Below are 57,671 nucleotides of genomic sequence, written 5' to 3'. Positions count from 1 at the left end.
CAAACCAGATCATTTACCCATCGCGATCATAGACCAAGATCAAAGCAGTTTAAGCCGTAACATTACTCATTTTGCGCAGCTGAACCATACCTTAAAAGTAGCCACCATTACACCCAGTATGGATGATGCTGAAAAGCTTTTAAATCAGACTCAAATTTGGGGCTATATTCATATTCCTGCTGGTGCAGAGCAACGACTGGTTCAAGCAAAAGATGCAGAAATCAGCATTGCCTATAACCAAAGCTATTTTAGTGTCGGCAATAGTATTTCATCAGCCATGCTGCTAAGTACATTGCAAGCCATGGCCGATTTTAGTGGTCATCAGTATTTAGAAAATACAATTCCCTACCTCGATGCACCGACACCCAATGTCAAAATTTCACCTTTATATAATCCAGGTTTAAATTATGAGTTCTATTTAGAGCCGTACATGATTCCTGCGATTCTGCATTTATTACTGTGTTGCTGTGTCGCATTTTCAGTCGGTCAAGAAATCAAATATGGCACTGTAAATCAATGGGTGAAACCGACTTCTGTCTTTCAAGCTTTAATCGCTAAAAATCTCAGTTATGTTTTCATTTTTACCGCTTGGACATGGGCATGGATGTTCTGGCTAATCGTGTTTCGAGGGTGGTTTGTTCAGGGTTCATTACTGCTAATTTTGCTCGGGCAATTGTTTTTTTATACAGCCTATGCCTTTATCAGTTCTACTGTAGTTTTGGCGACACGTGATCTCACCAAATCTTTTGGTTTTATTGCGGTATATGGTGGCTCATCACTGAGTTTTGCAGGGGTGACATTGCCGCTGAATAACGCGCCGATGTTTACAAAATTCTGGGCCAATATTATTCCCTATACGCCTTATGCCAAATTACAAACAGAACAATGGGTCATTGGTAGCCCAATCTCCATTTCAATCACACCGCTTGTCACCCTGATCATTTACTGTCTGTTCTATTTGGTTCTTGCCAGCTTCTTTTTACGGAAAGTACTGAAGGAGCAAAGCATATGAATAAAATCGTGTCATTTCTATCAACTTTGCTCAGACACTATATTCAAACCTTTAAAGATATTGTTAAGCACAGTTCGATTTTTACCACCTTAGTGCTTTCTGTTTTTCTTTACAGTTTTTTTTATCCCATTGCTTATCAAGCGGAACACGCAGAATCGCTCCCCATTATTGTGGTGGATGAGGAACAAAGCATACTCACCAATACGATTATTGGTGCTGTAGCCAATAGTCCCAATGTAGAAATTCGAGCTGTGACTGGTAATTTTGCGGAAGCTGAAAATATGCTCCGAAGTCAGCAAGCTGACGGGATTTTACTGTTGCCGAGTAATCTTTCAAATAGCATTCGCCGTGGTGAAACCGGTGGAATTGGTTTATATCTCAGTGCTGCAAACTTTCTAAAGACACAAAAAATTGGCTTAGGTTTAGCCAGTTCGATGGAAAATGCCCTCGTCGAATATGCAGAAAAATTCCAGAACATATCCGATTTTAGCCCAGCTTTATCTATCCATAAGATTCCATTATTTAATCCACTTTCAGGCTATGGCAGCTATATTTTCCCAGCAGTTGCACCCTTAATTATTCATCAGACGATTTTATTGGGTCTGTGCATGCTGATTGCGACCTATCGACAAAACACCACTTGGCGTCCGAGCTATACACAATTAGCTGGCATCTTCTTGTGTATTTTGACTATCGGGACTTTAGGGTGCTTCTATTTATTTGGTTTTACTTTTTGGCTGAATGATTATCCACGAGGTGGAAATTTTTGGGGTATGTTCATTGCTGTACCCATCTTCCTCAGTTGTATTATTGCAATGACCCTCTATCTCGCCACTTTTCTTGACCTGCCAGAACGTGCAGGACATGTCATCGTTTTTAGTTCTATTCCGCTATTTCTACTTTCGGGAACGGCATGGCCGCATGCAGCTATGCCTGAATGGATGCAAATACTTGCTCAGGTGTTGCCATCAACCCAAGGCATACAACTGTTCCTTCAACTCAATCAGATGGGTGTGCCTACAGTAATCGTCATCCCAAAACTGCTTTACCTCACAAGTATTGGACTGATTTTTTTATGTCTTGCTGTCTGGCGTATAAAGTTTGCCAAAAGATAAAACTGTTTGTGCTGTAAGACATGTCTGGTCTCAAGCGAAATGCGTTCAAACCTATTCATCATAGACTCGAACGCTTTGTATCTAATCATGTCTCAAATTTAAATTCTTGCTGTCATCTATTAGCTGTATGCATTTGGCGTGACAGTCGATGCTTCATCCACTTGAATATCAAAATCATCTGCATCTGAGGTGATCTCAGTAACCAAATCATCTGATTCTTTTTCTGCAGCGTTTTCGAGCCAGAATCCTTTCACTTTATCGTTCCCATCATGACCTGCAAAGACCACACTCATATACAGTTCTTTTTGCGGATAATCATATTTATACACAATTGTTGTGGTCTTACCTTCTCCCAGCCGAGTATTTGCCATTCGCTGAATTACTTCCGCCTCAGCACTAGGTTGACCTGCAGGAATCAGCTTTTTCATACGTGAAAACAGCTCTGGATCTGCTAGCATCGCATCACGAACATTTTCTTCAACCAATACCAAAAAGCTGTCTTGATGGGGTTGGTGTAGTGCTGCGAATAATTTTTCTGACTTGATACGCTGTGAGCTTGTCTCACTTGGTAGGCTTGATTCGAATTTTGCAATCAAGAAATCGCCGATTTTTTCACAAGCCGTTATAGGTAAGATTAAAGCAATGATGACGACTAATTTTTTCAACACCGTACAAGCCCTCTGGTTATTATTAAAATATATAAAGTTAAAATTTAGTTCGGATAATCTGTGTGATTTATAGAATTTTCACTGATTTATCTGCCTCACAAGTATAAAGCAAACTTCTATATAAAAATGAAAAATACAGGCTCACAATTAGTTTTTCGATCTTTCTAGGCAAATCAGAGATTTTGTGAAGTGTTCATTAATAACTCAATTTTATTCGTTCTATAAATTAAACTTAATAATCAAATCGCTTATACAACTAAAAATGATAATTTATCGATCAAACAGTTTGGTTTTGATCAAAATCGTTGGCTGTATTCTCATATAAACTGCAAAATATTATCGTATTTATCTCCCAAATTATTCAGAACTTTTTGTCATGGCGGATTCAGTCTATCTGCAACATTTGTTCGTGGATGACTGTGGGCTTTTTTCTCCCAAATCTGACATAAGAGCTGATGTATGAAAAAGATTAAGGTGAGCCTTGCCTGGCAAATCGTGATTGCTCTCATTCTAGGTATACTTGTTGGTGCTTTCCTACACTATTCTCCTGAATATCGTGATGCTTTAGTTAATAACTTTTTGACTCCTTTGGGCTCAATTTTTATTAACCTCATTAAGATGATCGTTATTCCGCTTGTTGTGTCGATGCTTATTTTAGGTATTGCCAATACAAGTCACGGTAGTAACTTAGGTAAACTTGGTTTCAAAACAATTATTTATTTTGAAATCATTACCACCGTTGCTATTTTAGTCGGTTTAGTTGCAGCCAACGTATTCCAACCTGGTGCCGGCATTGATATGTCTGCATTGACGCAAGTCGATATTTCAAAGTATCAAGAAACAACACATGAAGTCAGTGAACATTCTCATGGTTTGATTCAAACAATACTTTCACTTATTCCATCTAACTTTTTTGCAGCTTTAACTAGTGGTCAAATGCTCCCAATCATCTTTTTCTCTGTGATGTTTGGTGTAGGTTTAGGTGCGCTTGATCAAGAAGTAAAACAACCTTTAATTAAAGTGTTGACCGCTGTTTCTGAAACGATGTTTAAAGTTACGCACATGATCATGATGTTTGCACCTATTGGTGTATTCGGCTTGATTGCTGCAACTGTTGCGAATTTCGGCTTCAGCTCACTTGTGCCACTGCTTAAACTTGCAGTTTTAGTTTATGGTGCAATCTTCTTCTTTATTTTCATTGTATTAGGTGCAGTTGCTAAATTCTGTGGCTTCAGTGTTTGGGCCATTATCAAGATCTTAAAAGATGAATTGATTCTCGCATATTCAACTGCAAGTTCTGAAACCGTCCTCCCCCGTATTATGGAAAAAATGGAAGCTTACGGTGCTCCGAAACCGATTACCAGTTTCGTGATTCCAATTGGCTATTCATTTAACCTCGATGGTTCGACCCTATATCAAAGTATTGCGGCTATCTTTATTGCTCAGCTTTACGGGATTGATCTGACAATCACCCAACAAGTGATTCTAGTACTGACCTTGATGATTACCTCTAAAGGGATTGCAGGTGTACCTGGCGTTTCTTTCGTGGTCTTACTGGCGACTCTCGGCAGTGTCGGTATTCCTCTCGAAGGTCTGGCATTCATTGCAGGTATTGACCGTATTTTAGATATGGCACGTACTGTACTGAATGTGATTGGTAACGCGCTTGCGGTACTGGTGATCAGTAAATGGGAAGGCCAATTTGATACTGAAAAACAAAAAAATTATGCCTCTAATCTAAAAGATGCCGCTTAATTTTATGCCATAAAAAAGGACGCTTCGGCGTCCTTTTTTACAGCTTTGTTTTATTTTTTACCAAACTTTATTTATTTTTTTCACCAAACACTGAAATATTAAAATCTCGAATTTTGTTACTTCCTGCCGGCTTATCAAAACTTACATCATACTGTACAAGGTTTTTATTGGTATAACCGTACTCATAAGTGACCGTATATAAAGACGGTTTTTCAGTCGATTTTTCAATGTGCTTAGCCACAATATTTTTGCGTGAGTAATCTTGTTTCGGAATACCTCGTGCAAATTTACGCAGCTCTTTTTCATTCTGTTCAAACTTCGCTTTGAGTTCTGGTTCAAAGTAAGTGTACAGCTTTTCAAAATTGCCTTCACGTAATTGATCATAGGCAGCTTGGGCTACTTCAGTCTGTTCAACACTTGGGTCTGGTATTGCATTTAATGCTTTTTGGCCAATTTGGTCACAGCCGCCAAGCCCAATAAGTGAAGCCATTGCAAAATATTTTAATTTCATATTGTACTCATCAATCTAAAATTATCTGTCTATAAAAAAGGACGCCGTAGCGCCCTCTTTTCTCAATCTTCAATTAGTCTTCTTCAGGCTCATTGAGATCTGATTCATTGTCATTTTGATCAATAATCGTTGAGTCATCTACAAGTTGCTCAGTTTCGATTGCTTCCACTTCTTCAAAAGTTTCGTCTTCTTCAACTGCTTCGATCGCCACAACACCGACTAAAATTTCGCTTTCACCTAAACGGATCAAACGAACACCTTGAGCATTACGACCCGTTTGTGCCACTTCAGACGCACGTGTACGAACCAACGTACCGCCATCTGAAATTAACATCAGCTCTTTAGACGCATCAATCGCTACCGCACCAACAAGTTCACCGTTACGTTCAGATGTTTTGATTGCAATAACACCTTTACCGCCACGTTTCTTGGTTGGGAAGTCATCTACTGGTGTACGTTTACCATAACCATTAGCTGAAGCACAAAGTACTTCACCCGTTTCAGGAACAACCACCAATGACACAATACGGCTAATTAAAGCTGAATCAGAGGTATCTTCATCATCCGACTCTACATCCGCATCCTCAGCGTCTTCAGCTTGAGCTGCTGCACCAATGGTCACGCGCATACCACGAACACCTTTGGCAGAACGGCCCATTGAACGCACGTCAGTTTCTGCAAAACGAATGGCTTTACCTTCGTTTGAGAACAACATGATTTGTTGTTCGCCATCAGTAATAGCAACACCAATTAAGGTGTCATCACCATTGAGCTCAATCGCGCGTAGACCGTTTGAACGAACATTCGAGAATTGCTCTAACTCAACACGTTTAATCGTACCGTATTCTGTTGCCATAAATACGTAGAAGTTTTTACGAACGGCTTCCGCTTGCTGTGCAAAGTCATTGATGATTTCGTCATCAAGATCAGTCGTAGACAACTCTAGGCCCAATTGTTTCAACTGAATACGAAGTGCATCAGATAAATCATCTGCACCATCTTCAGTCTCGGCAAGTGCGGCTTCTAAGCCTACAAAATGACTGTTAATCACTTCATTGGTTTGTAGCTGTGCACTATTGGCTTTTACAAATGCTTTAAAGTCAGCCAAACGTTCTTTAAATTTCTTCGGCGCATCGACTACAGGTAAAATAGCGGTGATGGTTTCGTTTTCATCTAATGGTAATAAGTTCACCATTGGACGACCTTTCGCACCACGAGATGCTTGAGGCACTTCATACACTTTCAGACGATAAACTTTACCTACATTGGTAAAGCAAAGCACTGTTGCGTGGTTTGAAGTCACGATCAAATGCTGGATGTAATCGTCTTCTTTCATTGAAGTTGCAGACTTACCACGTCCACCACGACGCTGTGCAGCGTAGTCTGACAATGGTTGAGTTTTTGCATAGCCTGATTTAGAAACAGTCAGTACCATTTGCTCTTCAGGGATTAAATCTTCACGAGAGAAGTCGATACGTGATTCCACGATATCGGTACGACGTGCATCGCCATATTGTTGAAGGATTAAAGCCAATTCTTCTTTAATTACGTTCATCAATAAGTTGAAATCGTTCAAAATTGCCGTGTATTCAGCAATTTGACCAAGAATTTCTGTATATTCAGCTTGTAACTTGTCTTGTTCTAGACCGGTTAAGCGATGTAAACGAAGTTCTAAGATCGCACCCACTTGGGTTGGAGACAGACGATAAATAGCACCTGTTAAACCAAATGGGCGTGCTGGATCTTCGCCTTCAATTTCATCTGGACGGACAGATACCGCGCCTGCTTTTTCAAGCAATGCAACAACACCACCGCCTGCCCACTCGCCCGCTTGTAAACGTTCACGTGCTTCGCTAGGGTTTGCAGATGTTTTGATGGTTTCAATGATCGCATCGATATTTGCGAGTGCAACCGTCAAACCTTCTAAGATATGTCCACGTTCACGTGCTTTACGCAGTTCGAACATGGTACGACGTGTAACCACTTCCTGACGGTGACGGATAAACGCTGCAATAATATCTTTCAAGTTCATTAACTTAGGCTGACCATTATCGAGGCAGACCATGTTAATGCTGAATGAATTTTCTAATTGGGTATTTTGGAATAGGTTATTTACAATCACCTCAGCGTTTTCACCACGCTTCAAGTCAATTGCAATACGCATCCCTTCTTTATCTGATTCATCACGAAGTTCAGAAATACCTTCAAGTTTTTTCTCTTTGACCAACTCAGCAATACGCTCAATGGTTTTTGCTTTGTTAACTTGATAAGGAATTTCAGTGAAGACAATCGTGCTGCGGCCCGATTTTTGGTCTTCTTCAATGTGATATTTACCACGGATATGCAAACGGCCTTTACCAGTACGGTACGCATCGACAATGCCAGATTTACCATAAATGATGCCGCCTGTAGGGAAGTCTGGACCAGAAATGTGTTCCATTAACCCTTCAATGCTAATGTGCGGATCGTTAGCATAAGCAAGACATGCATTAATGACTTCTGTCATGTTATGCGGAGCCATGTTGGTTGCCATACCTACAGCAATACCAGCTACACCGTTAATCAACAAGTTAGGCACACGTGTTGGCATGACTTGTGGAATACGTTCAGAACCGTCGTAGTTGTCTTCCCACTCTACGGTATCTTTCTCAAGATCCGCTAAAAGTTCGTGAGTCAATTTACGCATACGAACTTCGGTATAACGCATTGCTGCTGCACTGTCACCATCGACAGAACCGAAGTTACCCTGACCATCAACCAATTGATAGCGTAAGCTGAAATCTTGAGCCATACGAACAATGGTTTCGTATACAGCTAAGTCACCATGTGGGTGATATTTACCGATGACGTCACCGACTACACGGGCAGACTTTTTGTAAGCTTTGTTGTAGTCATTGCCCAATTCGTGCATTGCAAAAAGCACACGACGGTGAACAGGTTTGAGACCATCTCGGACATCTGGCAACGCACGTGACACAATCACGCTCATTGCATAATCGAGATATGAGCTCTTCAGTTCATCCTCAATGGCAATCGGTCTAATTTCCGATACGCTCATGCATACTCCTTGTTATACAAGCAGAATTCTGCCCGCATTTATATATCGTAAATCTGTAAAAATTAGTTCAAAAAATACTGAACCAATATCAAAAATCAAGTCGGACAGTATAGCATAAAAACCCTGATTTTTGTGCCAATCATCTTGCACTAGAACCATGATTTTTTGTATTTATTTTAAGCATTTTGATTTTATTTGCTGTGAAAAAAACCTCTACGAATAGAGGTTATTTAATGTTCAAAATATTTCTTCTCGAAGCTTCAAATTTAGACCCATAAATGTGATAAAAATCACTCTTTATGATATTGCATGACCTCTAATTCTTGAGGCACATGATCCTGCTGCAACCATGGGTATGCTGTTAGAAACAAACCAAAAATAAGCGGAAATTCATAAACTTCTTCGATGAAATCTTTATAAGCCAAATCGTACAAAAATAAAAAACTAAGACTTCGACTATGCTCAACTGCATCAGAAATAAATAAGCCCAATATCACCAAGCCGAATGGCCAAATTGGCAAAGCCAAGGTTTTTAGTTTATGTACAATTTCTTGACGCAAATAAGGCGAAAACAGCATAAAGACGACTGGTGCAATCATGAATACCGAAATTAAACGAAAATACGGTTTAGGCACATCAGGAAAATAGTCACGCCCCCAACTAATACTGCGACCAAATAGCAACAACCACCATGCGACAGCCCACAACCAAAATTGTTTCTTTCCATCTTGCATTTCAAGTGGTCGAATATAGAAAAAAGTATAAATCGCAAAAAACAGCAATAACAATGCTTGGACCGATTCAACTGCTGTAACAGTCATTCCATCAAATAAAGGAAAAGAGATACTTTGTAAAACAGGAAAAAGTAAACAGCAGATCATCAGCACCAATACACTGATTGGTAACTGAAAATCAAATTTCAAAGGGAGACTCCGCCTAAAGGGCAAGTTCAATAAAAAAGCAATGTGAACACAAAATATACAATCCTTTAAGCTTGCTTTAAGTTTAAGATTCAAACTTGAAAGATAAATTTTTATTATTTTATTTTAAATCTTTGTATTTTTTATAATTTATTAATTTCCATCCCATTACCAAGCGATTGCGCCTGCTTACTTACCATTTAAGTTTTAACATACAAATAGCTTACACTACAGTAGTGTCTAATACCAATAATAAGAAACATCACATGAATGTTAAACTACTAAACTAAGAATCCCTACCCTCATAAGCATGAAACATCTAACTGCAATTTATATATGTACATTTACGTATAATTAATCGATTAAGCATGATCAAGAAGATCTACCAGACTATTCATTCCGCATAAAAAAACGCTCCTAAGCCATAAGCTTAGGAGCGCCTTGAACTGTGTTCAGAAATTAGATTTTAGATACTAATTCTGGAACTACAGTGTTCAAGTCACCTACTAACCAGTAATCAGCTACTGAGTTAATTGGCGCTTCTTCGTCTTTGTTGATCGCAACGATCACTTTAGATTCTTTCATACCTGCCAAGTGCTGAATCGCACCAGAGATACCTACAGCGATGTACAAGTCAGGAGCAACGATTTTACCTGTTTGACCCACTTGCATATCGTTTGGTACGAAACCAGCATCAACTGCTGCACGAGATGCGCCTTGCGCAGCACCAAGCTTGTCCGCTAATGGATCAAGTACAGTGTGATAGTTTTCACCTGAACCAACACCACGACCGCCTGAAACAACTATACGCGCAGCAGTTAATTCTGGACGTTCAGATTTCACGATTTCTTCAGAAACGAACTTAGAAATACCAGCATCACCAGTAGATGCAACAGCTTCAACTGCAGCAGAGCCGCCTTCGCTTGCAACAGCATCAAATGCAGTACCACGAACAGTCGCAACTACAACAGACTCGCCAGACTCTACAGTTGCAATCGCGTTGCCTGCATAGATTGGACGTTTGAAAGTTTTAGGACCTTCAACAGCAATGATGTCAGTGATCATGCTTACGTCAAGTAGCGCAGCAGCACGTGGAAGTACGTTTTTACCTGTTGTTGTTGAAGCAGCAAGGATGTGAGTGTAACCCGCACCGATAGAAGCAACTAATTTAGCAACGTTTTCAGCCAATTGGTTTGCATAAGCAGCGTCGTCAGCAAGCAATACTTTGCTTACACCAGCTACTTTAGCCGCTTGGTCAGCAACTGCTTGAGCGCCTGAACCAGCTACTAATACAGTGATATCACCACCGATTTTTTGCGCTGCAGCAACAACGTTAAGAGTTGCACCATTTAGTGCTTTGTTGTCGTGCTCAGCGATAACTAAAATACTCATGATTTTTATCCTTCTGTATTAGATCACTTTCGCTTCGTTTTTCAATTTATCTACAAGCTCGTCTACAGACTTCACTTGTACGCCCGCTTTACGTTCTGCAGGAGCTTCAACTTTAACAGTTTTAAGCTTAGTTGCAGGTGAAACGCCATAATCAGCAGGTGACTTAGTATCAAGCGGCTTTTTACGCGCTTTCATAATGTTTGGAAGAGCAGCATAACGTGGCTCATTCAAACGTAAGTCAGTTGTAATAATTGCTGGAAGTGCAAGTTCAACAGTTTGTAAACCACCATCGATTTCACGAGTCACTTGTACTTTATCGCCTTCAACTTTCACTTCAGAAGCGAAAGTACCTTGGCCAGCACCTAAAAGCGCGCCAAGCATCTGACCAACTTGGTTAGAGTCATCATCAATTGCTTGTTTACCAAGAAGGATCAATTGAGGTTGTTCAGCGTCTACAACACCTTTTAGGATTTTTGCAACTTCAAGTGCACCTAACTGGCTGTCGTCAGCTTCAACAAGGATACCGCGGTCTGCACCAAGCGCCATAGAAGAACGGATTTGTTCTTGAGCTTCTTTAGGACCAATAGAAACAACAACGATTTCTGAAACAGTTCCTTTTTCTTTTAAACGAACCGCTTCTTCCACTGCGATTTCACAGAACGGGTTAATTGACATTTTAACGTTCGTTAAGTCAACACCACTGTTGTCCGGCTTAACGCGAACTTTAACGTTGGCATCAACCACACGTTTTACAGCAACAAGAGCCTTCATGTAATCCTCGGCTGTTTTAGCAAATGTAAATGTTGAGAAAAGTTATATTAACTCTTCACTTTAAATTTTTTAGGTGCCCTATCTTGCAATGTGTACGGCATTTCGGTCAAGTCACAATTATCGAAAGACCTGTAAAAAAGCGTAATTTCCTTGAACTTATCGTTCACATTTTTTAAAGAATGGTTCAGTTATCCAAAAAAACGCATTATTCAGTTATTTTTTAAGCATTGATTTTTATTATTTTTTTACTTGATTTAGCTCATCAAAAGATCTGATTTAATATCAATTTTCGATCAATCTTTCTGAAATAGAGCTTTCCCTCTACACATTCGGCAACATATCTAAACTTGTCATTTAAGATAGAAGCATAATGAATTTAGCGCTAATTTCACTTTTCCGAAGCTAATTGGTGGGTTTTTCTCTCTTTCTTGTTCTTAATATGTGTCGATATTCAGCACATATAAAAAAACCTCCGCTTTCACGAAGGTTTTAGTTAAGGCATTTATTTCTATTTACATTTGCTGTTTTTAATTGGCAATTAACCATGTCGCAGCAAGAGCCAACAAACCACCTGATGTACCATCAACACACTGTTGTTTGCGTTCATCAATTTCAGTTTTTTGTGTAATACGTGCAAAGACCACACTTAAACTACAATACACCACAAAAATCAGCCCAATAAAAATGAAGGACAAAATCAAACCTTGACTCACGGTATTCGCTGATTTATCGATAAATTGCGGCAAAATTGCAAAATATATCAACATTCCTTTCGGGTTCAGTAAAGCCGTAAAAAAGCCTTTTTTAATCGGGTTGGACGCTGACTTTTTCTCAATACTTAATTTTTTACTGCTAAATACTGAACGCAGCAAATGCGTCGCCAAATATAAAAGATAAGCAATCCCCAACCAGCGGATTGTTTCAAACAGTAGTGGAAATGACACGATAATCGCAGCAATACCCAATGCCACTAAAATCGAGTGAACCAAATAACCTGAGCACACCCCCACTGTTGCCATCATGCCTGCTTTTGCATCCTTACCCATCACTTGTGACAGGATAAAAAGCATATCGGGTCCTGGTGTGAAAATAAGGGGAATTACCGTTAAGGCAAACAAAGCAAATACAGACATTTCAATTTTCCCTTTCTATGTCCTGAAAGTGAAATTAGTATGTTTGAATCGCTTTAAAATAGGATATCAAATATTCTATAATAGATATTATTTTTAGAATTATATTCTATTTTATGAAGACATCTTCTAAGTCAATTCTAGTTAAACTAGATCGTATTGATAAAAATATCATTCGCTCACTTCAAAATAATGGCCGCATGCAAAATAATGACTTAGCCAAGGAAATTGGACTCTCGCCTTCTTCTTGTTTACGTCGGGTCAAATTACTCGAAGAAGCAGGTGTGATTCAGAATTACACCACCGTGGTCGATCCACAAAAGATTGGCTTTCAATTGATTTTATTCTCTCGTATTTGGTTGACTGGGCAAGATGCTGAAACCATCGATACTTTTATCGAAGCGATGAAAGAACTTCCTCAAGTCATGGAGTGCTACATTATTTTGGGTGAGTGCGATGCAATGCTCAAAGTTGTAGTTCCTGACCTAGAAAGTTACCGTAAATTTCAGTCTACGCACTTAACCAAGAAAAATGGCATCACTAGTGTAAAGACTGATTTACCTAGCCAAATCATCAAACAAAGCTTCCAGTTACCGTTAGAAGATTTGTAACCAAACAATTGATCTGCCAACGAGCAACTCAAGCATTAGAAACGACGAGGCTGATACTACAAGAATGACCACGTAGTAACGCAGTTATTCACAGCCTCGAATGCAAAAACCTAGCTATGCGGTATTTCATTATATTTTAAGCAAAGAAAAATAATGATTTGCGGCAAATGAACGAACACAATCTAAGGAGCCTTTGAGCTTAATTTCTTAAACAAGAATACGACTGATTGGATTTACAGGCTCTCGCTATCAAAACTGAGCGAATTGATTACTAAGCAGCGAAACGGATTGGCATTTAGAAATTTTTGTTTAGGCAACTAAGCTATGCAAAGAAGATCAATACTCTAACGCGCTGCACAAAAGCAAATCAAGATGTCATGCTGTAAGTAATATAAGGGCTAAACATCCAAAACCAATGAAGATAGCCCATGAGTTGTTTATTTGACCAATGGTTTAGGCTGGCTGATTTTCCAAAAAGTCACGATGGATGTGGCTTAGGTCAATAAGTTCATACTTTGCCAAATCAAAAATACGCCAAATGGTGAGGGCATCTTCTTTACTGTCAAATTTAGCAGTTGCTTTATTGGTAAGCTGCCATTGTTTATCCGAAATCCAAATAAAGTATTGGCCCGTCGCCGCATTAAACGCCTGAACTTTTCCATCGGCATTAATCCCTTGTAGCTGCGCACCTTCAGGTAATACAGCTTCTATTTCAGGCAAACCAATTTCAACGAAGTGCTTGATTTGGCGTAAGCCGTATCCTGCAAAAATTTCTTTTTGCTGACCATTTAACTGGTCATATTTTTCTTGAATATCTGAAATCATGGTATGGCCTATATATTTTTTTAACGGTACAGCAATTTAGTAAATAGCGAATTTCACTTCGGCACTTACGTCAATTCAATAATGGACAATTTTTATACCCGATAATTTGAATTTTTATAATGCGACAATAGTTCAAAATGTCGGTCAATTTTACCAATATTTTTTCACATCCTTATTTAATTTTCATGAAGTAGACCACTTTAGGATGCAAAATGTGAAATCTAGCCTGTGAATTTAAGCAAAATTTAGACCACTGAGTACCAAAGTCGTTTTTGCAATTGTTACGAATCTTTATGCTGTGCCCTTGGATGGGCCTGATCATAAACTTGTGCCAATCGATCAAAATCCACATGGGTATAAATTTGTGTAGTGGTTAAATTACTATGCCCCAACATTTCTTGTACAGCACGCAAGTCACCACTATTGGACAACATATGGCTAGCGAAGCAATGACGCAATAAGTGTGGATGTAAATCGACATTTACACCTGCACGTTGAGCTTGAAATTTAACTCGATTTTCTATTTGTCTTACCCCGAGTGGATTACCTTTTTGAGTGATAAAAACTTGGGCTTCTGGGACAAAATCACCATGCCATGCAGGATATAATTGCAACCAATGCATCACAGCCTCTTTTGCTTTAGAACCAAAAGGTACAATGCGTGTTTTATTGCCTTTACCCGTAATACGTAACAGTTGGCGATTAAAATCAATATCTCGAATGGTTAAGCCCTGCACTTCTGCCAAACGTAAACCACTTGAATATAGCAGCTCCAAAATCGCTTTATCACGTATCCAAAGCTGCCGTTGAGTTTCACTTTCTGGCTCAGGCTGTTCCATGATTTGTTTAATGGTTTCAATATCGACCAATCCTGGTAAAGGACGTGATTGGCGTTTGAGCTGAAAATCATCTGCGGGGTTGAAACTAAGATAATCCCCTTGTTCTGCCCATTTCATAAATTGGCGAATCGAAGATAACATGCGCTGCAAACTACTTGGACTGAGCTGAAACTGTTCCACTTTATGAGCAACAAATTCACGCAGATCTGACTTTTCAACATCATGCAGTGGCAAGTTGCGTATTGTACAAAATTGGAGAAAATCACTGACATCACGCTCATACGCTTGCAATGTATGTTTAGACTGATTTTGAATTTCACGTTCCTTCAACCACATAGTCAGTAGTTGACTCTGATCCATCGTCATCTGTCTTCTCCCATTTCAACATGTGCTTTAGCGTTGCAGTACGTTCACTAAAGCGATTTTACATATCTATTTTATGAAAAGAGTCTAGCAAAGAACCCCTTAGGCTTACCATCAACACGTTGGTAAAAAGCTTGCGTTTCATTAAGCAAATACCCTTCTACACCATCCACACTGTGCGTATTGACATGGATTAAATCCACTGGGCATTGCTCTTTTAAACTATCCTGTGTGATACGACCAATTTTACTGTGCAATTCTTGAATTTGTTGTTCAGATAATCCTGCTTCTAAATCTAATCCGATCAACAAAGTCGGTGAATCATCTCGAGCTTGATTCAGCATTTGCGCTAAATAAGCAGCTTTTACCACACGCTCTGTGCCGAAAAAAATGCTTAATTGATCAATCATAAACTGCGGATATTCCGCCGGCTGACCAATTAAAACTTCCGTATCTTCCGTAACTTCATAGTTTTCTGAGGGCTGAATATACTGCCCGTTCAGCAAATGTTGAATTTCTTCTGGTACAAAGTCCTTCGTCGCATCAGGTGATTGTGGATTCAATACAAGCCTTGCTCCTAAAGTCATTTCAAATAATGCCTTGGTTGGTAGCCGGATATACGACTCCTCTTCAGATATTGCTAAACGCATTTTTTCCAAGGACGTAAAAAATGGAATGACGCAATCATATGTTTCATCTTCCCATGATTTCAATTGAATACGGTCGCCTTCATCCAAGATCAAATCTTCGGCAATACGTGAATCACGTCCCCCTGTTGTTCCCACACAATACACTTTGGCTGCCAATAACTGAGCTAAAAATTCTGGGCGATACGCGGGTTCATGTAAGGCTTTATGAAAAAGTTGCTCTAAGATTTCTTCTTTTATTTCTTCGTTTATTTGTTCCATGTTGACTCCAATCCCATTGAATTATAAATTTTTATTCACTTTTTATTTTGTGAAAAAAGCCCTGAATGAATCAGGGCTTGGAGTTTAACCTTGGAAGTAACTTAAGTCTAAGCGTCCTTCGTAAACTGTTGCGGTTGGTCCGGTCATCCAGACCACACCACCTTCTTGCCACTCAATTTGCAGCTTACCACCTGCCAACTCTATTTCGACCGAATTGGCTAATAAACCACGACGCATACCTGATACTGCCGCTGCACAAGCACCTGTACCACAGGCCATCGTTTCACCGACACCACGTTCAAATACACGTAAGCGTGCATGTTTCTCATCCACAATTTGCATAAAACCAGCATTTACACGCTGTGGAAAACGCTCATGCGATTCGACTTGTGGACCAATTTTAGCGACGTCTGCAGTAATGACATCAGGAACGATCGTCACTGCATGCGGATTACCCATACTCACTACATCAATGGTGAGCTGTTCATTATTCGCCAATGTAATGTCGTATAAGTTTTCAGGCTCTTCCGCAATAAATGGAATTTCATGCGGCAAAAAGCGTGGATAACCCATATTGACGCGCACCCAACCATTTACACCTAATTCAGGCTCTACGATACCTGACTTGGTTTGTACTTTGATTTTGGTTTTGCTGGTCAACTTACGTTCATGCACAAAGCGCGCAAAACAACGTACGCCATTTCCGCATTGTTCAACTTCCGAACCATCTGCATTAAAAATACGATATTTAAAATCGACATTGGGTAAATCAGGTGGTTCTACAATCAAAAGCTGATCAAAACCAATACCAAAATGACGGTCGGCCAAACGCTGAATCGTCACTGTATCTAAATAAGCCCGTTGGCTAATCAGATCGACCACCATAAAGTCATTGCCAAGGCCATGCATTTTGGTAAATTCTAATAACATCTCGAATTTCTCCTTAAGGCAATAAACGTTCACGTTCCCATAATGATTCGATGGTTTCACGCTCACGAATCAAATGAGACTGATCACCGTCAACCATTACTTCAGCAGCACGTCCGCGGCTGTTGTAGTTTGAACTCATGACAAAACCATAAGCACCTGCACCCAATACTGCAAGCACGTCATTTTCTTGAATCGCCAACTGACGTTGCTTTCCTAGGAAATCGCCAGTTTCGCAAATCGCGCCAACAACATCCCAGTCTTTCTTTTCTGTATCAGTACGAGGCGTTACTTCCTGAATATCCATCCATGCTTCATATAAAGCAGGTCGGATTAAGTCGTTCATAGCAGCATCAATAATGGCAAAATTACGATGATTGGTCGGTTTGAGTAAATCAACTTTAGTTAACAACACACCTGCATTTGCAGAAATACTACGCCCCGGTTCCATATACACCTTAAGCCCTAATTTTTCTAATGCCGGACGCATTGCCTGAGCATATTCTTCAACGGTTGGCGGAACTTCGTCTTTGTACGTTACGCCTAAACCACCACCAATATCGATGTGTTTTAGATGAATACCCATCTCTTTCAGTTGATTGATCATCACAATGACACGATCAAGTGCATCAACAAAAGGCTGAGTTTCAGTCAACTGTGAGCCGATATGACAATCAATCCCGATAATCTCAAGATTAGGCAACGACGCTGCATATGCATAGGTGTCAAAAACACTGTCTGAAGGAATGCCGAATTTATTTTCTTTTAAACCCGTAGAGATATAAGGATGGGTTTTAGCATCCACATCTGGATTTACACGCAATGAAATCGGTGCTTTCTTACCCATTGCCGCAGCAACTTTTTGGATTCGATCCAACTCTGCATGTGATTCAACGTTAAAACATGCAATACCCACGTCCAACGCTTTTTGAATATCAGCTTCAGTTTTACCCAAACCAGAGAATACAATTTTAGAAGCTTCACCACCGGCTTTTAATACACGTGCGAGTTCACCACCCGTCACGATATCAAAACCAGCACCCTGCTTGGCAAGTACGTTTAACACCGCAAGATTAGAGTTTGACTTTACCGCAAAACAAATTTGATGGTCGATAAAGCTAAATGCACGATCCATATCTGAATAATGCTTTTCAAAAATAGCTTTTGAATAAACATAAAGCGGTGTGCCATATTGCTGTGCAAGCTGTTGTAAAGAACATTGCTCTGCATGCAATACCCCATTCGTACGGGTGAAACTCATGAAAGTATCCTTTCTATAAAAGCATTAAGGTGTAGGGTTAGAATTTGAAGATTCCGACTCAGTTGTAACAGGAGCCGCTTGTTTTTCCTGCTTTTGCTGTGCAGGCGTATCTGGATAAATCAGATATTTTGCGCGTTTATCTGCATTTGCATCAGAAGGTAAATGCAATGCACCAGACTGACCACAAGCTGTCAACAGTACAGCACTTGCTAATACAATAATTTTATAATTCATAAAACGATACATAAACGTACCTAATGAAAAGATTTTTCCGAGTATAACGTGATCAACCCGCGGATAAAAGAAAAGCCCTGTAATTCCAAGTGAGCTTTTTGCCATTCTGCACTAAATTTAAGCAAAATTTGATGGTGCTGTTTTCAACCCTTATTTGTCTTTATTTCTAGCTCGATCAGGCTATTGATTTCTCTGAAATAGCTTATCAATTTGAATGCTGTTTAATACAAATCGAAACGCTAATAAACAGTCTGTTTTAACTTAAAATAAGTCCATATCCAAATAAAAAAGCTGCCCCCTCAGGAGCAGCTTTTTATGTTTTTACATCAGATCAAAAATGTAAATTAATGGTGCTTTTTCTTATAAAAACCGAAATAGCCAATAATCAATATGATGAACCAAATCGGGCTCACCATGAGCGCTTTCATGGTATCTGCTTCTAATGACAAAACATAAATCATGCCGATGAAGAAGATAATCACGAGCCAGCAAGTATATAAGCCGCCCGGCAATTTAAAGGTTGATTTCGCATGCAGCTCAGGACGAGTTTTATAGTAAACGATATAGCTCCAGATAATCATGAGCCATACGCAGATAAATAAAATCGTCGAAAGTGTGGTTGCTAAAGTGAAGGCTTCAACCGTGTTCGGAACGAAATACTGTAATGCCGCACCCAACAGTAAACATACTGCAGAGAAATACAGTGCATTTGCAGGAACTGCACGTGAGTTTAGACGACCAAACGCTTTTGGACCTTGCTCTTCACGAGATAAACCAAACAACATACGTGAAGTCGAGAACACACCACTATTCATAGATGACATGACCGATGACAACACCACCAAGTTCATGATAATCGCAGCAGCAGCAATACCGGCTTGGCTAAACAAGTTCACGAATGGTGAAATGCTCGGATCAATGGTATTCCAAGGTGTTACTGACATTACAATCACAAGTGCCAGCACATAGAAAATAATGATACGAATCGGAATCGAGTTCACAGCTTTAGGCAAGTTGTGCTCTGGATCTTTGGTTTCTGCAGCCGTAGTACCAACGAGTTCTACGCCGACAAAGGCAAAAATAGCGATCTGGAAACCTGCCAAGAAGCCGGTTACACCTGTTGGGAATAGACCACCATGCGACCATAAATGTGTGAATGATGCGATTTCACCTGTCGATGAGGTAAAACCGGTAAAGATCATCCAAAGACCGACACCAATGAGCACCACGATTGCAATAATCTTAATCAATGCAAACCAAAACTCTAATTCACCAAAAAGTTTAACCGTAACAAGGTTCAAACCCATGATAAAGACAATGGCGGCAACACTGATCATCACCCCTTCTTCGGGCGAGAATGGGTTACCTCCATTAAAGAATTGCAGGTAATAAATAATGGCCGATAAATCTGCAATCCCTATAGTGATCCAGCACAGCCAATAGGTCCAACCCACAAAATAACCTGCCCACGGGCCGATTAAGTCGGTTGCAAAATCGATAAAAGATTTATATTCAAGATTTGATAGTAATAACTCGCCTAATGCACGCATGACGAGGAAAACCATAAAACCAATAATCATATAGATAATAAGGATGGACGGACCAGCTAAACTGATGGTCTTTCCTGACCCCATAAATAAACCTGTACCAATCGCACCACCAATCGCAATCAATTGCAGGTGTCGATTGGACAAGCTTCGTTTCAAATCGCCGCTATCAGCGTGCGATCCATGAATTTCATTTGACATTATTTAATTCAACTTCGCGTTCCAATTGCGACAAATTAACGTAAAAATTTCAGAAAATACAAAATTATTTTTCATCATCTATATTTTCGGATTAAGTGACAAAGTTAATTTATTTTTCTTATATATAAAAATCTTAGCGCCAGTTCACATTTTAAAGCGACCAATAAAACAACAATTTACTTGTAATAACTTAAATTTTATGCAAAAAATATTTTACCAACGATAAAAAATTATGCCAAAAATCATGGAAGTTTCTAACAATGGCATATCAATTGCTACAGATATCAAAAATGTAGCATTCACTCACTCTGGGCCGATAAGAAGAAGATACTATGCAAGAAATTCAAAATATCATGGAAACACTCAGTGGATGGGTCTGGGGCCCATACATGTTGGTCCTCATTGTCGGAACAGGTGTATTCCTCACCTTCCGATTACTTTTCTGGCAATTTCGCATGTTGCCTTTCGCATTCAAACAAGTCTTTGGCAAACATCCTAAAGTAGATCATCATGATGGGGACATTTCTCATTTCGCCGCACTCATGACTGCACTTTCTGCCACCATTGGTACAGGTAATATTGCTGGTGTAGCCACCGCTTGTGTACTCGGTGGACCAGGCGCAGTGTTTTGGATGTGGATGACCGCACTCTTTGGTATGGCAACCAAATATGGTGAAGGTGTACTCGCTGTAAAGTTTCGTCATAAAAATGAAAATGGTGAAATGAACGGTGGTCCGATGTATTACATCGAACGTGGACTTGGGCCTAAGTGGAAATGGTTGGCAGTGGTATTTGCCCTATTTGGTACTTTGGCATCCTTTGGTATTGGTAGTTCAGTACAGTCCAATACTGTCGCGCTTGCTGTGGAAAATAGCTTAGGGATCAGCACACTCACCACGGCTATTGTCATCACCATATTCTCTGCCCTCGTTATTTTAGGCGGCATCAAATCCATTTCTAAAGCCTCTTCATTTATTGTTCCAATTATGGCGGTAGGTTATGTATTGGGTGGCTTAATGATTATTTTCAACAACCTTGAATTAGTTGTGCCTGCACTAAAAATGATCTTTAGCTATGCATTTACGGGCGAAGCTGCTGCAGGTGGTGCGATTGGTGCTGCGATTCGTTATGGTGTAGCACGTGGTGTATTCTCTAACGAAGCAGGCATGGGCTCTGCACCTATTGCCGCTGCGGCCGCAAAAACTGACCATCCAGCACGTCAAGGTCTTGTCTCTATGACAGGTACGTTCTTAGACACCATCATTGTTTGCTCAATTACAGGTATCGTACTTGTGATGGGCTTCATCATGGCGGGACAAAGCTTTGGTGATCAAACTGGTGCTGTATTGACGATTAGTGTTTTTGACAAACTACTTCCGGGCTTCGGTGGTTGGGTCGTAACTTTCGGTATTATTTTCTTCGCTTATTCAACCATTCTGGGTTGGAGCTATTATGGTGAAAAATGCTGTACATACCTCTTAGGTGAAAAGTCAGTACTGATTTATCGCTTAATTTACATCGCATCAGTCTTTGTCGGCTGTGTCGTAACACTCGATCTCGTTTGGTTATTTGCCGATACCTTTAACGGTTTGATGGCTGCACCAAACTGTATTGCACTGTTATTGCTCTCAGGCATCATTGTAAAAGAATCGAAAGATTTTATTGAACGTCGTAAATCAGGTGAATTGTACTAATCCCCTGCTAAACAAAAAGCCACGTGAATTCACGTGGCTTTTTTATTCGGACTGAAAATCGATATTTACTTATTGAATCGTACCAATTTGACCATCATCAAATTTGTCGTTTTTCGTCTTGCTTTCATTGGCCGCTTCATCTTTTGGATCTGATTCAGCATCTTCAATAAAGCCTTCACCAAATTGGTCACCAAACTCATTTTCAGCATATTCAGAATCTACAGCACTGGCTTCCATCAGATCAGCTTCGATTTCTAGGGCAATTTCCAAGGATAAAGAAAAGAACAATACCCCCTGAATTTTCATGTTCCCTTGTTCATCTTCAAGGTATTCACTGAGAGTTTTATATGCAGGGCTGCTTTCATCAAAAGGTACGTCAAGGTATAAATCACCTGTATAGCTATCGATCAAAGACTCACCTTCTAGCCCCATACAAGGGAAATAGTCGAGATTTTGCAGGTCAAACCAGTGCATAACGTCATTACGTACCGTATTTTTCTCAGGATGTTGATGATCATATTCTTCAAAATGCACAAATAACACATCACGATTTTTTTCACGTGCAATGGCATCGATATGTCGTAATAGTTCAGTCATGTGGTGACCCATTTCAAAAAATATAATGCGCTATTATAAAGTGCTTACTATATAAAAGTGCAGCTATTGAAAATAAAACGACATCAATTGACCTTCAACAGTCATTTCATGCGATAAAAACTTGGTTTTTCGATGTATTCACCGCTATGCTGTGACTCAATTTGAGTTTGTGCACAGTAAATATTATGGCGAAAGCAAAAAGTGTCTATCGATGTGAACAATGTGGTGCTGATCATCCCAAATGGGCCGGTCAATGTACCGAATGTGGTGAATGGAATTCATTAGTCGAAGTCAATATTGCACCCGCCGTTACACACCGTGCACAGCCTAAAATGGGCGGTGGCTATGCAGGTCAAGCCGCTGCTGTGACCACCTTAAATCAAGTTTCTGTTTCGCATGAAACCCGAATGGCAACAGGTATTGGTGAATTTGACCGTGTACTCGGTGGTGGACTGGTCACAGGTTCAGTTGTGCTGATTGGTGGTGACCCCGGCATTGGTAAATCCACTATTTTGCTACAAACCGCAACCTATATGGCGGCGAGTAAAAGTTCTGCCTTATATGTCACAGGTGAGGAATCTTTGTCTCAGGTGGCGCTACGTGCCCAGCGCCTAGATTTGCCGACCGATCAACTTAAAGTCATGGCAGAAACCTGTGTCGAGCGTATTTGCGAAGTATTGGCACATGAACGCCCTGCCGTGGCCATTTTAGATTCGATCCAAACCCTATACACCGAAACACTCCAGTCTGCGCCGGGCGGTGTTTCCCAAATTCGTGAATCGGCTGCACTCCTGACCCGCTTTGCCAAAAATAGTGGCACTGCACTGTTTATTGTCGGTCACGTAACAAAAGAAGGTTCTTTGGCCGGCCCTCGCGTGCTTGAGCACATGGTCGATTGTGTTTTGTATTTTGAAGGTCAGTCTGACTCTCGCTTCCGTATGATTCGGGCGGTGAAAAACCGTTTTGGTGCAGTCAACGAGCTTGGTGTATTTGGCATGACTGATAAAGGACTGCGCGAGGTATCAAACCCATCCGCTATTTTCCTGAGTCGTTATGATGAAGCCATTCCGGGTTCCATTGTCATGATTAGCCGTGAAGGTACACGTCCACTTTTGGTTGAAGTTCAAGCTTTGGTAGATGATGCGCACGGACAACCTCGGCGCGTGGCCTTAGGTTTAGAACAAAACCGTTTAAACATGCTTTTAGCGGTTATGCACCGTCATGGTGGCGTACAAACTGCAGGACAAGATGTCTATGTCAATGTCGTCGGTGGTTTAAAAATCACAGAAACAGGTTCTGACCTTGCGGTACTTTTAGCCTGCGCCTCTAGCTTAAGAGCTAAAGCCCTGCCACAGCATTTGGCGGTATTTGGCGAAGTTGGACTTTCAGGCGAAATCCGCCCTGTACCCAATGGACAAGAACGACTCAAAGAAGCCATTAAGCATGGCTTCAAAACCATTATTTTACCGCGTGGGAATGCACCGCAAAAACCAATTTCAGGTGTAGAGATTATTTCTGTCGCACGTTTACATGAGGCATTGAGTCAGGCAATTACGCTGACCGATGAGTCTTAGTCACGTTGAATAGTTTATTTTGAATGAATTTTCAATTTTTTACCGATGTTCTATTGAAATTCAGTACAAATGGCGGCATAACTAGATGGCTATTTTAACTTTATATAGATATAGGAAAATTTGATGGAAGTTCGACAGCGTGGTTTGATGACTGCTCTTTTAACAGCAGCCCTTTTGGTAGCGCCGATTGCAGAAGCGAAACGTGCCGGTGGTGGTAAAAGCCATGGTATGAGCCGTCAAGCTGCTCCAACTCAGTCTTATCAGCAACCTCGTCAATCTGCTCCTGTTCAACAGCCTGCAACTGCTGGCGCTCCAGCTAAATCTGGCTCGAATGTGGGCGGAATGGTTGCAGCTGGTGTGGCTGGTGCTGCAATTGGTGCAGTCGCTGCAAATGCGATGGCCGATGACAATAACGGTCAAGCAGCTTCTGAAGCGCAAGCTCAACAACAGGAAGAGAAAGGTGGTATTCCAGGCTGGATCTGGATTTTACTTGCCGCTGCTGTTGCCTTCTTCATTTTCCGTAAGATGGGCGCAAAAAAAAAACTAGCCACTAACAATCCGTATGCGCCAAACAGCGGTGCAAACAATGCACCGTTTGGCCAACAAAATGCTGCACCTCGTGCAGGCAATGACAATACGAATATTTTTGGTAATTCTGTAGGCGGTAATTCAGCAGCTTCAAATGCTCCATTTGGTGCAGCTGCTGCAACGAACGCGCCTTTTGGTGCTGCCTATACCAACAGCGGCAATCAATTGCCTGATGGTACAGAACCAGCAACATTTTTACGTGTTGCACGTCAGCGTTTTAACCACATTCAATCGATGAATACTGCAAGCAACATTTCTGAAATTCAGCGTTACTTAACGCCTGACCTTTACCAGTCTATGTATAACGACATTATGGCGAATAAAGATGAAGACGTTGCTGAGTTTTCTAACTTAAATGCTATGGTGGTCGATTCTGCTAACGAAAATGGTCAATACGTTGTAAGTGTGCGTTTTACAGGTACGGTAAGTGAAGACTTAAATAGCCTGCCACAGCCATTTGCTGAAGTATGGCATTTTGTTAAACCTGTGGGTTCTGATCAAGACTGGTTAGTTGCAGGCATTCAACAAGAGCAATAATGTAGAGAATTAAGTATTCTTGCATTCTAAAATAGCGACTCCGGTCGCTATTTTTTCGCCTTTAATTCTCCTCATTTAAATCCATTTCTACTCAGCATGCTGAAAAATCAATAATTTTGTGAATACATTATTCTAATTATTAATAATAATTGTTATCATTTAGATTAACTTTAATACAATTTCCAAGCGCTTAAGTATTTTATGAATAGCTCACCACCTGAGGCACTCGTGACCCCCCTCACATCTGCGCTGCCTAAAACGCGTAAAGACACCCCTTCTCTATTGACCTATCGCTTGATGATTTTCTATCGCTTTGCCCTCGCTTTAGTGGGCGGATATGTTGTCGCGATGCTATCTGCCATCGTAATCGCAGATGTGTTTAGCGAAGACCGCGGAAGTGCAGCCATGAGTGCAACTTTAATTGCATTTATCCTGTGGAGCTGTGCATTTATTTGGGTCTTTATGGTGAATAAAACCCTCAAAGCAACTTTAGGCATTGTGATCCCTGCGGTGTGTTTGTATGCCGTTTATATGATGATGGGAAGCTAAAATGCGTGTTGATGCAAAAGTTGAGGGACCACGCCAGTCCATGTCTTGGCTGCATACATGGGCTAGCCTCATCTTAGGTTGGTTGCTGTATGCAATTTTCCTGACCGGAACCCTGAGCTTTTTTAAAAATGAAATCAATGTTTGGATGACACCTGAGCTGCATCAATCCGTTCCAGCCAGTTCACAAGTCCAACAAACTCAAGTCGCACTGAATTATTTACAGCAAAATCATCCAAATGCAGGTGCTTGGAATATTTTACTGCCGAATACGCGTCAAAATGCCACATTAATTACCGTTCGTGAACAAGGTGAAGACCCTCGCGCACGCCGTGGTGGTAAACAAATCTACATTGATAGTGCTACAGGTGAAGTGCTTGAGCCGCGCGATACGCGTGGTGGTAATTTTCTCTATCGTTTCCATTTCGAACTTTATGGTATGCCACGTATGTGGACGCGATGGTTTGTCGGGATAGCGACACTGTTGATGTTAGTTGCCATCATTAGTGGTGTGATTACTCATAAAAAAATCTTTAAAGATTTCTTTACCTTCCGTTCAGGTAAAGGACAACGTTCTTGGCTCGATGCACATAATGCAACCGCAGTATTTGCGCTTCCCTTCCACATCATGATCACCTTTAGTGGCCTGTTGCTGCTGTTATTTACAATCATGCCTTGGGGGATTGAGCGTATTTATGAAAACCGGGGACAATTTTTACAAGAACAAAATCGTGCCCTAGTTCAAGAAAATAAACCTGAAGGACGTGAATCTGCCCAAGGACGCGAAGAACGTGGCGAACGCCCACAGCAAGCCCGTGCCAATTCTGCGCAAAACCAAGGCGAAAATCGTGCTGAGGGCCGTGGTGAAGGTCGAGGAGATCGTCGCTCTAAACGTGAAGAGCAACCTGTCGTTGCTGCGCCGTTGACCAACTTAGCGCCAATCGTGACTGCGGTTCAGACTGAATGGAAAACCAATCCGATTAGTACCGTTAGCATCATTGCACCAAATACAGACCAAGCTAAAATTGAGCTACGTGCCTTACATGGTGAAAGTGTCGCGTATCGAAATGTCTATGCAAGCAAACAATTTGATGGCGTAACTGGCAAAGACCTAACTGATGAAAGTGCCAAGTTAAAGCACCCTTCTGTACCGATGGGTATTTACAATGTAATGACTACGCTGCATGAAGCACGCGGTGTAGATTTAGCACTACGTTGGCTGCTGTTTATTTCAGGGATTGTAGGCACACTGATGGTCGCTACAGGTCTCATTCTGTGGTGTGTAAAACGTGCGCCGCAACAGCAAAAACAAGGCTTTAAATCATTTGGCTACCGCACGGTTGAAGTGACCAATATTGCAGCGATTATTGGTTTGCCGATTGCCTGCGCAGCATTTTTCTATGCCAACCGTTTTATTCCCGCACAACTTGAAAACCGTTCGGAATTAGAAATTCGTAGTTTCTTTATTGTTTGGCTACTAACGCTTATTTATGCGATGTTCCGTACGCATCGTCAAGCGTGGCTAGAACTTTTAGCTTTTGCCACAGCAATTTTTGCCTTACTGCCGATTGTAAACTTCATGACTGGTGGTCAACCGCTTTGGAATACCATGGCAAATGGCCAATGGATGATTGCCTCCTTTGATCTTGCAATGTGGCTTTTGGCTATCTTGTTTGCCTATTCATTTTACAAAGTGAAAAAGCATAAAGGGCTGCCTGTTAAAAAAGCACGTGGCACAAAGGAGGTTGAAGCATGATGCTCTTTCTCCTGATTTGGGCACTGAGTAGCTTAGGTTTTTTTGCCTTGGCATACAGCATGTCTAAACATCAAAAGCAGTTCTACAGCAAAGAGTTAAGTGTGGGCCAAACACGGTTAGCCACGTTAGTCGGCTGGGCGCTATTGATCATCGCCTTGATAATTTGCCTCTCACTTGGCACGCCGAGCAACAACATCAGTTATTGGTTTGGCGCGCTGACCATTGCGGCTTTATTTGTCGGGCTATGTATTAGTTATATCGCTGAATATTTTTGGAAAATTATTGGTGCATTGGTTGTCGTATTTGTATTGTCAGCTGTGTTATTGAAATTTTAATTCATTAGACAAGCTTCTCTAAACATTGAAAGCCAATCTTCGGATTGGCTTTTTTCATGCCAACCGATTAGGCTATGCCTATTCTGCTCTTTTGGATTACACATGTCTGAACTTTCGATCTCTCCTGCTTTATATAACCGTGCCATGGCAGGCAATAAAGATGCTCAATTTGAACTGGCTGAAATTTATATGCAAAGTGAAAATGATGAGCATGTTGAACTTGCAGAAGAATGGGCACTCAAAGCAGCTCAGTTAGGTCATGTAGAAGCAATGTATTGGCTGGGTGAAGGCTATGCAGTCTATGCCAAAGATATGCTCGAAGAAGATCCGGAAGAATCTAAAACCTATTTTGAACATGCGCACCGCTGGTTAGAACAAGCGGCGAAGCATGACCATCCTGCTGCTATTTTAGAATTGGCCAATTTTTACCGTCGCGGCGATGTGGTGGAAAAAGATGTCGCTAAATCCATTGAACTGGTTGAACAATCTGCAAAATTAGGTGAAGTTCAGGCCATGCGTGATTTGGCTTTTATTTATGCCAATGGATTAGGCATCGACGCCGATGAAGAAAAAGCAGATTTTTGGAATGAAAAAGCCAATATGGCTGAGCAATAATCCAATTATTTTCTAAAAAATAAAGCCCATCTCATGATGGGCTTTTTTCATTCAACAATATGGCTCAGCTCGCCACATAATCATTTACATCCACAATAATGACTTGTCGGCAAATGCCTTCCGCACCACGCTGCTGTTCAAATACGTCTGCTGGCATGGCATCAAAGCTGTCAAAGAAACTGATCTCTGTCTCATCAATGTCATACACCAAGGAATGATTCCCCACTCCGTCTAGGGTGTCGTAATAGACAATCACAAACTGATTTTGTTCAAAAGCCTGCTGGATTTGTGCATAGCCAATTGCAGGTAATATAGGCAGTTCCAATTGATCCGCTTCTGCATAGCTGCGTTTTTCACTGTCTTGCAGCTCAGGATCATGCTCTGTGTAAAACTTTACTAGAAAGCCAAACTTTTTCAGTCCTACAGCCAAACCAATGGTTGTTGTGCCATGGCCAGCTTCATAAGCGCAAACTTCGATGAGCTGCTGAATGTCTGCATCTATACCTAAGTGCTGCAGCAACATCCACACTGCATAAATGCCGCCATTGGCTTCTAAATTTGCCAACTCATCAGGTATTTCCATCGACATATATCAAAACTCAAAATTGCTTATGGACGATGATAAACAAATCGCAGCAGTTTTGCCTGCAAGTTTTAATCCAGACCTGATTTCACATGCACAAAAATAATGTCCAAATCTTGTTTGGGCACAAAATTCTTTTCAACCATTTGAAACTGCGTAGCGCTGATTTTCTTCACTTTACCTGCCCAGCAAAAAGAAACCAACTCTCCTGCATCACGCTCGATAGTCAGTTTAAAATCTTGAATAGGCTTTGCCCAATTGGCACCAGTTTTTAAGATATAGCCCAGCGCTTGAAATGGTGCATGCTGTGATTTAGCCTTTCTGAGTCCGGCCTTAAAGTTTTGATCCATACAATAACTTTTATTATATTCATCAGGATATAAAGCCACAGACCCACCCACTAGCGGTGCATATTGATGCTGTACGCGAGTAAATGCTTTGGCTTTAAATGTTTGCTTCCAGCTGTAAATCACTTGAGATGACCATGAAATGGTTTCATTGGGATCTTTAGGCAAGGTTTTTTGCAGCGCTGCATTTTTACAGTTTCTGAGCTTTGCCTCAAAAGTTTCATATTCAACATCTTGCCTGCTCCACGGATTTAGCATGTCTTTTTCCGTAAATCCGCATTGCTTAAAACTCTCCGTCATATCAATCGGGGCTGTTTTTTCATCTTTTTGGATAAAAGTGCGCACGTGCATTTCAGGCTGAATCGCTTTTCCATTCACCTGAACTTTAAAACTTTTGAGCAATTTTTCAGTATTGGCAAAATCAGATTCAAAGAAGTTTTCAACTTTCGGCAACGGAAATAAAACCGTTTCAGTCACATCTTTATTGCTTAAATTTTTGAACTGGTAATCAACCTTAATAATTTTTTTACTAATAAACAGGTCTTCACCGAACATTTGAATATCTTTATTTTTCAGGTACTGCACCCCTCCCGTTGCCACATAGCCTGTTGAATCGTTGGCATATGTTAGTGCTGAAAAACACAAGCATATGAATGCAGTTAATTTTTTCATTATTAGCTTCCAATTTTTTATATTTAAAATTGCACTAGAATATCATCGACCATTTTTCAGGAATATACTCAGAAATTAGCCCTATCCCGATAATTATAAGGGCAATGATGCCAATCAAAATAATAAAACTCACTGCTTTTATGACTACTCTAAGGGTTAAATTTAAGCCTTTCGTATAATTTTCAATAAAGCCTGAAAATTTAAATAAGGATAAAACCCCAATCAAAATTAAAGGCAGAAAAAAAATATCTTGTGGTGAAAAGTCGCCTCGCCTTGCTGAGACAGCTTGTGAAGATACGAGTAAAACTAGGAAAATATTAAATTTTAATATATTCATGATATGTACGTTATTATCTTTTTATTATCAGATTATTCATCTACATATTAACCAATTTTTGATTGGAACTCACTCTATTTCCAAGTACAATACTCCGCTAGTCGAGGGATGCTGCGACTTTCTTATAGGCACTAAATATAAGATCGCTAGGCTCGACGATTCGGTTGGACACTCGTTCCAATCAACAACGGCATCCGCGAACTGAATGATCAATTGTTTTTATTAAGGAGATCGTGATGAACGCGGTTAATGCTTCATTTACAGATTATAAAGTTGCCGATATTTCACTAGCTGACTACGGCCGTAAAGAAATCAAACTTGCAGAAGCAGAAATGCCAGCCCTAATGGGTCTTCGCAAACGCTATGCAGCGGCTAAACCGCTTGCTGGTGCGAAAATCCTTGGCTGTATCCACATGACCATTCAAACTGCAGTTTTAATTGAAACTCTAGTTGAATTGGGCGCAGAAGTACGCTGGACTTCATGCAACATCTTCTCTACTCAAGACCACGCTGCTGCTGCAATCGCTGCTGCAGGTATTCCTGTATTTGCTTGGAAAGGCGAAACTGAAGAAGAATACATGTGGTGTCTTGAACAGCAAATCAATGTGAACGGTACACCTTGGGATGCCAACATGATTCTGGATGATGGCGGTGACTTAACTGCGCTTGTTCACGAAAAATATCCTGAAGTGATTGCTAAAATCCACGGTATTACAGAAGAAACCACTACAGGTGTTCAACGTCTTTACGAAATGCACCGCGACGGTACTTTAAAAGTTCCAGCGATTAACGTAAATGACTCTGTAACCAAGTCTAAAAATGACAATAAATACGGCTGCCGCCACTCATTAAACGATGCAATCAAACGTGGTACAGATATGCTTTTATCTGGTCGTCGTGCGCTTGTAATCGGTTATGGCGACGTAGGTAAAGGTTCTGCTCAATCACTTCGTCAAGAAGGCATGATTGTACGTGTAACTGAAGTTGACCCAATCTGCGCAATGCAAGCATGCATGGACGGTTTCGAAGTTGTTGCTCCGTATAAAAATGGCATTCAAACTGGCAAGAAAGAAGACATCAACCTTGACCTTCTTCAAAATACTGACTTGATCGTAACAACGACTGGTAACTACCACGTATGTGACGCAGCAATGCTTGATTCATTAAAAGCTGGCGCTGTAGTTTGTAACATCGGTCACTTCGACACTGAAATCGATACAAACTACCTACGCGGTTACAAGTGGGTTGAAGTGAAGCCACAAGTTCACCAAGTGTATCGTACCGAAAATGAAAACGATTACTTAATCCTTCTTTCTGAAGGTCGTTTGGTGAACCTTGGTAACGCAACTGGTCACCCATCGCGTATTATGGATGGTTCTTTTGCTAACCAAGTATTGGGGCAAATGCACCTATTCGCTGAAAAATTTGCTGATCTTCCAGAAGATCAAAAACAAGCTGCAATCCGTGTAGAACTTATTCCTAAGAAATTAGACGAAGAAGTTGCTGCGGCAATGGTTGCTGGTTTCGGTGGCGTATTGACAACTTTGACTCAAGAACAAGCGGATTACCTCGGTGTTCAAGTTGAAGGTCCGTTCAAAGCTGAGGCTTATAAATACTAAGTTTTATATTCCCCCTCATCCTAGCCTTCTCCCACAGGGAGAAGGGACTTTTCATTATTAAGTAAATTTATAATGGACGTTCCCTCTCCTCTCAGGAGAGGGCTAGGGAGAGGTCTAAATAAATAGTATTTATAAAAAAGGATTTGAACATGTCAAAACAGATTCCTATTTCCTTTGAGTTCTTCCCGACCAAAACTGATGCGGGCGCGGAAAAACTTAAAGTTGTACACCAAGAACTACAATTATTAAATCCTGAATTTTTCTCTGTGACTTATGGTGCAGGCGGTTCTACCCGTGAACGTACTTTGTCTACATTGAACGATTTCAACGGTAAAGGCACGCCAGTTGCTCCTCACCTGTCTTGTATCGGTGACAGCAAAGAACGTATTGCTGAATTGCTAGATTTGTATAAATCACAAGGTATTGACCGCATTGTTGCGCTGCGCGGCGACTTACCGTCTGGCCAAGTGGGCTTAGGCGAATTGCCTTATGCAACTGATCTTGTGCGTTTTATCCGTGAGCATTCAGGTGACCATTTCCACATTGAAGTGGCGGCTTATCCTGAAATGCATCCGCAAGCAGACAGCTTTGATCTCGACATCAAACGTTTCTGCGATAAAGCCAATGCGGGCGCAAACGCAGCTTTGACACAGTTCTTCTTTAATCCAGATGCATACTTCTACTTTGTAGAGCGCATTCAAAAAGAAGGCGTGAAAATTCCTGTAGCGCCAGGCATTATGCCGATTACCAATGCAAGCAATTTAATCCGCTTTGCTGATGGTACAGGTGCAGAAATTCCTCGCTGGATTCGTAAACAGCTTGCGACTTATGGCGATGACACTGCTTCTATCAAAGCTTTTGGTCATGAAGTGATTGTTAAACTTTGCGAACGCCTGATTGCTGGCGGTGCGCCAAGCTTGCACTTCTACACCATGAACACCACTGACCCTACACGTCAACTTGTGAAAGACCTCGGTCTTGCATAAGACATTTCGACCTTTTTGAGAGTAAAACTTTAATGCCACGTTTTTATATTGAAGCTGATTTAACTGTTGATACGACTGTTGAATTAACGGAAACAGTGTTTCATCACTGGGTAAAAGTTTTACGTGCTCAAGTAGGCGAAACTGCCACTTTGTTCAATGGGCAAGGTGGCGAATACCATGTTGAATTGGTTGAAGTCGCTAAAAAGTCGGCTGCCGTCCAAGTTTTGCAATTCAATCCAAGCAATCGCACACCACATTTTACGGCACTATTGGGTCAAGTGATGAGCAAAGGCGACCGCATGGATTATGCGATTCAAAAAGCTGTGGAACTCGGTGTTTCGGAAATTCAACTACTCACTTCAGAACGTTGTGAAATGCGTTTGAAGTACGATCGTGATCAAAAGAAACTCGACCATTGGCAAGGTATTGCCATTGCAGCTTGCGAACAGTGTGGTCTCAACATTGTCCCTAAAGTACTTGCGCCACTTTCCCTTGAAAAATGGTTGGAAAGTGATCTGCCGACAACTAAATTGGTACTCGCACCCAATAAAGATGAAGCTGATGTATTAGCTGATGCTGACCCGCACTTTGCCTTACTGATTGGCCCTGAAGGTGGCTTGAGCGAAGCCGAGATCAGCGCAGCAAATGAGAAAGGTTTTGTGAACTGGTGTATCGGTGAACGTGTCCTTCGCACAGAAACTGCACCTGTAGTTGCACTTTCAATTTTAAATTATAAATTTATTTAATTTTTACTCGATAGTTCATCTGAAAGCATCAATGATGACATCCTCGATATTGCTTTTTATTTGTAACGCAATTACCCTAGAGTCAATAAAAACAAATGATTTGTTACTAAGAATAAACAAATACTCTCAGGAACAATACAAATACAACGATCTAAATTTGGTTAAGGCAGGGTTTTTATATTCATGACGTATAAACAAGATGAATATATCAAGCAGTACAATCATACTGCTCAAATTGCGAACACGATTCGCCATAGCCGCTATTTTTTAGTCAGTATTCTGATTATTTGCTTATATATTTTTTCGATATATCAAATTTTTTATAAATCGCCATCTTTATATTTCAATATTTGGTTTATTTTTACCGAAGTTTTTGTCAGTTTATGTTGGCTGATTAGCACCGTTTATTTTAAACCTGAACAATATTCACTGATGATTGCGCATCGTTGGCTACAGTTTCAGTGTTTTTCAGTCGGCACGCTGATTGCGAGCGGTATCTTTTTAATTTTTTACTATTTACCTGCGACCAATCAAAGCTTTGAACCGATTCAGGCCTTAACGCTCTCCGCCCTACTCTTGATCGTGACACAAACCTTTGGTTTGACCTATTTGACGCAAAAACTCAATTATTTTTGTTTGGCATTTATCCCGTCTATCGTGCCTTATCTGATTGCACAGTTCTTTTTCTTAGATGGTTCAAATCACTTATTTAGCCTGAGTATTAATTTTGGGCTCATTGTGATTCTAATGTGCGCCATGACGTCATATCGAATTCATCGTCGTGTATCGACTTTACATGCTAAAAATAACCTACTGGTCGATAGTGCCAAGCAACAAGTCAAATGGACTGATGAACTGTGTCAGCAGCTCCAAGACGAAGTCAACAAATCACGTGACATCGAATTACAACTACAGCTAGGTAACCAAATACTTGAACAGAAAGTCAAAGAGCGGACCTTCGACATTGAGCAAATGAACAAGGATTTAGAAAACCAACAAGCCAATTTAGTCCTTGCACATGAAATCGCCGGTTTACGCCCTTGGGATTGGAATATCAAAGATCGTAAAATCGTGGTCACCAACTATAAGCAAGAAAAAACCCTTAGACATTCGAAAGAGCATCAGCAACAATTACAGCATGTGATTCATCCTGATGATATTCCTCATTTTAAATCAGCAATGATTCAACATCTTCGTGGATTTAAAGACCGTTATGAGGCCACCTATCGGATTCAAAACAGTCAAGGAAAATGGAGTTGGGTACATGATATAGGGCGAGTCATTCAACGCGATCCAGATAACCGCAAGCCCTTGCGCATGGTCGGTATTCGTCGTGATATCCATCAAGAACGGACGTCTCAAGAACGTTTAAAACTTGCAGCCAGTGTACTCGAACAAGCTGCTGAAGGGATTTTCATTTTAAATGAAGAGCTGTGCTATATCGAAGTCAATCCGTTTTACGAACAATTAACCGGCTTTAACTACGACCAAATTATTGGTAAACATCTTTTTGATATCACTGCAAATTACAAATCAATTCAACGTAGTATGCACTATTCGATCATTAAACAAGTGCTGAAAATTGGTGAGTATGATGGTGAATTGCACGAAAAATTTCTTTCAGGTAAAGAACTGACACTATGGATGCATATTAATGCGATTACGGATGATCAAAATCGCGTCACCCATTACATTGGAATTGTCTCAGATTTAACAGAACGTAAATTGCAAGAACAACGTTTATCTTATTTAGAAAATTATGACACCTTAACGGATTTGCCGAACCGTTTTTATTACAACTATCAACTGCATCAGTATTTAGTTTCGCAACAAGATTCGATTAAACAGTTGGCCGTCATACGTTTAAACATCGACCGTTTCCGTCCATTAAATGAATATCTCAGCAACAATGGTGGTGACGAACTGTTACGCCAAGTCGCACAGCGTTTGCGTCTGACCAATGCCGAAGCTCTGTTTGTTGCACATTTAAATGGCGATGATTTTGCGATTGTGTATGAAATTTCACACATCCGCCCTTCTGTGCAAGAGCATTGTGAACGCATCAATAAAGCCTTTAGCATTCCATTTAATATTTTTGGCCAAGATCATGTCATCACTTTATCGATGGGCGTCGCGTTCTACCCTGAGCATGGCCGTCAGCTAGATTATCTAAATAACTGTGCAGAACAAGCGCTGAGTGAAGCCAAAAATTTGGGAGGCAATACTACACGTTATTATTCCAATGAAAATACCGCATTATTAGAGCAAGGGATCTTCTTGGAACGAGACTTACGTAAAGCCATTCAAAATAATGAGCTGGTTGTGTATTACCAACCGAAGATCAATTTCCGTGATAAAAATATTTACGGTTTTGAAGCCTTGGTGCGCTGGAATCATCCTGAAAAAGGCTTAATACCACCGAGCTTATTTATTCCTTTAGCAGAACAAACCAGTTTAATTTCCGATATCGGGCGTTTTGTCCTGCAAAAAACCGCGCAGCAAATTCGCTTTTGGAATAATTTGGGTTATCAAAATATTTGTGTATCCGTCAATATTGTTGCGCAGCAACTGCGCCGTGGACAATTATTAAATGATCTCGATGAAGCGATAGATGCCAATCAAATTGAGGGTGCCAGTCTGGAACTGGAAATTACAGAATCTTCTTTAGTCGAAAATCTAGATTCAGTACGTGAACTATTAAACGAAATAAAAAAACGTAAAATCAATATTTCACTTGATGACTTTGGTACGGGCTATTCTTCTCTATCCTATCTAGCTGATTTTCCAATTGATATTTTAAAAATAGACCGCAGTTTTATCTCTAAAATTGGTGAAAATAAACAATTGGCCATCGTTAGTGCCATGATTGCCATGGGTAAAGCGATGGGCATGACGGTAGTCGCTGAAGGGATTGAAACTGAACAGCAGTTACAGTATCTACAAGACTTAGAATGTGACATTGCTCAAGGGTATTTTTTCTCTAAGCCACTGCCACAAGAAGAGGCAACCGTGTTCCTTGAAAATAATATCTCTTCGCCTGCTTATACTTACTTAATATAAGTCACTATGCCTGAGCTATAAGATTGTCTAAAAAAGACGCGACTTCGACTGTCCCAACTGTGCAACTAATGTTATATTCAAGCGGATAAAGCAAGCATTGCAGCTTTATATTGGATAAACAAAACACAATCGAGATACAGATGGACGATCAATCTTTAAAACAGCAGGCTTTGTATTATCACGAATTTCCAACTCCGGGGAAAATCAGCGTTACACCAAGCAAACAATTGGTCAACCAACACGATTTAGCCCTCGCATACTCGCCAGGTGTCGCTGCACCTTGTTTAGAAATTGAACGCGACCCATCTACTGCTGCACTTTACACAGCGCGCGGTAATCTTGTTGCTGTAGTCAGTAACGGTACAGCCGTACTGGGCTTAGGTAACATTGGTCCTTTAGCGTCAAAACCTGTTATGGAAGGTAAAGGCGTTCTATTCAAAAAATTCGCTGGTGTTGATGTTTTTGACATTGAAATTGCTGAAAACGATCCAGACAAAATCGTAGATATCGTTGCAGCATTGGAACCAACTTTCGGTGGTATCAACCTTGAAGACATCAAGGCCCCAGAGTGTTTCTACATCGAGCAAAAACTTCGTGAACGCATGAATATTCCTGTGTTCCATGATGACCAACACGGTACATCAATCATTGTGGGTTCTGCATTACTGAATGCACTTCAACTCAATGGCAAAAAAATTGAAGAAATCAAAATTGTCGCTTCTGGCGCAGGTGCTGCTGCCCTTTCATGTTTGAACTTACTTTGCGCACTTGGCGTGAAAAAAGAAAACATCGTTGTGGCAGATTCACGCGGTTTATTGACGACTAAACGTGAAGGCTTGGATGAGTCGAAAAAGGCATACGTTCAAGACATCGAAGGCTCTCAGCTTGCTGATGTAATGGAAGGTGCGGACATGTTCCTCGGTCTTTCAGCAGCAGGTATTTTGACCAAAGAAATGGTTAAAGTCATGGCGAAAGATCCGATTATCTTTGCCCTTGCTAACCCAGACCCTGAAATTCTTCCTGAACATGCACATGAAGCACGTCCAGACGTGATTATGGCAACTGGTCGTTCAGACTATCCAAACCAAGTGAACAATGCACTTTGCTTCCCTTATATTTTCCGTGGTGCACTAGATGTTGGCGCAACTACGATTAATGAAGAGATGAAGATTGCTTGTGTACATGCGATTGCTCGCATGGCGCATGTCGAAGCTGATGCTGCATCGTATGGTGAAAAATCTGCTTCATTTGGTCGTGATTACCTGATTCCGCGCCCATTAGATCAACGTTTGATTCTTGAAATTGCACCTGCAATTGCACAAGCAGCGATGGATTCTGGTGTTGCAACTCGTCCGATTCAAGACTTCTCTGCATATCGTCAACGTTTATCTGAATTCGTCTACAACTCTGCGTTTATGATGAAACCAATTTTTGCGCAAGCGAAAACTGATCCGAAACGCATTGCATATGCTGAAGGTGAAGATTTACGTGTACTTCGCGCGGTGCAAATTGCTGTTGATGAAGGTTTAGCAAAACCAATTCTTGTCGGTCGTCCTGCAGTCATTGAAGCGAACATCAAGAAATTAGGTCTACGTCTTGAAGACGGCGTGAACATCACTATCGTCGATCAAGAGAAAAACCCTGATTACGATAAGTTTGCTGACGATTACTACAGCATCATGCAACGTAAAGGTGTAACACCTGAATACGCTCAGCGTGAAGCACGTCGTCGCTCTACCCTGATCGCTGCAATGCTGGTTCGTCATGGTGTGGCTGACGGTATGCTATGTGGTACTTATTCTAGCTATGACATTCACTTAGACTTCGTCAGCAATGTGATTGGGCTAAAAGAAGGCCGTAATAACTTCTTCACGCTGAATGCATTAATGCTTGAAGATCGTAACTTGTTTATTGCCGACACTTACATTAACCGTAACCCAACAGCTGAACAGCTTGCTGAAATGACTATTTTAGCGGCTGAAGAAGTCCGCCGTTTTGGTATTACGCCGCGTGTAGCATTGCTTTCTCACTCAAGTTTCGGTTCTGACCAAAATGATCCTAGCGCTCAAAAAATGCGTAAGGTTTATGATATTTTGTCAGAAATTGCACCTGAACTTGAGGTTGAAGGTGAAATGCATGGTGATGCCGCATTGGATGAAAATATTCGTCATTTCGCATACCCGAACTCACGTTTTAAAGGTTCTGCGAACTTGCTGATTATGCCTAATCTGGATGCAGCGAACATTTCGTTCAACTTGTTGAAATCAACTTCAGGTAGTAACGTGACGATTGGCCCAATTCTTTTGGGTGCTGCAAAACCCGTTCATATTTTAACGCCAACAGCGACAACTCGCCGTTTAGTGAATATGACTGCATTGACTGTTGCAGAGATTCAAGAAAACGAAAAATTAGCACTCTAATTTAGTTGACCTGAACACACTTTGTGACTTGAGAAAACCTCTGTTCTGTAGCATGATTGCTCTAAGAATAGAGGTTTTTTCATGCAAGTTTATTTAGTAGGCGGTGCAGTTCGAGATCACTTGCTCGGGCACCCCTATCACGAAAAAGATTATGTCGTTGTCGGTGCAACGCCGGAACAATTACTTGCTCAAGGTTATCAACCTGTGGGTAAAGATTTCCCTGTTTTTCTTCATCCAGAGACCAAAGACGAATATGCCTTAGCCCGTACAGAACGTAAGTCTGGACATGGGTATCATGGCTTTGAATTTTATACCGACGTCAATGTCACACTCGAACAAGATCTCATTCGACGTGACCTCACGATCAATGCGATTGCCATGGATGATGCAGGCCAAATTTATGATCCCTACCATGGTCAACAAGATTTAGAGCGACGCATCCTTCGCCATGTGTCTGATGCCTTCGTCGAAGATCCATTGCGAGTTCTGCGGATTGCACGTTTTGCAGCACGTTATAAAGCTTTAGGTTTTAAAGTGGCTGAAGAAACACTTGCGTTGATGCAAGAGCTTGCCAAATCTGGCGAGCTTGAAGCCCTCACACCTGAACGCGTATGGAAGGAAACATCCCGTGCATTAATGGAAGACCATGCAGATGAATATTTTGAAGTCTTAAGAGCCTGTGGCGCTTTAAAAGTCTTATTCCCTGAAATTGATGCGTTATACGGTATTCCACAGCGTCCTGAATATCATCCTGAAATAGACTGTGGTATTCATACCATGATGTCATTGCAGCAAGCCTGTCGTGCCAATTATTCTTTGGATGTTCGTTTTGCTGTACTTGTACACGACTTGGGCAAAGCACTCACTCCAGTGGATGAGTTACCGCGCCATATCATGCATGAAGAGCGTGGTGTAAAACCCGTTACCGAAGTCTGTGACCGTATGCGTGTTCCCACCAATACCAAACAATTGGCCATCTCCGTGTGTAAAGAGCATTTAAAATGCCATCAAGCCTTAAATTTAAAACCGGGTACATTATGGCGTCTATTACAACGTATGGATGTGCTACGCCGTCCTGAACGCGTAGAGGCCTTTGTACAAGCCTGTGAATGTGATTCACGTGGTCGCTTAGGTTTAGAGGATCGTGCCTATCCACAAGCTCAATACGTTTTAGATGCGATGCAAGTGGTTCGTAATATTAAAGCTGCCGATCTTCCTCCAGATGTATCAGGGCCGGATATTGGTGAAATGCTAATTGAACGACGTATTCAAGCCATTGCGGCACTTAAAACCAGTCAATATGCAGTTGAAGCATAATTAGAGCACCTTCGGGTGCTTTTTTTTACCTTTTCTATATTTTTAAAACTTTAACTTTTGCAATATTTCACCTTGCCCTTTCAGATATAGATAAGCTTTGAAAAATATCAGCATTCACCTTTATGCACTTTTATCTATGCTCTAAGGAAAACCATCGAGCTGACAATATGCATCCCCAAATTCGTCCGTTACAACTCCAAGAAGATCTCCTCGACATTCATCAACTCACACTCCAATTGGGTTATGAAATACCACTAGAGCGACTCCAACAGCAATGGCAGTTGATTCATTTGGATAAGCATTATCAAACCGTGGTGATGACGGCTGATGACCGCGTCATTGGTTATGCAGGTTTTATCCAACAATACAGTTGGGAGTTTGAGGAAGAATTTATTCGGAGTCAGGCTTTTGTCATTGATGCCCGTTACCGCGGTCAAGGTTTAGGGCGACGCTTCATGCAAGCCATTGAGCAAAGCGCTCGGCGACAAGGTCTAAAACGTATTTTACTCAACAGTGGTAATCGTCCTGAACGCTATGCCGCACATGCTTTTTATCAAAATTTAGGGTTTGAAGCCTATAGTTTGGGTTTTACTAAATATTTAAATTGATCGGCCAATTTTACCATCAGCCGACCCAGACATTTTTTAAGAAATATCAGCTGGGAAACTAATGACTTTTTCAAGTTTTAACTGATTCGTTGCCACCATTAGCAATCGATCAATGCCTAAGGCTATACCTGCACACTCACTCATATACGGTAATGCAGCAAGCAAATATTCATCAATCGGCATCACATGCAAGCCAAGTTTAGCGCGCTCTGCATTATCCGCCTCAAAACGACGGCGTAAAACGTCTGCATCAATCAGTTCATCATAAGCATTTGCTAACTCTAAACCTTCGATATATAGCTCAAATCGTGCTGCAACCAATTCACCATCTTCGTCCACACGGGTTTTCGCCAAAGAAGCCATTTCCGGTGGAAAATCTGTAAGGAACACTGGCGTATCAAAACCGAGGCTCGGCTCAACATAATGCGAGAACAATAAATCGATATAGCCTAAACGGTCTTCACCCAGATCTAAGCTTAGCCCCACACGACGACAGCAATCTTTCAGATCTTGTAAAGAAGCTTGTAACGGGTTCAAATCCAAACGATCCATAAAGGCATGCTTATAGCTCAAAATAGTTGGACGAACTTCACCAAAGCGCTGTTTCAAAGTTTCATTCAATAAGTCCGTCACTTCAAACATCAAGTCTTTTAAGCTAAAACCCGGACGGTACCATTCCAACATGGTGAATTCACTGTTGTGTTTACGTCCATGTTCATCATCACGGAAAACTTTACAGATTTGGTAAATAGATCCACTGCCACTTGCCAACAGACGTTTCATGGCAAATTCAGGTGAAGTTTGCAAATAATGCGTGTGCTTTTGACCATTCACATGGCGCTGAGCCTGTACCGATGCTAAATGCACATCGGTGACACCCGCTTGAGAAAGCACAGGTGTTTCCACTTCTAGTACATCACGTGCCGCAAAAAACTGGCGAATTTGAGCATACATCGTGGCACGTGCACGAAGTGCAGTGAGTTCACAACTCGGTTGAAAGTTCATTTGACTCATGCTGCTGGGCCTCCATGTGCAGCCCATTCACGGCGTAAAGGATAGGTTTTACGTAAATAATCAAAGGCTTTTTGATCCACCTTGCCGTCTTTTAGGCAAGCACGTAAGTTGGCATCATCACGAGCGATGTCATAAATATCTTTTAAATAACGCTGTAATACCGTCTTAAAGTCAGCACCCGTAAAATACTGCTCACAGACGGGCAACTGACTTTCAAAAGCTTTATTTATCGGTTGCTTGAAAGTTTGACAAAATGCTTCATAGATCATCTGTGTGCCACGTGCTTTACCTTCCAAGCTATAGCCCGCAATATGTGGTGTCACCACGTAAATTAAATCTAACAACGCTGCTGAAATCTCTGGCTCATGCTCAAAAACGTCTAAGACCACTTTACGCTGTGTCTGTTGAATATCGGCAATTAAGGCAGCTTCTTCGACCACTGGCCCACGCGCGGAATTAATCAAGATCGCAGTTGGCTTCATAGCAGCAAGCGCAGCAGCATTGATTAAATGATAGGTTGGATGTTCACCCTCTTTGGTCAGTGGGACATGGGCACTAATCGCATCTGCACTTTTTAACAGTTCTGCAAATTCAACTTGTTTCACCTGATCAGATTGCACAAATGGATCATAGCCAATGACATTCCAACCGAATAATTCTGCCATGACGGCTAAACGTGAACCAACATTACCTAAACCAACAATGCCCAAGGTAAATTTTTCATTTGCATTCAACAATTCAGGTTTAACATAAAGCAATGCCGTAATCACATATTCAGCAACCGCTTGTGCATTACAACCTGCGGCATTTGACCAAGCAATCCCCTGCTTTTCTAAAGCAGTAATATCTAAATGATCTGTTCCAATCGTAGCACTACCGACAAATTTGAGTGCGGTCTGTTGAATTAAGTCTGCATTTACCTGAGTCACCGATCGTACCAACAATGCATCGGCTTCTTTGACATCTGCATGGGTCAATGTTCGACCTGCCGCTTGCTTTATTTCACCAAATTCGGCAAAAAAATACTCAGTAAATGCCAGATTTTCATCTGCAACGATTTTCATAGTTCATCTCATAGTTCCACTATGAACATGATAACGCGTTGCTCAAGCCATGACTATTCTTCTGCACATAAGGCATAGCGCCTATACTCTATGAGCTAGATGATTGAAAATTATATTATCTGCAATAATCTGACTGCTGATCGTCAATTAAGGACAAGGCCGCCTGCCAAGCCGCTTGAATAATGGGCTCGGCCATCGGATTTTCAAACTGCTGCAACGTATGTTCACAAACCTTCGGACTTGGATAATGCAATGTAGCACTCGACAATGCTTTTACTTGAATTTGACAAGCTCGTTCTAAAAAGTAAATTTCATGAAATGCCCGTGCCACACTATCACCAGTCGCAAGCAAACCGTGATTACGTAAAATCATACAGCGATAATGCCTCATATCCTGTACCAATCTTTCACGCTCTTCAGTTGAAAAGGCTATGCCCTCATATTCATGATAAGCAATGTTCTGATAGAACTTTAACGCATGTTGTGAGATTGGCAATAATCCATGTTCCTGTGCAGAAACTGCCACGCCATCCGCAGTATGCGTATGAATCACGCAATTAATATTTGCACGCGCATGATGTAAGGCAGAATGAATCACAAAGCCTGCTACATTCACCATCTTCCCTGCATCATAGGTTTCAACAATTTTACCTTCATGATCAATTTTGACCAAATCCGAAGCCGTCATTTTGTCAAAGGTCACACCATAGCGATTAATCAGAAAATGATCTGGTTCATGACTTAAACGCAGGCTGATATGGGTATCAATTAAGTCGGTCATTTTATAATAAGCCACCAAGCGATACAGTGCCGCCAATTGACAACGCGCTTGCCATTCCAGTTCATGAATAAGCTCTGGTTTCTGCATGGATGAATTCCTTTTCTAAATCGATTGATCTTGTTTTCTGTTTATTGTGAATAATTAATAGCATGTCATATCCATGCTGTATATCAGCTTCGCCTGTCGAAAAAATAATTCAAAAATTTTAGGCAAAAAAAACCCCAATGTAAAACATTGGGGTTTTTTGAATATGGCGGAAGCGGTGAGATTCGAACTCACGGAGGACTCGCGCCCTCGTCGGTTTTCAAGACCGGTGCATTAAACCGCTCTGCCACGCTTCCATGGCCGCTATCATATAAATAAAAATTCAGATTGGCAAATTATTTTGCCTTATTTTGAACACTTGGCGAATCGTTCAGACAAAATTTAGGCGATTGTAAAATTTTGGCTTAGAGCTGAAAAACAGATGCTCAATCAATATATACTAACTTAAGATCATAGCTAATTACATTGCCTCAATTTACGCATATAAAAAAACCCTGATGTTAAAACATCAGGGTTTTTGAATTTGGCGGAAGCGGTGAGATTCGAACTCACGGAGGACTCGCGCCCTCGTCGGTTTTCAAGACCGGTGCATTAAACCGCTCTGCCACGCTTCCATGGCCGCCATCATATAAATAAATTTCAGCAATGGCAAATTATTTTGTAAAAAACACGTCCAATTGAACAAAATAAGAGCAGTTTGTTATTTTTCAGTACTTTCGCCCATTTCATAACGAATTGAATTGATATACCAACATTTTTTTCCCAGTGGGGTCAGGACTTCGACCTCATCATCCACTTGCTTGGACAGGAGTGCTCGAGCCATAGGTGAATCAATTGAGATATGCTGTGGATGATGATCATAAATTTCATCTACCCCCACGATCCTTAACGTTTTTTGTTCGCCTTCATCATTTTCAATATCGACCCACGCCCCAAAATAGACTTTCCCTTTTTGTTCGGGTGAATAATCGATAATACGTAGCTCCTCCAAACGTTTTCCCAAATAGCGTACACGTCGGTCAATTTTGCGTAACAATTGCTTATTATATTGATAATCCGCGTTTTCCGAACGGTCGCCAAGACTGGCCGCCCAGTTCACTTTTTTGGTAATTTCAGGTCGTTCTTCATGCCATAAATGTTGAAGTTCAGCGACCAATAAATCGTGTCCACCACGGGTAATTAAGTTAGATTTCATGATGATTTTTCGGCCTTGAGCAAGCGCTGATTTTTACAAAACATGCCTATTTTATCCTCCATTTCTACACAGGCAAAGTATATAAAATTTATTCGTAAACAAAATCAATTATTTATGTTACATATTTTAATATTTTTTCGTACAAAATTTGACAAGTATTTTTTTGCTTATTATTATGCGCACATCTTTTAGGCTTGTTTAATTTTTATCCAGTGTAGATTTTCTACACATTTCCCGAAAACCCCTAGTCATTTTTGAATGACGTCATGACTGCCCAACCCTTATTGAATTTATCAAACTTGAAAAAGTCTGAGGCGTGTTTGCCTTTGCTTTTTAGGGCATAAATTACTTGTAGCGGAGACAACATGCACAGTAGTTCAACTTCTGGGTCGAGGCTTTGCCTTAACTCTTTTAACTCTCTCCCATTTAAAGCGCTTGCACTCAGTACTGTCTTAATTCCTTTTCACAGTATTAATGCCAGCAAAACAGCTCATCAATATGATGCTGTCGTCAACAGTAATAAACTCACTGTTGTTGCCGTTGCCAATCCTGATATTGTTTTTCAGGATGGTAAACATCGACATGGTTTTGGTTACGACCTTGCACGTAACTATGCAGAAAGTTTAAATGTCCAATTAGATTTTAAAACAGTGAATGACAATGCCACTGCTTTAAAAATGGTTGCCAAAGGTCAAGCCAATTTTGCTATGACCACTGCCGAAATGAGTACCATTGAAGCCAAGCATTTGACGTCATTTTCAGCCAGTTGTGGTGATACCGTTTCTTTAAAAAAGAATGGTTTAAACAGCAACTTAAACTGGGTATTTAAAAATGCAGATGATCCACTAAGCCAAACCGCGAGTGGTTTTATTTGCCGTGCCAAACAAAATGGCGCAATTGGACAGTTGGCTTCGTTCTACAACCGTAATGTAGTCAAACAAGATTCTTGGAATGTGATTCAACGTGATTTAAGTAAACGTATGCCGATCTATAAGGCAAGTTTTAAAAACACAGCCAAGCAATACGATCTAGACTGGCATTTATTGGCAGCGATTGGTTATCAAGAGTCTTACCTCAAACCTGACTCGGTATCCCCAACGGGTGTTCGTGGCATTATGATGCTGACCAACAGTACAGCAAAAGCCATGGGTGTGAGCAACCGTACAGATGCGACTCAAAGCATTCAAGGTGGTGCAAAGTACTATGACCAAATGTTAAACCGTTATAGTAACATTCCATACCCAGATCGTAATTGGTATGCCTTAGTGGCTTATAACATGGGTCCTGGTGCTGTAAGTCAGATTCAAAAGCGCATCCAATCTCAGGGTAAAAACCCAAATAAGTGGGTGAATTTATATGCTTATCTAGACCGTAACAAGGCCAGCAATGGTCGTTATCGTCAAGCTGTGCAATATGTCACGCGTATTCGTGCTTATTTGGAACATATTAAAACCACACCTCAACTGGTGAATATCTAATATACATCCACCTAACATTTACATGTGAGCGCACAAAAAAAAGCTTACCTTCGGGTAAGCTTTTTTCGTTTTAGACTTAAGCAGTTTGCTCAAGTACTTTTTTGAATAAATCTTTTTGTTCAGTACTTGGTTTTGCTGTTTGCAATGCCATCAATTGTGACATATCACCTTGTACTTTTATTTTGCCTGTCATAAACGCTTGCATCGCTGCAGCCATATCAAACTCAAGAAATACTTTACGTAACGTTTCAGCATCCATGTTCAACGTTGTTTTCGCGTTTGAAGATAAACCTTTTTTAATTGCACCACCGTCTAATGACAATTCAGTATTGCCTGCAGCGTCAGCAACTACAAGGTTAATTGCAAGATTAGCCAATGCAGGTGGTAAGTTTAAATCACCAGCTTGAGCTGTCAGAGTTTCTACAGTTGAAAACCAATCATCAGTTAAAAAAGCAGGCATGATCTTTCCTCAATTTATTTTGTTCGTGTGTGTTGCCGTTCCGGACAACATCAGTGCAAGCATATTTTGCTTGAGGCTTGTTATAGCATGATCATTTGCGAAAAGGCTAAAGTTTTTTGTACGCACCGTTCAATATTTAACTGTTTAACAACAAAATGAGAAAAATCATAAGCATAAAAAAGGCATTCCGTAGAATGCCTTTTGCGTGATGAAGTTTTCGGCTTAATCTGCCATAAAACCTAAGTTCACCATATTAATGCGTTTGCTTTCAGGCTCACCTTCTTCAGTTGAACAACTTTCGCTATTTTTGAAGTCAAATTCGCGTTGTTCATCCAAGGCTTCAAAGTCGAATAACTCACGGTCTGCCAGTTGTGAAGGCGATACATTTTGCAATGCGCCAAAAATACTGTGTAAACGTTTTGGAAATTCTTTATCCCAAGTACGCAGCATGTCATTTAGCATCGCACGTTGTAAGTTTTCCTGTGAACCACACAAGTTACATGGGATAATTGGGAACTTACGCATTTCTGCATACTTGATAATGTCTTTTTCTTCCACATAAGCCAGTGGACGAATCAAAATGTTCTTTTTATCAGAAGACAATAATTTCGGTGGCATGGCTTTTAAGCTACCGCCATGGAACAAGTTCAAGAAGAACGTCGCCAAAATATCATCACGATGATGACCTAAAGCCACTTTCGTCGCCCCAATTTCTTGAGCAAAGCCGTATAACGAACCACGACGTAAACGTGAGCATACTGCACAATACGTTTTACCTTCTGGGGTTAAACGTTTAGTAATGCTGTAGGTATCTTTTTCTAAGATGTAATACGGAATTTTGTTTTCTTCTAAATAACGTGGCAATACTTCTTCAGGGAAACCCGGTTGTTTTTGGTCAAGGTTGACTGCAACCACATCAAAATTAATCGGTGCGATACGCTTAAACTGCAACAAAATGTCGAGCAAGGTATAACTGTCTTTACCGCCTGAAATACAGACCATCACCTTGTCACCCTCTTCGATCATTTTAAAATCACGAATGGCATGACCGACCTGACGGCGTAGCTTTTTCAATAAACGATAATACGCAGAGCTAGTTGGTAGTTCTGGTTTGAAATTAAATCCTTGTTCGGACTCAACTGGCGAGAACATAGACGAGTTAAACCTAAAAAAAAATACCGCGCAATTTTATCCGATTCGCAGACTTCTCGCATCAAAAGAATGTAATTTCCGAAAAAACTAAAAATACTGTCATGATCACGTCATCCTCAGCGCATTATTTTATACGGTCGAGTTCATTTTTTAGGCGAAACGCTTATCTTTTGGACTTTTCCACAGTTGTCCACAAAAGCTGTGGATAACTTTGTGGATTTTAAATGACTTGACAAGGTGAGCTGCCCTTATTTTAAGGCTTCTATTTAAATTGATCATTTTTTGATCAATTTATTATTACTTATTTATCAATACTTTATATGTGTCAAGTTATGCTCATTAAAAAAAAATAAATATTTTTTTTGATTATTGAATCATCAAAATGACTTGATTTTTACAAAGTAAAGAAGAAATCAGCCCTCGAAGCCTTTTCATCTGATTTTTTTTTGATAAACTCTATTTTAACTGTTTGGGGACAGAATTTTTTTCTTCACAATAAAATGAAAAACAATACTTGGACTTTGGGGCTGTTATTAAGTGGAAGTGTGGCTATCAGTTTAGCTGCACCGAGCATTTTTGCCGGCCAAACGATCTATCAATTACGTGAAAGTAACGGCACAACGCTACTAACCAATAAACAAGGCCGCTATAGCAATCTGAAAGTCGAGAAAAAAACCTACTATCCGGACAGTAATATCCATAGTTATAGTAACTGGGGCTCAAATGAAGCGTCTGTGTTGCCAAGCTATAGCCGTAATAAAAATGCCTTTGACAATATTATTAAACAAGCCGCGGCCCAACATGGTGTTTCCGAAGGTCTGATCAAAGCGGTGATGCATACCGAATCTGGTTTTAACACCAATGCACGCTCACCAGTCGGTGCGCAAGGATTAATGCAACTCATGCCTGCCACAGCACGTCGCTTCAATGTATCGAATGCCTACGATCCACATCAGAACATTATGGCTGGTGCGCGCTATTTATCTTGGCTACTGAAACGTTTTAATGGCAACACCTCACTTGCCTTAGCTGGTTATAACGCAGGTGAAGGCAATGTCGCAAAATATGGTGGCATCCCACCTTTTCGTGAAACTCAAGACTATGTCCGCCGTGTCACTAGCCGCTACAGCAACCTATATGCTGGTAGTTTAAGTGTCTCGGGTTCGAGCAGTTCAAATAGCACTTCTAATAGTGGTCGGATTATTGCCAGTTCGGACAATTATCATGCTGCTGCCCCTGCTGTTGCCAAGTCACCGGCACGTCAAATTATTCAAACGGACAATGGTAGTTTTACCGATGCACCTTCAGGTTCATTTGCGACAGCAAATGCTTCTGCCTCAGCGCGCATTTATCTCAATGAATAAAATCACTGATTTTGTAAAATTGCATCTGTTTTACTAATTTTTCCTTGAAATTTTAAGACTTTCACCTCATATTGAGTTTAATGATTTTTATTTGTAAATCAGATCATTTTTCTATAATAAGAGGATTTACCCAATGATGCGGATTGGTTTGTTCTTGCTGACCAACCTCGCGGTACTGGTTGTAGCTGGCATAATCTTGTCACTCTTCGGTGTCGGTAGTTACCACGGTGCAGGCGGCTTAAACTTAGGCAACTTGCTCGTTATCTGTTTTGTGTTCGGTATGGTGGGTTCGATGATCTCACTATTCATGTCAAAATGGATGGCGAAAAAAACCACGGGTACAGAGCTGATTGACCCTAATGCACCACGTAGCCAAGCTGAAGCATGGTTACTCAACGAAGTTGCGCAACTAGCACAACGTTCTGGTATCAAAATGCCAGAAGTGGGTATTTTCCCATCGTACCAGTCAAATGCCTTTGCAACAGGCTGGAACAAAAATGATGCTTTAGTGGCGGTTTCTACCGGTCTACTGGAGCGTATGAACAAAGATGAACTCCGTGCCGTACTCGCTCACGAAATTGGTCACGTAGCCAATGGTGACATGGTGACCCTTGCTTTGGTGCAAGGTGTAGTCAACGCCTTTGTGATGTTCTTTGCGCGTGTAGCAGGTGACTTCATTGACCGTAATGTTTTTGGTCGTGAAGATGGTGAAGCACCGGGTATCGCATATTTTGTCATTACGATTGTATTAGATATTGTTTTTGGTATCGCAGCGTCTGCCATTGTGATGTGGTTCTCTCGCTACCGTGAATACCGTGCCGATGAAGCTGGTGCGCGTTTAGCAGGTAAACAAGCGATGATTTCTGCCCTGTTACGTTTACAAGCAGAATCTGAAATGCCAGATCAAATGCCAAAAGAAATGAAAGCCTTTGCAATTTCTGCGGGTCAAGAACAAGGTTTCAGCTTAGCTGCATTGTTCCAAACACACCCAACGATTGAACAACGTGTTGCGGCATTACAACAATTAGATTGCCCATAATCGAGCATCTAATGTATGTCGTAAAAAAGCCTCCCTATGGAGGCTTTTTTAAGTCTAATTTTTTCCGAACATTTACTGTCTTATCAATAATCTTTCAGTTGAACGATCTTTCAATTGAATAGCCTTTCATTGATCGCGCTCAAGCAACAGTGCATTTCTCTCTACAATACCCCATTGGCCTTTAACCATTGCCAAAGCAATGAACCGCCCATATAAATTGCAAAGATAAACACCAATAAGAAAATCATCCCGAGTATATCTGGGATATGGATCCATAACCATGCAATCACAGGGTTGCGCCAAAAAGCAGATTGCTGTTGTTTCTGTTCTAATTTTTCATGTAAAAACGGATGTACCACATGTTGATCTGTACTGATTTGATATTCTTCACGAATGTGCGTATGTACAACATCTAAAGCTTTACGGCTCGGTCGAATAAACACATCAAAGATCGTCCCTGCAACAGGAATAAACCCCACGACAGCATCTATAACTGCGAGTTTCATCACACCATTTAATTTGGCTTGTGGTACGCCAATCTGTTTGGCTTTATAGACGGCATAACAGGTCAAGACAAATCCTGCGATATCACCAGCTACGGGAATGGTACTCAACGCTGCGTCCGCACCTACCCCTTGTCGAGTAAATGGAATCCGAACCACGGAGTCCATCATATTGGCAAACTTTGCGAGATCGCGTTCAAGACGAATGACTTCTTGCTTTGACATTTTTTGTTTTAATGGTTCAGTCATGTTTTATCCAATAAAAACCGTGTAAATCACTGAGATTAAAACATATTAGAAGTCTTCAATCTGTAGCAAAATGCTAATCTCTATAAATTGAGCAATTGTGAAGCAATCATCAAATACACCACCACGCCTGTCGCATCACAAATCGAGGTTACCAAGGGTGCAGAAGCACTTGCAGGATCGAGCTTTAACTTGTTGAGTACAAAGGGCAAACTCATGCCAATTAAACAACCGAGCAATACGATACCCATCATACTTAAAGCCAAGACCAAGGCGACGGTTGCATCACCACGATAGTAGCCTAGAATTGATACAGCAATGGCCATGGTTCCACCGAGGCAAAGCGCGACGAGCGTCTCCCGTCCCAACAAATAAAACCAATCTCGAATTTTTACATCCCCAGTGGCAAGCGCTCGCACCATTAAGGTCGCAGACTGTGAACCCGCATTGCCTCCACTTCCGACCAGTAAGGGTAAGAAAAAAACCAAGACGATATGTGCTGCAATGATGTCTTCATAATAGGAAATACCTAAACCGGACAATAAACTGCCAAAGACCAATATCACCAACCAGAACACCCGCTTTTGGTACAATTTTAAAATCGGTGCTTTATTAATGCTCATACCTGGTTCAGTACTCACCGCACTGGCTTTTAAAAAGTCTTCAGTGGTTTCAGCCTGTACCACATCCATCGCATCATCATAGGTGACAATCCCCATCAAACGCTGAGCATGATCCACAATCGGCAAGGCCATAAAATCATATTCTGCCAATTTTCGAGCAATACTTTCTTGGTCTTCATCTATCCAGCCGGTCACCACATCTTTGGTCATCACCTGTTGAATCCGTGCATCACGATCGGCCTGCAAAATTTGCCGCAGTGAAATCACCCCTTCTAATTGAGACTGATCATTGGTGACATAAATTAAATACAGGGTTTCACGGTCATGCGGTTCATGGCGTAAGGCCTCTATAGCTTGTTGCATGGTAAAGTCAGCAGGCATACTGACATAGTCTGAACTCATGATTGCACCTGCAGACTCTTCTGCATATGCAGATAACGCCTTTAGATGCTCTTGGGTATCTTGATCAAGTTGTTGATAAATCCGATCTTGTTCTGCATCAGTTAAACTTTTATATAAGTCCGTTGCATCATCAGAATGCATATCATCAAATAGTTCAATTTGTAGACGCAGTGGATAACGTGAAATCAGCTGTCGCTGTGACTCAAAAGGGAAAAACTCAAATACCAAGCCTTGATGGTCTAAACCTGAAAGTAACTCGATTTGATCTTCGATTGGAAATTGCTGAATTAAACGAGCCTGATCAGCGTAGTTCAGAGGCTGTAAAGCGAAAACTGCTGCTGCATAATTTTGTTGTTGCAGCAAAGCGGAAATTTCACGCTGTCTTTGTATTAAATCCGCCATTCAACTCACTCTTATTTTAATCTTTCTATGTAGTGCACATTTTGAAGGATAAACTAAAGAGTTTCAAATCTCTTCAATATGTTCTCGGTGAACGTTCTTTGCGAAAATTCTCTGTGAACATTCCCTGTCGAAAGTTTGGTGACATAAATTTGGCGACATAAAAAGCCACCGCGATGTACTCAAGCTTTCACGGTGGCTTTTACTAGAGCTATACACTGTGCGTGAATTATTTCTAAGTTTCAGACACCGGCTTGATTTTAAAAATAGATCGGACCATCACATACATAAACGGAATAAAAATCAGCACCAAGACCGTACCGAATATTACCCCACCGAGTACGCTTACCCCAATCTCTTGACGACTGGCTGCACCTGCGCCAAAAGCAAGAACTAAAGGAACCACCCCTGCACCAAAAGCCAAAGAGGTCATCAAAATAGGACGTAAACGTAGTGCTGCGCCTTCCATTGCAGCCTCGATTACATGTTTGCCTTTTTCTTGTGCCATCGCTGCAAACTCTACAAGCAAGATCGCATTTTTACAGGACAGACCGATGGTCGTCAGCAAGGCAATTTGGAAATAGATGTCATTTGGAAAACCGGTCATGTAGCTAAACAAAATATTACCGCCTATCCCGAGTGGAATCGCACTCATGACTGCGGTCGGAATGCTCCAACTTTCATATAGGGCGGCAAGACAGAGGAAAATAAATCCAATCGAGACCAAATATAGCCAAATCGCTTGATGACTTGATTTTTGCTCTTCAAAAGATAAACCACTCCATGCCACATCCACGCCAGGCACCTGATCGACTAAAGCTTTAACATCCTGCATGGCTTGGCCACTTGAGACATTTTTGGCTGTATCCGCTTCCATTTGTAATGCGGTGTAGCCCATAAAGCGATTGACGACTTCAGGGCCGCCACTCCAGCCAATGGTTGAAAAATTACTAAATGGAATCATTTCATTTTGGTCATTACGTACATGCCAATAAGCCAAATCTTCTGGTTTAGAACGGAATTCGGCATCTGCCTGCATCATGACGCGTTTAATACGTCCACGGTCAATGAAATCGTTAATATAACTCCCGCCCCATGCACTACTCATGGTGCTATTAATCGCATTTTGCGTTAAACCCATAGCCATCGCTTGTTTTTGATCAATATCAACTTTCAGTTCAGCTTTGTCTGGGTTAGAGCGTTTGTCTAAATTTTCGAAACTACTGAATTGTGCGGATTTCTCTTGCAGGCTTTTAAATTGCTCATCGAGATAAGCACGACCCTCACCATTCATATCTCGCAGCCAAAACTCCAGACCATCGGTTTGCCCAAGACCGCTGACTGAAGACGGCATGCTGACATTGATTTGTGCATTGTTGAACTTTTTAAAATGTTTCATAGCACGTTCACGAATCGCTTGCGCTGAATTGTATTGTCCTGAACGTTCATCCCAATGCTTCAGTGCAATAAAGCCTTGCCCTAAGTTTTGACCCGTACCAGAAAAATTTCGTCCATAACGAATCATCACCAAATCAATATTTTGCTTTTCTTCAGTCAAAAAGTACTGCCGAATTTGTTCACCGATCTCACGACTTTTCGACATCGGTGCACCTTCTTGTAATTTAAGTTGCACACTCAAAATGCCCTGGTCTTCACTAGGAATAAAACTGGTCGGCAAAGCACGATAAAACAAAGCAAATACCGTAATGAGCCCCGCAAACAAAACCACCGTCCATAAGCGATAACGAACCGTGGCTTGTGCAAGTGCTAGATATTTGGTTTTTAAAGTCTCTAATTTGGTGTTAAACCAAATCGCCCAGCGCTGTGGTTTCGGATTGGGTTTTAAAATTAAGGCACATAATGCAGGGGTTAAAATCAGCGCAACCATCAGTGACAAGCCCATTGCAGCCACGAGTGTGATGGAAAATTGTCTATAGATCACGCCCGTTGAGCCACCAAAGAACGCCATGGGAATAAATACAGCGGTCAATACCAAAGTAATCCCGATTAATGCCCCGCTAATTTCATGCATCGACTCGATGGCCGCTTGTTTTGCTGTTAACTGTTGTTCATGCATTAAACGTTCGACGTTTTCCACCACAACAATCGCATCATCGACCAACAGACCGATGGCCAGTACCAATGCAAACAATGTGAGCGTATTAATGGTCATGCCCAAAGCATATAAAATCGCTAAAGTCCCAAGAATCACCACAGGCACCGTAATCGCAGGTATCAGCGTTGCTCGCCAATTTTGTAAGAAGATAAACATCACCAAAACCACCAGTAAAACGGCTTCGAATAACGTTTTCACCACTTCTTTAATCGATTCTTGTACAAATGGCGTGTTATCCCGTGGATAAACGATTTTATAACCGGCAGGTAATTGCTTCGCTAACTGTTCAATTTCTTGCTTAATTAAGGCTGAGGTTTCAAGTGCATTTGCCCCAGAAGCCAATGAGATCCCCATCCCTGAAGATGGATACCCGTTAATGGTATTAACCCCTGAATAATTTTCCGCACCCAATTCAACACGTGCAACGTCTTTTAAATAGACAAAACTGCCGTTTCGTGCAGATTTGACAATAATATTTTCAAATTCTTCAACTGACTTTAAACGTGAACCTGAAGTGACTTTTGCATTGAGATATTGATCCGATACACTCGGTAATTCACCTACGGCTCCGGCTGCAACCTGCGTATTTTGTGATTCAACAGCCGCACGGATATCACTGGGCATAAGGCTATATTGCTTTAACTTCAGTGGGTTGAGCCAAATGCGCATGGCAAATTGCGAACCAAAAACATCGACTTCACCGATGCCCTCAATTCGAGCAATGTCCTGTTCTAGATGCGTCATCATATAGTCACCAAGTTCGATATTCGAACTCTTGCCAGTCTCATCATAGAGGCCAATAACCATATGGGTATCACCCAAAGATTTATAGACATTTACCCCTTGGCGCTGCACATCTTCAGGCAGCCGATTGATTACCCCATTTATGGCATTTTGTACTTGTACTTGAGCGGTATCTGGGTCGGTACCATTTTCAAAACTGATACTGATCCGGCTTCGACCTGAAGAGTCGCTGCTTGAACTAAAATATAAAAGATGATCAATTCCTTTAATTTGTTGCTCAAGTACTTGTGTGACACTTTCCTCAACTGTTTCTGCTGACGCACCGCTATAACTTGCGCTGACGGTAATTCGTGGAGGTGCAATATCTGGATAGCGCTCTACGGGTAAATTGAGGACAGCAAATAGCCCGAGCGCCATGACGATGATCGCCAAGACACCTGCAAAAATCGGTCGATAAATAAAAAACTTAGACAGCATCAGTCCATGTCACTTTTCAATTAATGAAATAAAATATGTTGATTGATTTTTTCAAAAAATCTTATTGATAATCAATCACAATGTGCTTGATTACAAGCCTAGACTACATAAAAACCTTGCTTGAAGCGAAATATGTAGAAAATATGGAGAGCCTCCACTTCAGCTATTTTAGTAAATTTATGTGACAAAACCGCCTCTGTCATGAAGTCTTAGCCACTGCCCTGCAATGTATGCCTGCAACTTCATTCATTTAAATAAAAAGATGCCGAGGCAGCCATGCAAAAACAATTAACAAAACAGTTAAATCTAGCCATAACAAGCAAAGTGAAATCCTCATGGGGCGTGTCTTCACTGCTCCTTTTTAGCGTTTTTGGTTTATCTGCATGTAATTCGGATGACGATAAAACCCATGTCACCAAGCCCCCTATTTTGCCTGATACAGGTTTTGTCATTGTTGGGCATCGTGGTGCCAGTGCTTTGCGACCCGAGCATACCCTTGCCGCATATCAAAAAGCGATTGATGATGGTGCGGATTTTATCGAACCCGATTTAGTACCAACCAAGGATGGCTATCTGGTTGCGCGCCATGAAAGTGAAATTTCAGGGACAACCAATATTAGTACGCTGTCACAATTTGCGGATCGAAAAACCACCAAAAAAATCGATGGTATCGACTATACAGGATGGTTTACGGAAGACTTTAGTTTGAATGAACTGACTCAAAATGTAAAAGCACGTGAGCGTATTGCTCAATATCGCCCTAATAACACTCAATATAATGATCAATACAGCATCCCAACGCTCGAACAAATCATTGAACTTGCCGACGCTCATTATAAAAAAACTGGGAAAATTGTTGGTTTATATATTGAAACCAAGCATCCAACATTTTTCCAACAGCAAAATCTAGCCATGGAAGATCGCTTACTCACAACGCTTGCCAAATACAGTTATACACGTGATATCGCACCTGTATATTTACAGTCCTTTGAAACCACCAATCTGAAGTACTTACGTGATCAACTCACGCAAAAGAAAACCCTCAAACATGGCAAAATTATTCAATTATTAGATAGCCCAACTGCCATACCGGGTGACTTACAGCAACAAAGCTCACCTCAACATTATGCAAGCTTAGCAACAGCAGAAGGCCTAAAATCAGTTGCAAAATATGCAGATGGTGTAGGCCCAAGTAAAACGTATATCTTTTCAAACACTGAATTTAAACAAACCAATTTTGTCAAAGATGCCCATGCTGCTGGTTTGAAAGTCCATCCTTATACGCTCAGACCTGAAAATGGTTTTTTACCTGACTATTTAAAATGTAACTCAGTGGCGACCGAACGTTGTGATACAGGTGCGGCTAAAGAATTTGAAAACTTCTATAAAGCTGGTGTAGATGGTGTATTTGCCGATGATCCAGGACTGGCACGTAAAACCTTAACGCAACTGCAAAAGCCCTAATTTTCCTAAAATGAAAAAAGACGCCGAGGCGTCTTTTTTATTGTTCAATGGAAACCTTAAAGCGGGTTTGCCAAATATTCTGCGGCTGACTGCGTTGCCACTGGCTGAGGTGCTGGAGCT

Annotated in this window: 48 protein-coding genes, 2 tRNA genes and 1 pseudogene (1 of these 51 running past the window's edge); 22 read left to right on the top strand and 29 right to left on the bottom strand. The window is 41.0% G+C overall.

The features are described from left to right. Positions 1 to 1,012, top strand: partial view of an ABC transporter permease gene (locus FTV03_RS01630; RefSeq protein WP_180039643.1) — the 3' portion only. 119 nt of this gene lie to the left of the window's left edge; 1,012 of the gene's 1,131 nt are visible here — the last part of the coding sequence; its start codon lies beyond the left edge, outside the window; it ends in the stop codon at positions 1,010 to 1,012. Beyond that, the gene (locus FTV03_RS01625; RefSeq protein WP_180039641.1) at positions 1,009 to 2,127 is read left to right on the top strand and encodes an ABC transporter permease; all 1,119 of its coding nucleotides are present in this window, start codon (positions 1,009 to 1,011) and stop codon (positions 2,125 to 2,127) included. The genes FTV03_RS01630 and FTV03_RS01625 overlap by 4 nt, the downstream gene beginning before the upstream one ends. Before the next feature lie 119 nt (positions 2,128 to 2,246). Here FTV03_RS01625 and FTV03_RS01620 read toward each other — a convergent pair whose 3' ends face one another. Further along, positions 2,247 to 2,795, bottom strand: a complete 549-nt coding sequence (locus FTV03_RS01620) for a hypothetical protein (protein WP_180039639.1) — start codon at positions 2,793 to 2,795, stop codon at positions 2,247 to 2,249. A 459-nt stretch (positions 2,796 to 3,254) separates the two neighbouring features. Here FTV03_RS01620 and gltP point away from each other — a divergent pair, with 459 nt between their 5' ends. After that, positions 3,255 to 4,550, top strand: coding sequence for a glutamate/aspartate:proton symporter GltP (gene gltP, locus FTV03_RS01615; RefSeq protein WP_180023311.1), 1,296 nt, complete (start codon positions 3,255 to 3,257; stop codon positions 4,548 to 4,550). Between the two features lie 67 nt (positions 4,551 to 4,617). Here the strand turns inward: gltP and FTV03_RS01610 are convergent, their stop codons facing one another. The 6 genes from FTV03_RS01610 to FTV03_RS01585 form a co-directional block, all read right to left on the bottom strand. After that, positions 4,618 to 5,061 carry a DUF3887 domain-containing protein gene (locus FTV03_RS01610; RefSeq protein WP_180039637.1) on the bottom strand — a complete coding sequence of 148 codons (444 nt, stop codon included), beginning with the start codon at positions 5,059 to 5,061 and terminating at the stop codon, positions 4,618 to 4,620. 73 nt (positions 5,062 to 5,134) lie between these two features. After that, positions 5,135 to 8,119 carry a DNA gyrase subunit A gene (gyrA, locus tag FTV03_RS01605; RefSeq protein ID WP_180039635.1) on the bottom strand — a complete coding sequence of 995 codons (2,985 nt, stop codon included), beginning with the start codon at positions 8,117 to 8,119 and terminating at the stop codon, positions 5,135 to 5,137. Between the two features lie 290 nt (positions 8,120 to 8,409). Beyond that, on the bottom strand, positions 8,410 to 9,042 hold the full coding sequence (locus FTV03_RS01600; protein ID WP_180039633.1) for a hypothetical protein: 633 nt from the start codon (positions 9,040 to 9,042) through the stop codon (positions 8,410 to 8,412). Positions 9,043 to 9,498: 456 nt separating this feature from the next. Further along, positions 9,499 to 10,431, bottom strand: a complete 933-nt coding sequence (locus FTV03_RS01595; protein ID WP_111883923.1) for an FAD-binding protein — start codon at positions 10,429 to 10,431, stop codon at positions 9,499 to 9,501. An 18-nt stretch (positions 10,432 to 10,449) separates the two neighbouring features. After that, positions 10,450 to 11,202, bottom strand: coding sequence for an electron transfer flavoprotein subunit beta/FixA family protein (locus tag FTV03_RS01590; RefSeq protein ID WP_078192067.1), 753 nt, complete (start codon positions 11,200 to 11,202; stop codon positions 10,450 to 10,452). Between the two features lie 527 nt (positions 11,203 to 11,729). Then, positions 11,730 to 12,335, bottom strand: a complete 606-nt coding sequence (locus FTV03_RS01585; protein ID WP_180039631.1) for a LysE family translocator — start codon at positions 12,333 to 12,335, stop codon at positions 11,730 to 11,732. Between the two features lie 113 nt (positions 12,336 to 12,448). On the opposite strand from FTV03_RS01585, the gene FTV03_RS01580 reads away from it, so the two are divergent. Continuing rightward, positions 12,449 to 12,943, top strand: coding sequence for an Lrp/AsnC family transcriptional regulator (locus FTV03_RS01580; protein WP_180039629.1), 495 nt, complete (start codon positions 12,449 to 12,451; stop codon positions 12,941 to 12,943). Positions 12,944 to 13,396: 453 nt separating this feature from the next. On the opposite strand, the gene FTV03_RS01575 is transcribed toward FTV03_RS01580, so the two are convergent. The 7 genes from FTV03_RS01575 to FTV03_RS01545 all read right to left on the bottom strand — a co-directional run bounded on the left by FTV03_RS01575 (position 13,397) and on the right by FTV03_RS01545 (position 20,048). After that, positions 13,397 to 13,768 (bottom strand): hypothetical protein, encoded by a 372-nt coding sequence (locus FTV03_RS01575; RefSeq protein ID WP_168378267.1) that lies wholly within the window; start codon positions 13,766 to 13,768, stop codon positions 13,397 to 13,399. 281 nt (positions 13,769 to 14,049) lie between these two features. Then, a complete protein-coding gene (locus tag FTV03_RS01570) occupies positions 14,050 to 14,973 on the bottom strand; it encodes a tyrosine recombinase XerC (RefSeq protein ID WP_180008330.1) in 924 nt (307 codons plus the stop codon). A 71-nt stretch (positions 14,974 to 15,044) separates the two neighbouring features. Then, positions 15,045 to 15,878 carry an enhanced serine sensitivity protein SseB C-terminal domain-containing protein gene (locus FTV03_RS01565; protein ID WP_180039627.1) on the bottom strand — a complete coding sequence of 278 codons (834 nt, stop codon included), beginning with the start codon at positions 15,876 to 15,878 and terminating at the stop codon, positions 15,045 to 15,047. A gap of 84 nt (positions 15,879 to 15,962) precedes the next feature. Beyond that, on the bottom strand, positions 15,963 to 16,808 hold the full coding sequence (gene dapF / locus FTV03_RS01560; protein ID WP_180039625.1) for a diaminopimelate epimerase: 846 nt from the start codon (positions 16,806 to 16,808) through the stop codon (positions 15,963 to 15,965). A 13-nt stretch (positions 16,809 to 16,821) separates the two neighbouring features. After that, positions 16,822 to 18,066, bottom strand: coding sequence for a diaminopimelate decarboxylase (gene lysA / locus FTV03_RS01555; protein WP_180039623.1), 1,245 nt, complete (start codon positions 18,064 to 18,066; stop codon positions 16,822 to 16,824). A 24-nt stretch (positions 18,067 to 18,090) separates the two neighbouring features. Then, complete coding sequence (locus FTV03_RS01550; RefSeq protein WP_373685129.1) at positions 18,091 to 18,300, bottom strand: lipoprotein; 210 nt, start codon at positions 18,298 to 18,300, stop codon at positions 18,091 to 18,093. 344 nt (positions 18,301 to 18,644) lie between these two features. Then, positions 18,645 to 20,048, bottom strand: a complete 1,404-nt coding sequence (locus tag FTV03_RS01545) for an amino acid permease (RefSeq protein WP_180039619.1) — start codon at positions 20,046 to 20,048, stop codon at positions 18,645 to 18,647. Between the two features lie 332 nt (positions 20,049 to 20,380). Between FTV03_RS01545 and FTV03_RS01540 the strand changes: the two genes are divergently transcribed. Then, entirely contained in the window at positions 20,381 to 21,742 is a 1,362-nt protein-coding gene (locus tag FTV03_RS01540; protein ID WP_180039618.1) for a sodium:alanine symporter family protein, read from the top strand. 240 nt (positions 21,743 to 21,982) lie between these two features. Here FTV03_RS01540 and FTV03_RS01535 read toward each other — a convergent pair. After that, positions 21,983 to 22,339 (bottom strand): annotated as a pseudogene (locus FTV03_RS01535) (hypothetical protein); the annotation flags it as partial. Positions 22,340 to 22,524: 185 nt separating this feature from the next. On the opposite strand from FTV03_RS01535, the gene radA reads away from it, so the two are divergent. From radA to FTV03_RS01505, 6 genes are all read left to right on the top strand, one after another. Continuing rightward, the gene (gene radA, locus FTV03_RS01530; protein WP_180003350.1) at positions 22,525 to 23,913 is read left to right on the top strand and encodes a DNA repair protein RadA; all 1,389 of its coding nucleotides are present in this window, start codon (positions 22,525 to 22,527) and stop codon (positions 23,911 to 23,913) included. Between the two features lie 123 nt (positions 23,914 to 24,036). Then, positions 24,037 to 25,038: a Tim44 domain-containing protein gene (locus FTV03_RS01525; protein ID WP_168378274.1), complete on the top strand. Its 1,002-nt coding sequence runs from the start codon at positions 24,037 to 24,039 to the stop codon at positions 25,036 to 25,038. A gap of 201 nt (positions 25,039 to 25,239) precedes the next feature. Next, the gene (locus FTV03_RS01520; RefSeq protein WP_168378275.1) at positions 25,240 to 25,587 is read left to right on the top strand and encodes a hypothetical protein; all 348 of its coding nucleotides are present in this window, start codon (positions 25,240 to 25,242) and stop codon (positions 25,585 to 25,587) included. 1 nt (position 25,588) lies between these two features. Next, positions 25,589 to 27,340: a PepSY domain-containing protein gene (locus FTV03_RS01515; protein ID WP_180039616.1), complete on the top strand. Its 1,752-nt coding sequence runs from the start codon at positions 25,589 to 25,591 to the stop codon at positions 27,338 to 27,340. Continuing rightward, entirely contained in the window at positions 27,337 to 27,675 is a 339-nt protein-coding gene (locus FTV03_RS01510) for a DUF3325 domain-containing protein (RefSeq protein ID WP_180039614.1), read from the top strand. Before FTV03_RS01515 ends, FTV03_RS01510 begins: the two co-directional genes overlap by 4 nt. A 102-nt stretch (positions 27,676 to 27,777) precedes the next feature. Continuing rightward, positions 27,778 to 28,290: a tetratricopeptide repeat protein gene (locus tag FTV03_RS01505; protein WP_180008352.1), complete on the top strand. Its 513-nt coding sequence runs from the start codon at positions 27,778 to 27,780 to the stop codon at positions 28,288 to 28,290. Between the two features lie 64 nt (positions 28,291 to 28,354). Here the strand turns inward: FTV03_RS01505 and FTV03_RS01500 are convergent, their stop codons facing one another. From FTV03_RS01500 to FTV03_RS01490, 3 genes are all read right to left on the bottom strand, one after another. Continuing rightward, complete coding sequence (locus FTV03_RS01500) at positions 28,355 to 28,879, bottom strand: peptidase C39 (protein ID WP_180039612.1); 525 nt, start codon at positions 28,877 to 28,879, stop codon at positions 28,355 to 28,357. 65 nt (positions 28,880 to 28,944) lie between these two features. Beyond that, positions 28,945 to 29,892: a DUF4424 family protein gene (locus tag FTV03_RS01495; RefSeq protein ID WP_180039610.1), complete on the bottom strand. Its 948-nt coding sequence runs from the start codon at positions 29,890 to 29,892 to the stop codon at positions 28,945 to 28,947. A 34-nt stretch (positions 29,893 to 29,926) separates the two neighbouring features. After that, on the bottom strand, positions 29,927 to 30,229 hold the full coding sequence (locus FTV03_RS01490; protein WP_111883908.1) for a hypothetical protein: 303 nt from the start codon (positions 30,227 to 30,229) through the stop codon (positions 29,927 to 29,929). A gap of 236 nt (positions 30,230 to 30,465) precedes the next feature. Here FTV03_RS01490 and ahcY point away from each other — a divergent pair, with 236 nt between their 5' ends. From ahcY to FTV03_RS01455, 7 genes are all read left to right on the top strand, one after another. Next, on the top strand, positions 30,466 to 31,848 hold the full coding sequence (gene ahcY, locus FTV03_RS01485; protein ID WP_180039608.1) for an adenosylhomocysteinase: 1,383 nt from the start codon (positions 30,466 to 30,468) through the stop codon (positions 31,846 to 31,848). 149 nt (positions 31,849 to 31,997) lie between these two features. Beyond that, positions 31,998 to 32,834 carry a methylenetetrahydrofolate reductase [NAD(P)H] gene (gene metF / locus FTV03_RS01480; RefSeq protein ID WP_180039606.1) on the top strand — a complete coding sequence of 279 codons (837 nt, stop codon included), beginning with the start codon at positions 31,998 to 32,000 and terminating at the stop codon, positions 32,832 to 32,834. Between the two features lie 32 nt (positions 32,835 to 32,866). Next, positions 32,867 to 33,580 (top strand): 16S rRNA (uracil(1498)-N(3))-methyltransferase, encoded by a 714-nt coding sequence (locus FTV03_RS01475; RefSeq protein WP_180039604.1) that lies wholly within the window; start codon positions 32,867 to 32,869, stop codon positions 33,578 to 33,580. Positions 33,581 to 33,763: 183 nt separating this feature from the next. Beyond that, positions 33,764 to 36,640: an EAL domain-containing protein gene (locus tag FTV03_RS01470; protein ID WP_180039602.1), complete on the top strand. Its 2,877-nt coding sequence runs from the start codon at positions 33,764 to 33,766 to the stop codon at positions 36,638 to 36,640. A gap of 140 nt (positions 36,641 to 36,780) precedes the next feature. Next, the gene (locus tag FTV03_RS01465; protein ID WP_078192090.1) at positions 36,781 to 39,060 is read left to right on the top strand and encodes an NADP-dependent malic enzyme; all 2,280 of its coding nucleotides are present in this window, start codon (positions 36,781 to 36,783) and stop codon (positions 39,058 to 39,060) included. An 81-nt stretch (positions 39,061 to 39,141) separates the two neighbouring features. After that, positions 39,142 to 40,377: a multifunctional CCA addition/repair protein gene (locus tag FTV03_RS01460; RefSeq protein WP_180039600.1), complete on the top strand. Its 1,236-nt coding sequence runs from the start codon at positions 39,142 to 39,144 to the stop codon at positions 40,375 to 40,377. 167 nt (positions 40,378 to 40,544) lie between these two features. After that, entirely contained in the window at positions 40,545 to 40,985 is a 441-nt protein-coding gene (locus tag FTV03_RS01455) for a GNAT family N-acetyltransferase (RefSeq protein WP_180039598.1), read from the top strand. A 36-nt stretch (positions 40,986 to 41,021) separates the two neighbouring features. Here FTV03_RS01455 and epmA read toward each other — a convergent pair whose 3' ends face one another. The 6 genes from epmA to greB all read right to left on the bottom strand — a co-directional run bounded on the left by epmA (position 41,022) and on the right by greB (position 45,084). Next, positions 41,022 to 41,990, bottom strand: coding sequence for an EF-P lysine aminoacylase EpmA (gene epmA, locus FTV03_RS01450; RefSeq protein ID WP_373687937.1), 969 nt, complete (start codon positions 41,988 to 41,990; stop codon positions 41,022 to 41,024). Positions 41,991 to 41,995: 5 nt separating this feature from the next. After that, a complete protein-coding gene (locus FTV03_RS01445; protein WP_180039594.1) occupies positions 41,996 to 43,063 on the bottom strand; it encodes a 4-phosphoerythronate dehydrogenase in 1,068 nt (355 codons plus the stop codon). Positions 43,064 to 43,178: 115 nt separating this feature from the next. Next, a complete protein-coding gene (locus FTV03_RS01440) occupies positions 43,179 to 43,931 on the bottom strand; it encodes a class II aldolase/adducin family protein (protein WP_180039592.1) in 753 nt (250 codons plus the stop codon). 164 nt (positions 43,932 to 44,095) lie between these two features. Continuing rightward, positions 44,096 to 44,185 (bottom strand) — tRNA-Ser (locus FTV03_RS01435). 228 nt (positions 44,186 to 44,413) lie between these two features. Continuing rightward, a tRNA-Ser gene (locus tag FTV03_RS01430) sits at positions 44,414 to 44,503 on the bottom strand. Positions 44,504 to 44,589: 86 nt separating this feature from the next. After that, on the bottom strand, positions 44,590 to 45,084 hold the full coding sequence (greB, locus tag FTV03_RS01425; RefSeq protein ID WP_180003371.1) for a transcription elongation factor GreB: 495 nt from the start codon (positions 45,082 to 45,084) through the stop codon (positions 44,590 to 44,592). A 365-nt stretch (positions 45,085 to 45,449) separates the two neighbouring features. On the opposite strand from greB, the gene FTV03_RS01420 reads away from it, so the two are divergent. Beyond that, entirely contained in the window at positions 45,450 to 46,562 is a 1,113-nt protein-coding gene (locus tag FTV03_RS01420) for a transglycosylase SLT domain-containing protein (RefSeq protein ID WP_180008382.1), read from the top strand. Between the two features lie 76 nt (positions 46,563 to 46,638). Here the strand turns inward: FTV03_RS01420 and FTV03_RS01415 are convergent, their stop codons facing one another. Both FTV03_RS01415 and ttcA read right to left on the bottom strand, forming a co-directional pair. Continuing rightward, complete coding sequence (locus FTV03_RS01415) at positions 46,639 to 47,022, bottom strand: SCP2 sterol-binding domain-containing protein (protein ID WP_078190434.1); 384 nt, start codon at positions 47,020 to 47,022, stop codon at positions 46,639 to 46,641. A 222-nt stretch (positions 47,023 to 47,244) separates the two neighbouring features. After that, positions 47,245 to 48,174, bottom strand: coding sequence for a tRNA 2-thiocytidine(32) synthetase TtcA (ttcA, locus tag FTV03_RS01410; protein ID WP_168378304.1), 930 nt, complete (start codon positions 48,172 to 48,174; stop codon positions 47,245 to 47,247). Between the two features lie 500 nt (positions 48,175 to 48,674). Between ttcA and FTV03_RS01405 the strand changes: the two genes are divergently transcribed. Both FTV03_RS01405 and htpX read left to right on the top strand, forming a co-directional pair. Beyond that, positions 48,675 to 49,538, top strand: a complete 864-nt coding sequence (locus FTV03_RS01405; RefSeq protein ID WP_180020710.1) for a lytic transglycosylase domain-containing protein — start codon at positions 48,675 to 48,677, stop codon at positions 49,536 to 49,538. 133 nt (positions 49,539 to 49,671) lie between these two features. Then, positions 49,672 to 50,577, top strand: a complete 906-nt coding sequence (gene htpX / locus FTV03_RS01400; protein ID WP_078190437.1) for a protease HtpX — start codon at positions 49,672 to 49,674, stop codon at positions 50,575 to 50,577. Between the two features lie 161 nt (positions 50,578 to 50,738). Here the strand turns inward: htpX and FTV03_RS01395 are convergent, their stop codons facing one another. The 3 genes from FTV03_RS01395 to FTV03_RS01385 form a co-directional block, all read right to left on the bottom strand. Continuing rightward, entirely contained in the window at positions 50,739 to 51,329 is a 591-nt protein-coding gene (locus tag FTV03_RS01395) for a DUF4112 domain-containing protein (protein WP_180039590.1), read from the bottom strand. An 80-nt stretch (positions 51,330 to 51,409) separates the two neighbouring features. After that, on the bottom strand, positions 51,410 to 52,753 hold the full coding sequence (gene mgtE, locus FTV03_RS01390; RefSeq protein ID WP_180007504.1) for a magnesium transporter: 1,344 nt from the start codon (positions 52,751 to 52,753) through the stop codon (positions 51,410 to 51,412). A 232-nt stretch (positions 52,754 to 52,985) separates the two neighbouring features. Further along, positions 52,986 to 56,087 carry a multidrug efflux RND transporter permease subunit gene (locus tag FTV03_RS01385; RefSeq protein WP_180026671.1) on the bottom strand — a complete coding sequence of 1,034 codons (3,102 nt, stop codon included), beginning with the start codon at positions 56,085 to 56,087 and terminating at the stop codon, positions 52,986 to 52,988. A gap of 276 nt (positions 56,088 to 56,363) precedes the next feature. On the opposite strand from FTV03_RS01385, the gene FTV03_RS01380 reads away from it, so the two are divergent. After that, positions 56,364 to 57,551 carry a glycerophosphodiester phosphodiesterase gene (locus FTV03_RS01380; protein ID WP_180039588.1) on the top strand — a complete coding sequence of 396 codons (1,188 nt, stop codon included), beginning with the start codon at positions 56,364 to 56,366 and terminating at the stop codon, positions 57,549 to 57,551. Positions 57,552 to 57,671: the final 120 nt, after the last annotated feature.

This window comes from Acinetobacter sp. YH12218 (assembly GCF_013417925.1).
Classification (GTDB): Bacteria; Pseudomonadota; Gammaproteobacteria; order Pseudomonadales; family Moraxellaceae; genus Acinetobacter; species Acinetobacter amyesii.
The sequence above is the reverse complement of the archived record's forward strand: the minus strand, read 5'-3'. Positions and strand labels throughout refer to the sequence as shown.

Bases quoted from the DNA above. Each gene is read 5' to 3' on its own strand.
- FTV03_RS01625 (WP_180039641.1), top strand. From the start codon at position 1,009: ATGAATAAAATCGTGTCATTTCTATCAACTTTGCTCAGACACTATATT.
- gltP (WP_180023311.1), top strand. From the start codon at position 3,255: ATGAAAAAGATTAAGGTGAGCCTTGCCTGGCAAATCGTGATTGCTCTC.
- FTV03_RS01610 (WP_180039637.1), bottom strand. From the start codon at position 5,061: ATGAAATTAAAATATTTTGCAATGGCTTCACTTATTGGGCTTGGCGGC.
- gyrA (WP_180039635.1), bottom strand. From the start codon at position 8,119: ATGAGCGTATCGGAAATTAGACCGATTGCCATTGAGGATGAACTGAAG.
- FTV03_RS01595 (WP_111883923.1), bottom strand. From the start codon at position 10,431: ATGAGTATTTTAGTTATCGCTGAGCACGACAACAAAGCACTAAATGGT.
- FTV03_RS01590 (WP_078192067.1), bottom strand. From the start codon at position 11,202: ATGAAGGCTCTTGTTGCTGTAAAACGTGTGGTTGATGCCAACGTTAAA.
- FTV03_RS01585 (WP_180039631.1), bottom strand. From the start codon at position 12,335: ATGTCTGTATTTGCTTTGTTTGCCTTAACGGTAATTCCCCTTATTTTC.
- FTV03_RS01580 (WP_180039629.1), top strand. From the start codon at position 12,449: ATGAAGACATCTTCTAAGTCAATTCTAGTTAAACTAGATCGTATTGAT.
- FTV03_RS01575 (WP_168378267.1), bottom strand. From the start codon at position 13,768: ATGATTTCAGATATTCAAGAAAAATATGACCAGTTAAATGGTCAGCAA.
- FTV03_RS01570 (WP_180008330.1), bottom strand. From the start codon at position 14,973: ATGACGATGGATCAGAGTCAACTACTGACTATGTGGTTGAAGGAACGT.
- FTV03_RS01565 (WP_180039627.1), bottom strand. From the start codon at position 15,878: ATGGAACAAATAAACGAAGAAATAAAAGAAGAAATCTTAGAGCAACTT.
- dapF (WP_180039625.1), bottom strand. From the start codon at position 16,808: ATGTTATTAGAATTTACCAAAATGCATGGCCTTGGCAATGACTTTATG.
- lysA (WP_180039623.1), bottom strand. From the start codon at position 18,066: ATGAGTTTCACCCGTACGAATGGGGTATTGCATGCAGAGCAATGTTCT.
- FTV03_RS01550 (WP_373685129.1), bottom strand. From the start codon at position 18,300: ATGAATTATAAAATTATTGTATTAGCAAGTGCTGTACTGTTGACAGCT.
- FTV03_RS01545 (WP_180039619.1), bottom strand. From the start codon at position 20,048: ATGTCAAATGAAATTCATGGATCGCACGCTGATAGCGGCGATTTGAAA.
- FTV03_RS01540 (WP_180039618.1), top strand. From the start codon at position 20,381: ATGCAAGAAATTCAAAATATCATGGAAACACTCAGTGGATGGGTCTGG.
- radA (WP_180003350.1), top strand. From the start codon at position 22,525: ATGGCGAAAGCAAAAAGTGTCTATCGATGTGAACAATGTGGTGCTGAT.
- FTV03_RS01525 (WP_168378274.1), top strand. From the start codon at position 24,037: ATGGAAGTTCGACAGCGTGGTTTGATGACTGCTCTTTTAACAGCAGCC.
- FTV03_RS01520 (WP_168378275.1), top strand. From the start codon at position 25,240: ATGAATAGCTCACCACCTGAGGCACTCGTGACCCCCCTCACATCTGCG.
- FTV03_RS01515 (WP_180039616.1), top strand. From the start codon at position 25,589: ATGCGTGTTGATGCAAAAGTTGAGGGACCACGCCAGTCCATGTCTTGG.
- FTV03_RS01510 (WP_180039614.1), top strand. From the start codon at position 27,337: ATGATGCTCTTTCTCCTGATTTGGGCACTGAGTAGCTTAGGTTTTTTT.
- FTV03_RS01505 (WP_180008352.1), top strand. From the start codon at position 27,778: ATGTCTGAACTTTCGATCTCTCCTGCTTTATATAACCGTGCCATGGCA.
- FTV03_RS01500 (WP_180039612.1), bottom strand. From the start codon at position 28,879: ATGTCGATGGAAATACCTGATGAGTTGGCAAATTTAGAAGCCAATGGC.
- FTV03_RS01495 (WP_180039610.1), bottom strand. From the start codon at position 29,892: ATGAAAAAATTAACTGCATTCATATGCTTGTGTTTTTCAGCACTAACA.
- FTV03_RS01490 (WP_111883908.1), bottom strand. From the start codon at position 30,229: ATGAATATATTAAAATTTAATATTTTCCTAGTTTTACTCGTATCTTCA.
- ahcY (WP_180039608.1), top strand. From the start codon at position 30,466: ATGAACGCGGTTAATGCTTCATTTACAGATTATAAAGTTGCCGATATT.
- metF (WP_180039606.1), top strand. From the start codon at position 31,998: ATGTCAAAACAGATTCCTATTTCCTTTGAGTTCTTCCCGACCAAAACT.
- FTV03_RS01475 (WP_180039604.1), top strand. From the start codon at position 32,867: ATGCCACGTTTTTATATTGAAGCTGATTTAACTGTTGATACGACTGTT.
- FTV03_RS01470 (WP_180039602.1), top strand. From the start codon at position 33,764: ATGACGTATAAACAAGATGAATATATCAAGCAGTACAATCATACTGCT.
- FTV03_RS01465 (WP_078192090.1), top strand. From the start codon at position 36,781: ATGGACGATCAATCTTTAAAACAGCAGGCTTTGTATTATCACGAATTT.
- FTV03_RS01460 (WP_180039600.1), top strand. From the start codon at position 39,142: ATGCAAGTTTATTTAGTAGGCGGTGCAGTTCGAGATCACTTGCTCGGG.
- FTV03_RS01455 (WP_180039598.1), top strand. From the start codon at position 40,545: ATGCATCCCCAAATTCGTCCGTTACAACTCCAAGAAGATCTCCTCGAC.
- epmA (WP_373687937.1), bottom strand. From the start codon at position 41,990: ATGAACTTTCAACCGAGTTGTGAACTCACTGCACTTCGTGCACGTGCC.
- FTV03_RS01445 (WP_180039594.1), bottom strand. From the start codon at position 43,063: ATGAAAATCGTTGCAGATGAAAATCTGGCATTTACTGAGTATTTTTTT.
- FTV03_RS01440 (WP_180039592.1), bottom strand. From the start codon at position 43,931: ATGCAGAAACCAGAGCTTATTCATGAACTGGAATGGCAAGCGCGTTGT.
- greB (WP_180003371.1), bottom strand. From the start codon at position 45,084: ATGAAATCTAACTTAATTACCCGTGGTGGACACGATTTATTGGTCGCT.
- FTV03_RS01420 (WP_180008382.1), top strand. From the start codon at position 45,450: ATGCACAGTAGTTCAACTTCTGGGTCGAGGCTTTGCCTTAACTCTTTT.
- FTV03_RS01415 (WP_078190434.1), bottom strand. From the start codon at position 47,022: ATGCCTGCTTTTTTAACTGATGATTGGTTTTCAACTGTAGAAACTCTG.
- ttcA (WP_168378304.1), bottom strand. From the start codon at position 48,174: ATGTTCTCGCCAGTTGAGTCCGAACAAGGATTTAATTTCAAACCAGAA.
- FTV03_RS01405 (WP_180020710.1), top strand. From the start codon at position 48,675: ATGAAAAACAATACTTGGACTTTGGGGCTGTTATTAAGTGGAAGTGTG.
- htpX (WP_078190437.1), top strand. From the start codon at position 49,672: ATGATGCGGATTGGTTTGTTCTTGCTGACCAACCTCGCGGTACTGGTT.
- FTV03_RS01395 (WP_180039590.1), bottom strand. From the start codon at position 51,329: ATGACTGAACCATTAAAACAAAAAATGTCAAAGCAAGAAGTCATTCGT.
- mgtE (WP_180007504.1), bottom strand. From the start codon at position 52,753: ATGGCGGATTTAATACAAAGACAGCGTGAAATTTCCGCTTTGCTGCAA.
- FTV03_RS01385 (WP_180026671.1), bottom strand. From the start codon at position 56,087: ATGCTGTCTAAGTTTTTTATTTATCGACCGATTTTTGCAGGTGTCTTG.
- FTV03_RS01380 (WP_180039588.1), top strand. From the start codon at position 56,364: ATGCAAAAACAATTAACAAAACAGTTAAATCTAGCCATAACAAGCAAA.